Origin of the sequence: Alteromonas hispanica, assembly GCF_010500915.1 — a bacterium.
In the GTDB taxonomy this organism is placed as follows: Bacteria; Pseudomonadota; Gammaproteobacteria; order Enterobacterales; family Alteromonadaceae; genus Alteromonas; species Alteromonas hispanica.
Map to the genome: position 1 here is coordinate 546,541 of NZ_JAAAWP010000002.1, position 41,820 is coordinate 588,360.

The 41,820-nt window shown below is 44.4% G+C and carries 40 protein-coding genes and 2 tRNA genes; 22 read left to right on the top strand and 20 right to left on the bottom strand.

The genetic code is table 11. The features are described from left to right. Positions 1-23: 23 nt before the first annotated feature. The 8 genes from GTW09_RS05330 (at position 24) to GTW09_RS05365 (ending at position 6,064) form a co-directional block, all read left to right on the top strand. Positions 24-99: transfer RNA gene (locus tag GTW09_RS05330), tRNA-Glu, on the top strand. Positions 100-254: 155 nt separating this feature from the next. Next, positions 255-330, top strand: a tRNA-Glu gene (locus tag GTW09_RS05335). 349 nt (positions 331-679) lie between these two features. Continuing rightward, on the top strand, positions 680-1,585 hold the full coding sequence (locus tag GTW09_RS05340; RefSeq protein WP_163110615.1) for a M14 family metallopeptidase: 906 nt from the start codon (positions 680-682) through the stop codon (positions 1,583-1,585). Between the two features lie 84 nt (positions 1,586-1,669). Then, positions 1,670-1,858, top strand: a complete 189-nt coding sequence (locus GTW09_RS05345; RefSeq protein ID WP_163110617.1) for a hypothetical protein — start codon at positions 1,670-1,672, stop codon at positions 1,856-1,858. A 24-nt stretch (positions 1,859-1,882) separates the two neighbouring features. Continuing rightward, positions 1,883-2,050, top strand: a complete 168-nt coding sequence (locus GTW09_RS05350; protein ID WP_100971361.1) for a DUF1289 domain-containing protein — start codon at positions 1,883-1,885, stop codon at positions 2,048-2,050. 246 nt (positions 2,051-2,296) lie between these two features. After that, positions 2,297-3,235 (top strand): tRNA dihydrouridine(16) synthase DusC, encoded by a 939-nt coding sequence (gene dusC / locus GTW09_RS05355; RefSeq protein ID WP_071979418.1) that lies wholly within the window; start codon positions 2,297-2,299, stop codon positions 3,233-3,235. Positions 3,236-3,356: 121 nt separating this feature from the next. After that, positions 3,357-4,784, top strand: coding sequence for an amidohydrolase (locus GTW09_RS05360; RefSeq protein ID WP_163110619.1), 1,428 nt, complete (start codon positions 3,357-3,359; stop codon positions 4,782-4,784). Then, positions 4,781-6,064, top strand: coding sequence for an amidohydrolase family protein (locus GTW09_RS05365; protein ID WP_163110621.1), 1,284 nt, complete (start codon positions 4,781-4,783; stop codon positions 6,062-6,064). The genes GTW09_RS05360 and GTW09_RS05365 overlap by 4 nt, the downstream gene beginning before the upstream one ends. A gap of 67 nt (positions 6,065-6,131) precedes the next feature. Here GTW09_RS05365 and GTW09_RS05370 read toward each other — a convergent pair whose 3' ends face one another. From GTW09_RS05370 to GTW09_RS05380, 3 genes are all read right to left on the bottom strand, one after another. Beyond that, on the bottom strand, positions 6,132-7,184 hold the full coding sequence (locus tag GTW09_RS05370) for a transposase (protein WP_163110623.1): 1,053 nt from the start codon (positions 7,182-7,184) through the stop codon (positions 6,132-6,134). A 289-nt stretch (positions 7,185-7,473) separates the two neighbouring features. Continuing rightward, complete coding sequence (locus GTW09_RS05375; RefSeq protein WP_163110625.1) at positions 7,474-7,668, bottom strand: hypothetical protein; 195 nt, start codon at positions 7,666-7,668, stop codon at positions 7,474-7,476. Between the two features lie 53 nt (positions 7,669-7,721). Next, a complete protein-coding gene (locus GTW09_RS05380; RefSeq protein ID WP_163110627.1) occupies positions 7,722-8,375 on the bottom strand; it encodes a GDSL-type esterase/lipase family protein in 654 nt (217 codons plus the stop codon). A gap of 15 nt (positions 8,376-8,390) precedes the next feature. Here GTW09_RS05380 and GTW09_RS05385 point away from each other — a divergent pair, with 15 nt between their 5' ends. Both GTW09_RS05385 and GTW09_RS05390 read left to right on the top strand, forming a co-directional pair. Then, positions 8,391-9,086, top strand: a complete 696-nt coding sequence (locus GTW09_RS05385) for an ABC transporter ATP-binding protein (RefSeq protein ID WP_100973194.1) — start codon at positions 8,391-8,393, stop codon at positions 9,084-9,086. After that, positions 9,087-11,609: an ABC transporter permease gene (locus GTW09_RS05390; RefSeq protein WP_163110629.1), complete on the top strand. Its 2,523-nt coding sequence runs from the start codon at positions 9,087-9,089 to the stop codon at positions 11,607-11,609. Positions 11,610-12,030: 421 nt separating this feature from the next. On the opposite strand, the gene GTW09_RS05395 is transcribed toward GTW09_RS05390, so the two are convergent. Beyond that, on the bottom strand, positions 12,031-12,924 hold the full coding sequence (locus GTW09_RS05395) for a TIGR01777 family oxidoreductase (RefSeq protein WP_163110631.1): 894 nt from the start codon (positions 12,922-12,924) through the stop codon (positions 12,031-12,033). Positions 12,925-12,947: 23 nt separating this feature from the next. Next, positions 12,948-13,316, bottom strand: a complete 369-nt coding sequence (gene folX, locus GTW09_RS05400) for a dihydroneopterin triphosphate 2'-epimerase (protein WP_071979411.1) — start codon at positions 13,314-13,316, stop codon at positions 12,948-12,950. 73 nt (positions 13,317-13,389) lie between these two features. On the opposite strand from folX, the gene GTW09_RS05405 reads away from it, so the two are divergent. Then, positions 13,390-14,436 (top strand): AI-2E family transporter, encoded by a 1,047-nt coding sequence (locus tag GTW09_RS05405; RefSeq protein ID WP_163110633.1) that lies wholly within the window; start codon positions 13,390-13,392, stop codon positions 14,434-14,436. On the opposite strand, the gene GTW09_RS05410 is transcribed toward GTW09_RS05405, so the two are convergent. Genes GTW09_RS05410 through GTW09_RS05420 form a run of 3 tightly spaced genes read right to left on the bottom strand, consistent with a single transcriptional unit; the run spans position 14,426 to position 16,711 of the window. Further along, positions 14,426-15,769, bottom strand: a complete 1,344-nt coding sequence (locus GTW09_RS05410; protein ID WP_163110635.1) for an ATP-binding protein — start codon at positions 15,767-15,769, stop codon at positions 14,426-14,428. The two genes, GTW09_RS05405 and GTW09_RS05410, sit on opposite strands and share 11 nt — an antisense overlap. Next, positions 15,766-16,440, bottom strand: a complete 675-nt coding sequence (locus GTW09_RS05415) for a response regulator transcription factor (RefSeq protein WP_071979408.1) — start codon at positions 16,438-16,440, stop codon at positions 15,766-15,768. The genes GTW09_RS05410 and GTW09_RS05415 overlap by 4 nt, the downstream gene beginning before the upstream one ends. A gap of 1 nt (position 16,441) precedes the next feature. Beyond that, positions 16,442-16,711, bottom strand: coding sequence for a PepSY domain-containing protein (locus GTW09_RS05420; protein ID WP_163110637.1), 270 nt, complete (start codon positions 16,709-16,711; stop codon positions 16,442-16,444). 613 nt (positions 16,712-17,324) lie between these two features. Here GTW09_RS05420 and GTW09_RS05425 point away from each other — a divergent pair. Further along, complete coding sequence (locus GTW09_RS05425; protein WP_163110639.1) at positions 17,325-17,789, top strand: pyridoxamine 5'-phosphate oxidase family protein; 465 nt, start codon at positions 17,325-17,327, stop codon at positions 17,787-17,789. Positions 17,790-18,006: 217 nt separating this feature from the next. Here GTW09_RS05425 and GTW09_RS05430 read toward each other — a convergent pair whose 3' ends face one another. From GTW09_RS05430 to GTW09_RS05460, 7 genes are read right to left on the bottom strand one after another with little or no spacing between them, the layout of a single operon-like run. Beyond that, positions 18,007-18,306 carry a YciI family protein gene (locus GTW09_RS05430; protein WP_071979405.1) on the bottom strand — a complete coding sequence of 100 codons (300 nt, stop codon included), beginning with the start codon at positions 18,304-18,306 and terminating at the stop codon, positions 18,007-18,009. Between the two features lie 4 nt (positions 18,307-18,310). Then, positions 18,311-19,120, bottom strand: coding sequence for a tryptophan synthase subunit alpha (gene trpA / locus GTW09_RS05435; RefSeq protein ID WP_163110641.1), 810 nt, complete (start codon positions 19,118-19,120; stop codon positions 18,311-18,313). Continuing rightward, positions 19,120-20,301: a tryptophan synthase subunit beta gene (trpB, locus tag GTW09_RS05440; RefSeq protein WP_100971373.1), complete on the bottom strand. Its 1,182-nt coding sequence runs from the start codon at positions 20,299-20,301 to the stop codon at positions 19,120-19,122. Before trpB ends, trpA begins: the two co-directional genes overlap by 1 nt. A gap of 19 nt (positions 20,302-20,320) precedes the next feature. Further along, a complete protein-coding gene (gene trpCF, locus GTW09_RS05445) occupies positions 20,321-21,718 on the bottom strand; it encodes a bifunctional indole-3-glycerol-phosphate synthase TrpC/phosphoribosylanthranilate isomerase TrpF (protein WP_163110644.1) in 1,398 nt (465 codons plus the stop codon). Further along, positions 21,711-22,742 (bottom strand): anthranilate phosphoribosyltransferase, encoded by a 1,032-nt coding sequence (gene trpD / locus GTW09_RS05450; protein WP_163110646.1) that lies wholly within the window; start codon positions 22,740-22,742, stop codon positions 21,711-21,713. Before trpD ends, trpCF begins: the two co-directional genes overlap by 8 nt. Further along, positions 22,735-23,403, bottom strand: a complete 669-nt coding sequence (locus GTW09_RS05455) for an aminodeoxychorismate/anthranilate synthase component II (RefSeq protein ID WP_163110648.1) — start codon at positions 23,401-23,403, stop codon at positions 22,735-22,737. Before GTW09_RS05455 ends, trpD begins: the two co-directional genes overlap by 8 nt. 8 nt (positions 23,404-23,411) lie before the next feature. Next, complete coding sequence (locus GTW09_RS05460; RefSeq protein ID WP_163110650.1) at positions 23,412-25,106, bottom strand: anthranilate synthase component 1; 1,695 nt, start codon at positions 25,104-25,106, stop codon at positions 23,412-23,414. A 279-nt stretch (positions 25,107-25,385) separates the two neighbouring features. Between GTW09_RS05460 and GTW09_RS05465 the strand changes: the two genes are divergently transcribed. From GTW09_RS05465 to GTW09_RS05495, 7 genes are all read left to right on the top strand, one after another. Further along, positions 25,386-26,234 (top strand): PHP domain-containing protein, encoded by an 849-nt coding sequence (locus GTW09_RS05465; RefSeq protein WP_163110652.1) that lies wholly within the window; start codon positions 25,386-25,388, stop codon positions 26,232-26,234. A gap of 21 nt (positions 26,235-26,255) precedes the next feature. Beyond that, on the top strand, positions 26,256-26,876 hold the full coding sequence (locus GTW09_RS05470) for an L-threonylcarbamoyladenylate synthase (protein WP_071979399.1): 621 nt from the start codon (positions 26,256-26,258) through the stop codon (positions 26,874-26,876). Positions 26,877-26,936: 60 nt separating this feature from the next. Next, on the top strand, positions 26,937-27,767 hold the full coding sequence (locus GTW09_RS05475) for a segregation and condensation protein A (RefSeq protein ID WP_232230639.1): 831 nt from the start codon (positions 26,937-26,939) through the stop codon (positions 27,765-27,767). After that, positions 27,754-28,347, top strand: coding sequence for an SMC-Scp complex subunit ScpB (gene scpB / locus GTW09_RS05480; protein ID WP_100971379.1), 594 nt, complete (start codon positions 27,754-27,756; stop codon positions 28,345-28,347). The genes GTW09_RS05475 and scpB overlap by 14 nt, the downstream gene beginning before the upstream one ends. Positions 28,348-28,389: 42 nt before the next feature. Continuing rightward, positions 28,390-29,289, top strand: a complete 900-nt coding sequence (gene rluB / locus GTW09_RS05485) for a 23S rRNA pseudouridine(2605) synthase RluB (protein ID WP_100971381.1) — start codon at positions 28,390-28,392, stop codon at positions 29,287-29,289. A 262-nt stretch (positions 29,290-29,551) separates the two neighbouring features. Next, positions 29,552-30,355 carry a 2,5-didehydrogluconate reductase DkgB gene (gene dkgB / locus GTW09_RS05490; RefSeq protein ID WP_163110654.1) on the top strand — a complete coding sequence of 268 codons (804 nt, stop codon included), beginning with the start codon at positions 29,552-29,554 and terminating at the stop codon, positions 30,353-30,355. Between the two features lie 665 nt (positions 30,356-31,020). Then, positions 31,021-33,096: a methyl-accepting chemotaxis protein gene (locus GTW09_RS05495; protein WP_476692421.1), complete on the top strand. Its 2,076-nt coding sequence runs from the start codon at positions 31,021-31,023 to the stop codon at positions 33,094-33,096. A gap of 111 nt (positions 33,097-33,207) precedes the next feature. Here GTW09_RS05495 and GTW09_RS05500 read toward each other — a convergent pair whose 3' ends face one another. From GTW09_RS05500 to GTW09_RS05510, 3 genes are all read right to left on the bottom strand, one after another. Continuing rightward, on the bottom strand, positions 33,208-34,137 hold the full coding sequence (locus GTW09_RS05500) for a hypothetical protein (protein WP_420809540.1): 930 nt from the start codon (positions 34,135-34,137) through the stop codon (positions 33,208-33,210). Positions 34,138-34,259: 122 nt separating this feature from the next. Further along, positions 34,260-35,123 (bottom strand): formyl transferase, encoded by an 864-nt coding sequence (locus GTW09_RS05505; RefSeq protein ID WP_163110658.1) that lies wholly within the window; start codon positions 35,121-35,123, stop codon positions 34,260-34,262. A 35-nt stretch (positions 35,124-35,158) separates the two neighbouring features. Further along, entirely contained in the window at positions 35,159-35,578 is a 420-nt protein-coding gene (locus GTW09_RS05510) for an MAPEG family protein (RefSeq protein WP_163110660.1), read from the bottom strand. Positions 35,579-35,893: 315 nt separating this feature from the next. Between GTW09_RS05510 and GTW09_RS05515 the strand changes: the two genes are divergently transcribed. Next, entirely contained in the window at positions 35,894-37,159 is a 1,266-nt protein-coding gene (locus GTW09_RS05515) for a GGDEF domain-containing protein (protein WP_163110662.1), read from the top strand. A 29-nt stretch (positions 37,160-37,188) separates the two neighbouring features. Here the strand turns inward: GTW09_RS05515 and GTW09_RS05520 are convergent, their stop codons facing one another. Both GTW09_RS05520 and GTW09_RS05525 read right to left on the bottom strand, forming a co-directional pair. Then, complete coding sequence (locus GTW09_RS05520; protein ID WP_163110664.1) at positions 37,189-37,758, bottom strand: sugar O-acetyltransferase; 570 nt, start codon at positions 37,756-37,758, stop codon at positions 37,189-37,191. 46 nt (positions 37,759-37,804) lie between these two features. Beyond that, entirely contained in the window at positions 37,805-38,476 is a 672-nt protein-coding gene (locus GTW09_RS05525; RefSeq protein ID WP_163110666.1) for a DUF4097 family beta strand repeat-containing protein, read from the bottom strand. A 481-nt stretch (positions 38,477-38,957) separates the two neighbouring features. On the opposite strand from GTW09_RS05525, the gene GTW09_RS05530 reads away from it, so the two are divergent. Next, complete coding sequence (locus GTW09_RS05530; RefSeq protein ID WP_163110668.1) at positions 38,958-40,244, top strand: DUF445 domain-containing protein; 1,287 nt, start codon at positions 38,958-38,960, stop codon at positions 40,242-40,244. 248 nt (positions 40,245-40,492) lie between these two features. Then, entirely contained in the window at positions 40,493-41,794 is a 1,302-nt protein-coding gene (gene zapE / locus GTW09_RS05535; RefSeq protein ID WP_239059294.1) for a cell division protein ZapE, read from the top strand. The last annotated feature ends 26 nt before the right edge of the window (positions 41,795-41,820 follow it).

Consider the following 41,820-nt stretch of genomic DNA (forward strand, 5'->3'; position numbering starts at 1 on the left):
TAGCTGTCGAAAGAAGATTTTCAGTCCCCTTCGTCTAGAGGCCTAGGACACCGCCCTTTCACGGCGGTAACAGGGGTTCGAATCCCCTAGGGGACGCCATTTTAATCGCGTCACAGTCGGTCAATACTGTGAAAAAGGCTGGAGTTTTTTAAACTCCTGACTGAAAGTTTGGTAAGGAAAAGGTCGCTCAGTTCGCTGGCTCACTTCGCCTTACTGAAAATCTTGAAAGCGTAGCTTTCGAGAGAAGATTTTCAGTCCCCTTCGTCTAGAGGCCTAGGACACCGCCCTTTCACGGCGGTAACAGGGGTTCGAATCCCCTAGGGGACGCCATATAAGAAAACCAGCCATCAGGCTGGTTTTTTTGTTTTTGGGGTCTGAATCTTTATCTATACGGGCTGGTATTGTTGCTCATTAGTGCTGCGTTTCCCCTCACTGTGCCTTTTCTCTTTCCTTTTTTGCAGACCACAGACGCTAATTGAAGGGAGTGTTATAGAAGCACTTTGCTCAAAATTCGTAGAACAAAGAACAACAGCCCTAATTATTTAAGTGCAAAAAAAATTATACGATGCGCTCTTAAGTGGTGACTTTCATTTAATGCGGCGCACCGCTTGGCGCATACTTTGTTAGTGGCAGATGATATTATTAAAAGTAAAGCTAATATAAAAAGAATGAGGTCATTATGCAGGATTATTCAATTGGAACGCCTGGCAAGCCGTGGGGCGCCGAAGAGAAAGCTCAATGGTATGATCAGCAAAGCGTGAAGCGCAGCGTTAAAGAAGAGGTTTTTGATAAGTTAACACATATCATTCCAGACGGATTTCGACTGCAACAATATGGAGCACTGCCATACGATGAAGAGCGTTATCCTCTTTATGCTGTAGTACCGAATTCATTCGACGAAAGTAAGCCCTCGGCATTAGTTACCGGCGGGGTTCATGGTTATGAGACTAGCGGAGTGCAGGGAGCACTAAAATTTATTCAAACGCAGTTGGCGGCTTATACCGTTGATTTCAATATTGTTGTTGTACCCTGTGTAAGTCCTTGGGGATATGAGACCATCAATAGATGGAATCCGTTAGCGATAGATCCCAACCGTTCTTTTCATGCGGATTCACCAGCGCCTGAGTCACAACAGTTAATGCACTTTATTGCATCGCTGGGCATGGAGTTGTCGTTACATATCGACTTGCACGAAACGACTGACACAGATAACAGCGAGTTTAGACCTGCTTTGGCGGCGCGAGATGGAACGACTCACGACAACTGGAATATTCCAGACGGCTTTTACACAGTAGCAAACACGCCCAACCCGCAGCTTGCTTTCCAACAGGCAGTAATCGACGCTGTTCGCAATGTTACTCATATTGCCCCTGCTGATGGAAACGGAAAGATAATTGGTGCCGATGTAATGAGCGAAGGGGTTATCTGTTATGACAAGAAGTCGCTGTTTTTATGCGGTGGTATGACTGACGCTAAATACGTTACCACAACGGAAGTATATCCAGACAGTGACAATGCAACGCCAGAAAACTGTAATGATGCTCAAGTTGCAGCGGTGTGCGCGGCGCTCGATTTTATAAAATAAGTCTCACACGTGATAAATTATTTAGACGCTTGAACGTTTAGACGTCTAGATGTATATTGAGCCTTCTTTCAAAGGAGGCTTTCTGTGTTTACTTTTTCGGCAGTAATATATAACGGCAATAAACAAATATTAATTCGACACGATTGTAAAACCGACACTGAGTTTTCTGATTATTTAGAATCGCAATACGGCTGTCACGTTTGCTTGTGGTCGAACAAAGAGCTTTCTGAAAGCACGCTGGCAAACATAGCAGCGGCAAAGAAAGTTCAGTAATCCTTAGACACAAAGAAGTAAAAAATGACGTACCCAATTTCTCCTTGCAAAGCGCAATGCAAACTCGACGAAAATGATATATGTGCCGGTTGTCATCGAACCATTGACGAAATAGTTAACTGGGCTAATTACACCAACGAACAAAAGATCGCAGTGTTCGAAAGACTCGAAACGCAATCTCACCCCGACTAATAAAAACCGAATAAAAACCGGACAGTCACTTAAAGCGAACAACGGACAGTCACTCAAAACACTCCCCCCCTTCAACATAAACCAAAACGAACTTCCTATGTTCAAATCATAAACATAGACTCACAAACCTATTTTTAATCAGTTAGCTCAAACGTCTTATAATTAACGTTCATCGCGTAGCTAGGTACTCGTCTTTTTGGTAAACTCCGCGCCGATTTTAGATACTTATTTCGAGCCAAATTCCGAATGAAAATAATGTTAGCCCCGATGGAAGGGGTAGTTGATCACCTGATGAGAGATATGTTGACCCGCGTTGGCGGTTTTGATCAATGTGTGACGGAATTTGTTCGCGTAGTCGACCAGAAATTACCTAAAAAAACGTTCTATAAGATTTGTCCAGAGCTTCATACCGATGGTAAAACTGCGTCGGGTGTTCCTGTGCGGGTTCAATTATTAGGGCAGCACGCACAGTGGCTTGCTGAAAATGCGGAAACAGCGGTAGAACTGGGCTCGCCAGGCGTTGATTTGAACTTTGGATGTCCGGCTAAAACCGTGAACAAAAGTAAAGGGGGTGCGGTGCTCCTTAGAGAAACTCAAACGCTTTACGATATTGTGAAAGCGGTTAGAGATGCTGTACCTCAGCATATACCTGTATCGGCAAAAATTAGGCTCGGTTTTGAGGATAAATCGTTAGCGGTTGATAATGCGATAGCGATAACGGAAGCTGGTGCCTCTGAGCTTGTCGTGCATGCACGAACGAAAACAGAAGGGTATAAACCGCCAGCATATTGGAACTGGATTGCAAAAATTAAGCAACACACGGATATACCTTTGGTCGCTAACGGTGAGATATGGAACGCAGATGATGCGAAAAACTGTCAAGAGCAATCCGATTGTATAAATTTGATGGTTGGACGTGGAGCCCTTGCGATGCCGAACCTTGCGCGTAGCATAAAGCATGGCGACACACCGATGCCATGGCCTGAGTTAGCGGCCTTGCTAATACAATATTCTGGCTATGAGATCTATGGTGATAAGGGAAGGTATTATCCGAATAGAATAAAGCAATGGTGTGGCTACTTGAAGAGACAGTATCCGCAAGCTGAAGTGTTATTCAATGATATTAGGCGGCTCACTAACTCCCAAGATATTGTAGATGTGTTAGCACGCCAGTCTTCTCAATAAAACGCAGGTTTATCCCAGACCTGCTTGGTTTTAGGAGGGTAATTGACTACTCTGAAATGGCAACAGAGAGTAAGTTACATGTCTCACTTCTTAAAACAATTAAAACTAATCTGGGGAACTCATGAAATCAGCAACATCAAAGCTGACGCTGCTGTTGGTCTGCACTATGTCTTTGCTTACGGCAGGATGCAGCGCGAAGCCTAACAAAAGTGATGCGCAGCCATCAAAAGTCACCATAAACCCAAATCCGTATCCAAGCACTTACAAGCCAATAGAGGGAGAGCCAACCCTCATCACTAACGTCACCATCTTAGATGGCGTGGGGAATCGGTTTGATAATGGCAGTATCTATTTTGTGGACGGAAAAATTCAAGCCATAGCTGAAAGTGGACAGACACTCGACGTCTCTGAAAATGCAAAAATCATTGATGGAAAGGGTAAGTGGGTCACGCCAGGAATTATTGATAATCACAGTCACTTAGGCGTGTATCCATCACCTTCAACTCGCTCTCACTCCGATGGAAATGAAATGACTAACCCTGTCACTGCGCAGGTTTGGGCTGAGCATTCGGTATGGCCACAAGATCCTGGTTTTGGTCGAGCACTGGCCGGCGGGGTAACAACCTTACAAATTTTGCCTGGGTCTGCGAACTTATTTGGCGGACGTTCTGTGGTTTTGAAAAATGTGCCGAACAGAACTATGCAAGATATGAAGTTTCCCGATGCGCCATACGGAATGAAAATGGCTTGTGGTGAAAACCCTAAGCGAGTATACGGTCAAAAGGGTGGCCCGATGACGCGTATGGGGAATGTTGCAGGTTATCGTCAGGCATGGTCTGACGCACAAGATTACATGCGCAAGTGGGAAGCGTATGAAAGAGACTATGAAGCAGGAAAAAACCCTAAAGCGCCTAAGCGAGATCTTAAACTCGAGACGTTAGCCGGTGTGCTTGAGGGAGATATTCGTGTACATATGCATTGCTACCGCGCCGACGAGATGACGGTGATGATGGATGTAATGAAAGAGTTTAACTATCAAATTGGCACGTTCCATCACGCTGTCGAGGCCTACAAAATTGCTGATAAGTTGAAAGAAAACGACGTTTGCTCGGCAATGTGGGCCGATTGGTGGGGCTTTAAGATGGAAGCCTACGATGGCATTCGCGAGAATATTCCTGCAGTGCACAATGCTGGGGCTTGCGCTATTGTTCATTCAGACAGTGACCTAGGGATCCAAAGACTTAACCAAGAAGCTGCGAAAGCGTGGTCTGATGGTAAGCGCGCTGGTATTGATATCCCCATGAAAGATGCTTGGTTGTGGCTTTCAGCAAATCCTGCAAAATCATTGGGTATATTCGATAAGACTGGTTCGCTAGAAGCGGGGAAACAAGCTGATATCGTACTGTGGAACGGCAATCCTTTTTCTACCTACACCAAGGCTGAGCATGTTTATATCGATGGTGGTTTAGCATACTCACTAACAGATAGTTCAACCTGGCCAGTGAGTGACTTTGAGTTAGGACAAGTTGGTGAAGGAGATAGCAAATGAAAAAATTAATCACACTAGTTACCGCTCTCTCAATGGTCTCTTCAATTGCGGCGGAAAATATTGCTATCGTTGGTGGCAAAGTGCACACCATGACATCTGCCGGCGTATTAGAAAAAGGTACCGTATTATTATCTGACGGGCGAATAAGCGCAGTTTTTGCTGATGGTGAAGTGCCACAAGGTTATAAGGTTATTGATGCAAGCGGCAAGGTAGTTACGCCAGGTTTTGTAGGCGCACTTACATCTTTAGGGCTAGTAGAGGTTTCATCATCGTCTGGGGTCGTGGACTCTAGCGTAGAAAAAACGCCAATCACAAACACTGGTGCGGCGTTTGACGTTCAGTATGCCATTAATACTGATAGTTCTTTGATTCCAGTAACGCGTTTAGAGGGAGTAACTTCAGCCGCTACTACTGTGAGTAATGGTGAATTTTTGTTTGGCGGTAAAGGGGCTGTTATAAGTCTTGACGGATTTGCGCCTGTGCTGAAAGCCGGTGCTTTCATGACAGTAGATGCTGGTAGCGGTGGTGCTGAAATCTCTGGCGGCTCACGAGCTTCACTATGGGTGATGCTAGACAAGGTGTTCAACGAGGCGAAAAATGCCAAAGATAACCTTTCTGCTGAAAAGCCCTGGTATGGCATTAATACCCGTTTAGATGTAAGTGCACTTAAGCAGGTGATTGCAGGTGACATGCCATTGTTCATGCGTGCCGATAGGGCATCTGATATTCGCCAAGTCATTGCGTTTAAGAAAAGACATTCTTCTATAAATGTCATTCTTGTTCATGGCGTAGAAGCTTGGAGGGTGGCCAATCAATTGGCTGATGCTGAGATACCGGTAATAATAGACCCTGAATATAATTTGCCGGGTGGCTTTGATCAGATGGGGGCCACGCTTAAAAATGCTGCTAGGTTGCATAACGCTGGGGTGCAAGTTGCTATTGGCATGGATACTCATAACATTCGACTGGCAGCGCAACATGCGGGCAATGCAGTTGCAAATGGTCTGGATTACGAGGCTGGCCTGGCAAGTCTTACTAAGGTACCAGCTCAGATTTTAGGGCTAGAAAGCCAGCTGGGAAGTTTGGTTAAGGGCGCAAGAGCAGACGTTGTAATTTGGTCTGGAGATCCACTGGAAGTAACGCAAGCTGCTGAATCTGTTTTTATTGGAGGAAAGGCCATCAAAATGGAGTCAAGGCAAACTAAGCTTCGAGATAGGTATTTAACGCTACAAGATTCTGAGTACACTATGCCTTCTCAATACGAACGCAGTGCCCAGTAATTTGTGATAACCGATAAAGTGGCTGCCGCCTATTTCAGAGTAAATTCAGAATTAGCGCAGCCATTTTTTATGACAGATATTGAATAGCATTTTTCACGTTTGGCCTAGTGCCTCTATTGCACTTCTCGGCGAAGGTGGTCATATTATCAGGCTCACCCACGGGGCCGGAAAAAAGCATTTCGAACCGGCTGGTTATGATATGCCATTTCTTTTGCTCTAAACCCAATGTTGATAGCAGTCGAGTTGGGAACCTTGGTGGTTCACGATTAGTCTTTGTTTGTTTTGCCGTTAGTGTTGCACACAGCAATTCCTTGTAATCATGAAAATTAAATGACAAGTGAGCTGTGTTGTTTAATGCAAGAGCGCTCGGCGATTTATCCTTACAGTCTTTGACATTCGGTGCTTGGTCTTTAAACAACATAAGATATTTGGGACGTTTTCTCGCTTTGTGAGCATTCAGACGATAGTGGATACTCGTATATTTAGAGTTATTCAAGGAAGTTGCGATGTTCGCTCTAATTGGATTTAGGTCGACATAGGCCATAACGGCCGCTAGTGCTTTTTCGTCCAAAATGGCTTGCGAGCGAAATCGTCTTTCCCAAAAATAGCCTTTACAATCGTCCTCTTTGTTTGCCCTTCTAGCGATATACTCGTTAAGCAACCTCATAAACCAGCTAACGCTTTGTAGCCTTTCTCGATATTGCACAGATAATGCTTTCAGTTCGTTCAACTCGGCTTCGGAGCAAGCTTGAGGATTGCTGGCCGAGCCTTCCTTCTCTAGCGCTCTATTCTCTAGATAGAATCGAACAACAGGAGGACATTTATAAAACATTCTCCACCGCAAGAAAACTTCGTCCATCGACCAGCCTTCTGCACGACCTTTTGCAATGTGAAGCACGACATGAATATGATTGTGCATAACAGCATACGCACATAAGTCGATAGCAAACGCCTGGGTTAATTTGTGTAACCTATCGGTAAACCACTTGCGCCTATGTTCGTAGTTGATGCCAGTTTTAACATCTTTACCGCATAGAAAAGACTGTCTAACACAGCGTGAAGTGCAGTGATAATAGGGCGTAATGTCTGTATTAATTTGTTTGTAGCGAGGTAAAGGCATGTCCATATCCCAACTGTTTTTTATTATTATGAACAAAAAACTAAGGATGTGAACTGAGCTTTAGAGCAGGATTGTATCGGTCATTTATAGCAGGTAGCTCGTTTAAACACACATAGTGAAGCCTAAATGTGAAGCTAAATTGTGCAGTCACTCGTGCGAGTAGTGCGAGTAGTGGACAGTCATTCACAAACGAATAAGTGACTGTCCCATAGAGATTTATCAAAACAGTTTAGCTGTTAACTGAGCGCTAACTAAGTGACTGTCCAATGCCAGTACGGCTTGACCTCAATTAGGCAAAAACATCCACTCGGCTGCCCAGTCTGCTATCCGAGCGGTTTGGACTTGGTTCATTCGACTGTTGGGGCTGACTTGTTTGGCTCGACTGACGCTCCTGTTCAGAACGTAACTCTTGACGCTGCGGAGCCTGTGTCGTCGACTCTAAAATAGTTGATACCGGTGCAGAGTTAACTGAAGAAACATCCATAAAGACTCCTCTTTTGAAAAACCATATTCACTCGTTAAAAGATAGCACAAAAATCATTCAGCTAATATTAAACTTCTGAGGCTTTTGTCCATCAACTCAGCTATCTTTGGCTGCGCTTCGGCATTTGGGTGAATTCCATCGTTTTGCATTAAGCTGTCGTTAAGTGCAATCTCTTCAAGAAAGAAAGGAACGAGATGAATAGCATTCCTCTCAGCAACTATGGAATAACTTTCCGTGAACATCTTTGTATATCTATTACCGTAATTTGAGGGGATCTGCATCTGCTGAAGAAAAACTTCGGCACCACTTTCTTTCGCTGCTTTCACTAAAGCATCTAAATTATTTCTAATTTTCTTTATATTATGCCCCTGCAATCCGTCGTTTCCACCCAACTCAATTAAAATGTAAGACGGCATATGCTGTTCAATAAGACGAGGTAGCCTAGCTAGTCCACCGTCTGTTGTTTCACCACTTACCGCAGCATTTACAATATCGATCGGAATGTTGTCGTTTTGCCAGTGTTTTTGTAACAAACTAACCCAACCTTGGTGCTGCTGTAATCCGTACGCTGCCGATAAACTATCGCCAACAACAAGTAAGGTTGCTTCATGGGCGCTAGACGAGGATTTCTCTTGATCTGAAAGCGCGTGAAACGGTATTAAGACAATGAGCAAAAACGCAAAAAATTGACGATAACTAACGAACACGAATTGATGACCCCTATGATTAAAACAAGCACGGTAACTAAAACGGTAAATACGAGCGAAGGCTCTTTGCAGATCCTTCAGCCAATCTCTTTTGAAGTCAAGGCTGGTGAGTCCGTTGCAATTATTGGTGCGTCAGGCTCCGGTAAATCAACTTTACTTGGTCTATTGGCTGGGCTTGATGAAGTCACCAGCGGAGAAATATACCTAGATGGTGAAGCGCTTCATAATATGGATGAAGAGCAGCGAGCCGTTCTTAGAGGGAGCAAAGTGGGGTTTATCTTCCAAAGTTTTATGCTGGTACAGAGCCTTACCGCACTGGAGAATGTTATGTTGCCTGCCGAGATCTCAGGTCTCGACAACCCCAAAAAGCTGGCTATGGATATACTTGAACAAGTGGGGCTTGCACACCGCGCTCATCATTTTCCCAATCAGCTATCAGGCGGAGAGCAGCAGCGGGTTGCAATTGCCAGGGCATTTATTACCTCGCCAAAGATTCTATTTGCCGACGAACCAACCGGAAATTTGGATGCTAAAAACAGTGGCAAAATAGAAGAGCTGCTTTTTGAGCTAAACCGAAATACTGGTACAACGCTTGTGCTTGTAACTCACGATACCGAGTTAGCAGAGCATTGTGATAGACAGCTTACGATGCATGCAGGTGAATTGACAGAAACCACATCTGCATCTACATCACCTAGCGAGGTTAGCTAGATGTCTATGACTTTTAATCTCGCGTGGCGACTATTTAAACACGAGGCCCGACGTGGTGAGCTCACGATAATACTGCTTGCCATTGTATTGTCGGTAGGGGCTGTTCTCTCACTTTCGCTTTTCAGTGAGCGCTTGCAGGGCGCGCTTAAATCTCGCTCGGCAGCGTTTATCGCAGCCGATGCGCAGCTTCGTTCAGATAAGCCTATTGATGAAAGTTGGCTGGTGAAAGCAAAAGCCGAAGACTTAAACACGGCGAAGCAAGTATCGACACGCTCAATGGTATTTAAAGACGACGATATGTCGTTGGTAGATTTAAGAGCGGTAAACGAACACTATCCTCTCAAGGGTATGGTTGGCGTAGCCGAGGTGCCTTTTGGACAGAAAAAGGACACCAACACACTTCCGGAGCGTGGGGAAGCTTGGGTGCAGTCAAGACTCTTCCAATCGCTTAAATTGCAGGTGGGAGATAAAATTGATATTGGTGACGCTCGGGTGACGGTAACTCGAGTACTTGCAGATATTCCTGATGCGGGTTTTAGTGTTTTTAACACCGACCCTATTGTACTGATGAGAATGGAAGACTTGCCGTCTGCAAATATCACCGGCCCTGGAAGTAGAGCGAGATATATCAGTTATTTTGCTGGAGAAGCCTCGGATGTAAAGAGTTACTCATCGTGGTTATTACCCCAACTAAACGACGATCTGCACTCGTGGCGCACAGTACAGGACGATGAGTCTGCTATTGGCCGCTCAGTGGCCCGCGCTGAGCGTTATTTCCTTTTAGCTAGCTTGTTGGCAATTGTACTGGCTGCGGTGTCTATCGCTGTAGCTGCCCAGCGTTATGCTCAACGCCACTTCGATCCGGTTGCGATTATGAAAACATTAGGCGCAACTAAACAAACCATCAGGAAAGTGTACCTAATTCAAATTCTGTTGATAACGCTGCTGGGTATTCTTATTGGACTGGTTGTGGGCTTTATAGGTCAGCATGTAGTAGTGTCTTTGGTAGCCGATAGAGTAGATGTCTCTTTGAATGTGTGGCATTGGCGGCCGGTAATTATCGCCATTGCGACTGGCGCTACTTGTGCAATATTATTTTCGCTCTATCCGCTGTTGCAGCTTTTTTCTGTGCCTCCGCTTCGAGTATTACGCAAAGATTTAGATGCGAGCCTACGCTCTAGAAGTATTCAGTTTGTTGCTTCGGGGGGAGCCATTTTTGCGCTGATGTGGATGTACAGCCAAGATTTAAAAATTAGCGCTATTCTCTTCGCCTCTGGCGCCGCGTTGGTAATTGGCCTTCTTGTTGCTACTTACTTCCTTATTGCAATAGGTAGAAAGCTTGGAAGCGGCAGTATCGGGCCATGGCAGCTTGCTTGGGCACGTATAAAGCGCAGAGCAATGGATAATAGTGTACAGCTTATCAGCTTTTCCATCACGATCATGCTGTTGCTGGTTGTTTTAGTGATGAGAAACGATATGGTTTCACAGTGGCGTGCTCAGCTACCTCAGGGGACGCCTAACTATTTCCTAACAAACATAACCCCTGATATTCAGAAACGATTGGACAGACACTTTTCTGATAACAGTGTTGATATTAATGAATTTTTCCCAGTAACGCGTGGGCGCTTTGTTTCTGTCAATGGAGAAGGGGTTAACACTGAAGTTTCAAAAGAAGAAGAGTCATCTAATGAGGGCAGAAGAGGGCTTGGCCGAGAAGCTAATCTCACGTGGGGCAACTCGCTGCAAAAAGAGAATGAAATAATAGAGGGAGTTTGGCATGGCGAGCTAGACTCAGATTACGACAAGGGTTGGTATCCAGTATCGGTTGAAGAGGGTGTGGCAGAGCGTTTAGATATCAAGATGGGAGACATGCTCAACTTCAATGTCGGTAGCGAGATAGTGAAAACGAAGGTCACTAGCCTTCGAAAAGTAAACTGGCAGACCATGCAGCCCAACTTCTTTTTTGTTATTCACCCAGAAGCGATGGCGGCATTCAGTCCTACCTATATAACCAGCTTTTATCTTCCTACTGATAGGAAAGACGAGTTAACCAAGCTATTAAAGCCTTTTGCCTCTGTCACCATGTTTGATGTTGATGCACGAATTAACCAACTAAGAGATATTGTTGAGCAAGTTTCAGTAGCTGTTGAATTTATACTAGTGCTTGTATTGATGGCTGGCAGTTTGGTACTTATTGCCCAAGTGCAGGCTAGCATGGACGAACGCCGCCAAGAAATAGCGATTTTGCGTACTTTAGGGGCCAAAGGCAGTTTAATTAGAAAGAGTGTTGTGTTTGAGTTTTTGATCATTGGCACCGTTGCCGGTTTTATGGCGGCGCTGGCAAATGAACTAAGCCTGTATTTACTGCAAACGAACGTGTTTCAAATGTCTGCCACACTTCATGTTGAGTATTGGTTCGTAGCTCCCGCCGTTGGTGCGCTAGTCGTCGGAGTACTTGGAGCCATAGGATGTTGGAGACTATTGACGCTCAATACCGGCGAATTGCTTCGAAAAATGGTTTAAGGGGCACCGTATTAAGCGTATTAAAAAGTTCGTGGACAGTCACTTAAATTCAAAAACGGACAGTCACTCGTTAAAAGAGTGTCTGTCCGTTTTCTCTGTCTCTTGCTGCGTTCTGGACTGCCCAATGAGTCCGGACAATGAGTGACTGTCCAATTACACCACTGGCCAGTTATACCTTCATTACACGTAACTGGCCGGTATTCGCTTCAGGTAATATTTGGAGTTATTCCGAGTGACTGTCCGATGTCGCTAACTGGGGGCGTTCGCCGTCACTTCTAGTAATTGAATTGGAGCGCTACTTCTTCAAAAATTTTTGCTAGATACAAGGAATGAAAGGAGTTGTCTGCAAGCGTTGCTTACAGACAGCTGTTCGTTGAATATTAGCATTAGTTATTTCGCTTATTTGCTCAGGATTTAATAGCTAGCTGTAAATAGCTGCTAGGGCCTTATCAACCGTAGGGTATTCAAAGGTAAAACCGGCTTTAACCAGTTTGTCAGGTATCACGTTTTGCCCTTCAAGAAGCATGGTAGAGGACTCACCCATAGCTATCTTCATTACAAAACTAGGGACAAAAAACAGACAGGGGCGGGATAGTGCTTTTGCTAATTGTTTAGAAAAGGTTTTGTTCGTCACAGGCTCTGGGGCGGTTAAGTTGAACGGACCTTTGCATTCATCGTTATTAAGCAAGAACTCGATGCCGCTAACCATATCATCAAGGTGGATCCACGAAAGATACTGTTTACCGCTTCCTAAACTGCCGCCTACACCAAGCTTAAACGGAAGCGCCATTTTTTCTAATGCTCCGCCATTCTTTGATAACACCACGCCAGTACGTAAAGTTGCTACACGGGTTTCTTCCGTGTTCACGCTCATGGCAATATTTTCCCATTTTTCACACAAGTCTTGAGTGAACTCCTTGTGAACAGGCGTATCCTCGGTAACGATTTTATCTCCCTGACGCCCGTAATAGCCTATAGCTGAGCCAGAAATAAAGGTTTTTACAGGTGTTCTACTGCTATTCATTTTGGCGACCAGTTGAGTGGTTATATCCCAACGGCTATCGCATATGATTTTCTTTTGAGTGTCTGTCCACCTTGTATCGGCTATAGGCTCTCCGGCAAGATTAATAACAGCATCAAACCCGCCAATATCGTCTATCTCAGATACACTCTCAATGGTTTTAATATCAGAGCCTAATGACTGTTGCGCACTATTTGGATTGCGGGTTAACACAGTAAAGCTGTGGGTGTTTTTGAGCTTTTTGATTAAGCTGCTGCCAATTAACCCCGTGCCGCCGGTAATAAGAATGTTCAAAAGATAACTCCCTGCTGAATTAATTATTCAGACTTGTTGCAGGAAAGAGTAAGCGACACCGAGTCAGAGAATCGCAGTGCATGAGGCTTATCAACTTCAACTTGGGCAAAGCGCACAGAGCTATGCTCAGATGCAATAGTCAATACGTCTGCGGTTAGCTTTTCTAAAAGAGAAAAACGATTGTCTTCGACTAGCTTGATAATCGCCTTGGTGATTGTCTTGTAATTAAGCGCATCCTTCATGTTATCAGTGTTAGAGGCCTTTCCTGCGTCGTAGTCGATTTTTACGTTCACCACAACGTCCTGTTTGTTTTTTATCTCGTCTTCATTAATTCCGATATAGGTGCGAAGGCGTAAATTTTTGATTTTTATGGTGGCAAGGTTGAAAGTCATCACATTCTCTTGTTTGTAGTTAATTATAAGTCGTTGTAAAGTGTTGCTGTTTTAATTAGGAATGTAGCACACAATGTCCATGGAACTACGATCGCCCACAGCAAAATTTCTCGTTGTATTTGCGAGTTTGGTTGTTGTTATGGCAGGTATCAAATCAGCCAGTGCCATTATGGTACCCTTCTTTTTATCCATATTTATTGCTATAGCCTGCGGCCCGATTATCCATTGGACATCACGCTTTGGCGTACCTAAATGGTTATCTATATCCTTTGTTATACTACTTATCGTAGTTTTCGGATTTCTATTAGCTGGGCTAGTGGGGCAATCAATGGCAGAGTTTCGAGAAAACCTGCCGCAATACAGGAGTAAGCTCGATTCTGAATTTGAATGGGTAGTTGGAAAGTTAGCCGACTTCAATATCCATATCAACAGTGAGCTCATAGCCAATCATTTAGACCCCGCTACCGCGATGTCGGTAGCCACTAACTTTATAAGTGGCATGGGAGGAGTATTGTCTAACCTTTTCCTTATACTGCTAACCGTAATCTTTATGCTGTTTGAAGCAGACAGCATACCAAGACGCCTGCACATCGCATTAGCCGACCCAGACATGAAGCTTCAACACATCGATAAGTTTATTCGCTCGGTAAATAGTTATTTAGCCATAAAAACAGTGGTGAGCTTAGGAACCGGGATCATCATCGGTACTTGGCTCTATGTAATGGGAATTGACCACTTTATGCTTTGGGCTGTATTGGCATTTATGCTTAATTTTATCCCCAATATTGGTTCTATAATCGCTGCAGTACCGGCGGTATTAATTGCCTTTGTACAATATGGAATTGCCTCGGCGGGGTTCGTTGCTTTAGGGTTTCTGTTAGTGAACACAATTATGGGCAACATGGTTGAGCCGAGACTAATGGGCAAAGGAATGGGGCTGTCTACCTTGGTCGTATTTCTCTCATTAATCTTTTGGGGCTGGCTATTGGGCACGGTAGGAATGTTGCTTTCTGTGCCCCTAACCATGGTTGTAAAAATCGCATTGGAGTCAAGGGAAGAGAGTAGGTGGTTAGCCGTTTTACTCTCCAGCGAAGGCGATAGAAAACAGGTTAGTGGTTAGGAAACTTAACTACTACCCGAGCACCACCAAGATGGCTATTTTCAATGTGCATTTTACCTTCGTAAATTGAGACGAGATCGCTCACTAGTGCTAAACCTATGCCCTGACCCTCGGCATAGGTATCTAGCCGAGCTCCTCGCTCAAGCAGCTCTTGTTTTTTACCATCGACAATACCAGGTCCATCATCCTCTATAGTAATAATGAGCCACTCGCTTTCGATACTTGCAGATACACACACTCGAGATACTGCTGCCTTGCATGCGTTATCTAAAAGGTTGCCACAGAGTTCTAGCAAATCTGTCTCATCACCCTTAAATACGATAGTTTGAGAGTTGGGGGAGTGCGAACATTCACATTCAATCGACAGGTTTTTATCTTGATAAATTTTGTCCATGGCGTCTGCTATCTTGAGCAATACAGGCTCGACAGGGATAGCAGCTTGCCAACCTGTTTTGCCAGCACTCGCGCGTTTCAATTGTCGCTGAATAATATTGTCAATCTGCGTTAGGGATTCTTTTATTTCAGGTTGCAGGTTTTTAGACCCTAGTGCCACGGCAAGAGGTGTTTTTAAGCTATGAGCTAAATCACCAAGGCTATTTTTATAGCGCTTTCGCTGGGTAGCTTCAAAGTGAAGTAATTCGTTAATAGAATGCTTTAATGAGTCGAATTCGACAGGGTAGCGGTTGTTTAGCGCACTTTTTTTACCTTTAGAGGCGAGTGATATTTCGTCAATTATCTTTTTAACCGGCAGTAAAATTAGGCTTATACCAACAATAATGAAAATGAGCAGAGCGGCGGATAGTGTGATTATCCATTGCCATGTTGTCGCCAAGAAGGTTTGACGTTCTTTTTCAAACACGGCTTTATTGTTGAAAATGTAAAAATGTACCGGCTCAAAATCTTGGCTTGAAAGAAACTCTGCGGTAAACGCGTAAACGAAAAAGTTGCTGTCGATGTCGAATTTAGGAATGTAGTCATCGCTGAATACTTCGTTGCCAACCGGGACATCCATGTTTGGCGGCGTAAAAACATACTCCAACGCAGACGCCGACTGCCATATAACCTCATTGCGAAAAACAATTAGGCCTAAGTATCCAGAACCGGGTAAATTTAGCTCTTCTTCAAATAACACTTCCGGCATCACAGGCGAATCGCCCTCTAATTCGAATGCGGTTAGCAGGCTTAAGTTCATCAAGCGCAGCTCGCTCATTTTGGCTTCTGTCAGACTTTCAGTGAAAGCCTCTTCGAGAATAATGACGGTAAACGGTGCGAAAAGAGCGAGTAGGGTAAAGGCAAGTAACACACTTCTCACGCGAAGTGAAAGTTGTCTCATAAGTTTCGGTTTATCCTATAGCCTCGTCCTCGAAGAGTCTCAATGGGCTTAAGCGTACCGTCGGGGTCGAGTTTTTTGCGCAGCCGGCCAATAAACACCTCGATAACGTTACTATCAAGATCGAAATCTTGGTCGTATATGTGCTCAGTAAGTTCGGTTTTCGACACTACTTTTTGAGGATTCATCATTAGGTATTCCATTACCTTGTATTCATAAGCGGTAAGATCGAATGGGGTTTCGTTTACAGCGAGTTCTTCCGTCACTGTATTAAGCGCTATCGGGCCAAACTGTATAACTGGGTTGGCTTGTCCGGACGCTCTTCTAATAAGCGCTTTTGTTCGCGCTAAAAGCTCTTCATTGTGAAACGGCTTGGTGAGGTAATCATCAGCACCTGCGTCAAGGCCTTCCACCTTTTCTTGCCATCGGTCTCGAGCCGTCAAAATAAGAATTGGACAAGGGATATTGTCTTTACGGGCCTGTCGAATTACATCAAAACCATCTAACTTCGGCATACCAATATCAATAATGGCGAGGTCGTAAGCATATTCCTTAATTAAAAAAAGCGCATGCTCACCGTTGTCTGCAAGGTCTACGCTATAACCATTTTGTTGCAACAAAGCATCGAGTTGCGTAAGGAGCCTACTGTCATCCTCTGCTATTAAAATTCGCATGTTAATCCTTGTCTTTGGACTTTTTAACTTTACCTGAACGTTTATCAACATCCACGGAAACCACGCGGCCCGACTTTTTCAACACTTTGACGCGATAAGTTGACGAGGTTTGCTCTATTTTCAAAACACGGCCGTTTGCAGCGCTGCTGGCTTTTGATGCAGCCTGGCTTTTTGAAACCTCATTACTTTTGTTTTGCTGAGCATATGCAGTATTTACGCTTATTAGCGCAAGGCATGCACTGAATAAAGCTGCTCTAAGCAATAACCACATAAAACCTCACTATAGAAAAAATGCGTTCAGGCTCACTGACTCTTTCGAGTATAAAAGGTAATGATGAACCCACCCTGAATTTGTAATGAGTTTACCCTGTGAAGTAAACCCTGTACATAAGTTGAACCTGAAAGTGGACAGTCACTCGAATGACACCAAATTTAAATGCGACTCGAAATCAAGCAAAATCGGACAGACACTTAATATTACCTAATTAGCTTTTATGAGTGACTGTCCGATGCCGCTCATTCAAAATTTTTTTGTTTTGAGCGCAACTAAGTGACTGTCCCTTTCTCACTTTCTTTCTCCTCACTTTCTTAGCGTTTTGCCGATAAGTAAAAACAGGTCAAATAGCCTGAAATTTTTTCAGTGTTTGATAACAGGAAGTGCGAGCTTTCAATTTTTGAGTGACTGTCCCTTTTTACTTTTTGTTTATTTCTTCGTTCCAATAAAGCCTGCAATACTTGCTCTATCGACTGCTGGTGGTCGTTTAAACAGGTTGAAGTTGAGTTTTAAAAGCAGTGCTGCTGTCATAACTGTCCTAGTGGCATGACATGTGCGTTAACTCTGGTACCAAAGTTTTTATTATGAAAACGTTCTCTACGGAGGAACCATGTCAGACGATATCAAAACAAAAATGTGGAAAGCCATGTCACAGAGCCCAAAGGTAATGGTGAGCCTTGTAAATAAAGATATGCACGCAGAACCTATGTATGCGCAATTAGACAGTGATGCTGATGGAAGGGTTTGGTTTTACACAACCAAAGACAACCGAATTGCTCAGGGCGGAAAGGCAATGATCCATTTTGCGTCCAAGGGGCACGACGTGTTTGCCTGTATTCGGGGAACGCTAGTTACCGAAAGCCGCTCTGAAATTATAGACAAGTATTGGTCTAACCCCGTGGAGGCCTGGTACGAAGAGGGCAAAGACGATCCAAGCCTGCTTATGCTCAGATTTGAGTTAGATGATGCTGAAATTTGGGACGCAGACCCGTCTATCAAAGGGGTATTTAAAATGCTGACGGGCAAGAATGTTCAGCCTGAAGAAATGGGCGATCACAAAAAGGTCGACTTGTAAAAGCAGAGGTATTGTTTTAAAGCTTAAAGCCATGGAGAGGAAAGCCATTTGTGCTATCTGCGTTCCATAAACATAAAAAGAAAGCTTGGTACGCGCATGCCTCTCCTCATAGAGTAGAAACGCATGCGAAAACAAGCTTTCTTTCAACCTTTTTCTCTTTCTTTCTGGCAACCGACTCTCGCCAACTTTTAAAATAAGACGGTAGCCAACGCTAGCGTTACGGCAATACCTTTTTATAAGGCTTCACTATAACGCTTTCATATACACCGGCTTCAATGTAAGGGTCGTTGTCTGCCCATGCTTGCGCATCTTCCAAGGAGTCAAATTCTGCCACAACCAGCGAACCTGTAAATCCGGCAGGGCCGGGATCAGGGCTATCAATAGCAGGGAAAGGACCAGCCAAAACTAGGCGGCCCTCGCTTTTAAGGGCATTCAGTCTTTCTAAATGCGCAGGCCGAGCAGCAAGACGTTTCTCTAAGCTTTCAGCGACATCAGTAGCACAAATCATGTAAAGCATATGCCTAGCCTTTTATTGTTGCAGCTTTCATTGAGGATACAAAGCTATCCAATTCACTAAGCATTTTTTCACTGTTATCTAGGTTCGCAGCAATAATATTGACGGTAGCAGAACCCGATATCGCACCTGCAGCCCCTGCATCAATCGCGCTTTTTACTTGCTCAGGCGTTGAAATACCAAAGCCAAGAAGTGCTGGCGCGGCATTGTGTTTGTTTAGTCGCTCAATGAGGTCAGAAGCAGGAACGTTGGCAGCAGTTTCAGCACCAGTTACACCCGCGCGTCCTAGCAGATATGTATAACCCGTAGAGTACTCGCCAATTTTCTCCATGGTTTCATCCGTGGCATTTGGCGGTGCGATAAGGATTTGCGATACACCAGTATCCTGCGAAGCCTGTTGAAACGGTGCAGCCTCGCGAATAGGAACATCAGCAACTAATATGGAGTCAACACCGGCATCCTGTGCCTTTTTGTAGAAGTTACCAATACCTTGTGCCATCACAAGATTGCTGTACAGCAGCAAACCAATGGGCACTTCAGGGTACTTATCTCGTACTCGTGAAATTAACGCCATGCAATCTGCCACTTTTATTTTGTGGCTTAACGCACGAATACTTGCAGCCTGTATTGTTGGACCATCGGCAATAGGATCTGAGTAAGGAATGCCAAGCTCGAGCGCATCGGCGCCACTTTCTACTAACTGGCAAATAATGGCTTCAGATTGCGCTAAATCTGGGTCGCCTACCATAACAAACGGTACAAATGCGCCTTGGTTTTTCTCGTTAAGACGAGAGAACATGTCTGCATATCTATCCATTATATATCATCTCCTAATACTCTAATTACATGCTCTAGGTCTTTGTCGCCACGGCCTGAAAGATTAACAACGATAATGGTCTCTTCTTCTGCTTCATCTGCCATATTCAAAGCGTGAGCTAGTGCATGAGATGGCTCAAGTGCAGGAATAATACCTTCTTTTCGTGCCAACAGTTTAAACGCGTTAAGCGCTTCTTCGTCGGTTGCTGCCACGTACTCTGCACGACCAATATCGTGTAAGTAAGCATGTTGAGGGCCAACAGCTGGGTAATCTAAACCAGCAGACACAGAGTAACTCTCTTCAATTTGACCTTCGTTGTCTTGCATAATGAAGGTGTAAGCACCATGCAAAATGCCTTTTGTGCCGGTTACTATAGTGGCACCGTGATCTTTAGTGTGCACACCTTTACCTGCAGGCTCAACGCCCACTAGGCGAACTGAAGGCTCATCAATAAAGTCTGCGAACATACCAATAGCATTTGAACCGCCACCCACACATGCCACAACAGCATCAGGCAATCTGCCTTCTTTTTCCATAATTTGCGCACGAGTTTCTTCACCCATCATGCGGTGATATTCGCGTACAATGGTGGGGAAAGGGTGCGGGCCTGCTGCAGTACCTAAAAGGTAGTGAGCAGTGTCATAGTTAGCAGACCAGTCGCGCATCGCTTCGTTAACGGCATCTTTCAGTGTACCTGAGCCGGCGTTTACAGGAATAACTTCCGCGCCCATAAGCTTCATTCTAAAAACGTTTGGCGCTTGGCGCTCAACGTCCTTAGCACCCATGTAAATACGCGCTTTTAAGCCAAGTAATGCACAGGCTAGTGCAGTAGCAACACCGTGTTGACCTGCACCGGTTTCAGCGATAACTTCTTTTTTACCCATACGCTTTGTCAATAATGCTTGACCTAGCACCTGATTGGTTTTGTGCGCGCCACCGTGAAGTAAGTCTTCACGCTTTAGGTAAAGTTTTACTTTAGGGTTACTCACTAAATTGCGAGTCAGAGTCATCGGGGTGGGACGACCGGCATAATCTTTGAGAAGCGACAAAAACTCTTTATTGAAGCTTGGATCTTCTTTTGCGTCTAAGAATTCCTTCTCCAACTGATCAAGAGCTGGAATTAGCAATTCGGGCACGTACATGCCACCAAATTCGCCAAATTTTGTATCTAACTGGTTCATACGTTGTCCTGTTTTTTAATTAATAGCGGCGGCAGACTGTGAATAATTCAGCAAGCTTTTCTGCTGATTTGTCACCCGGTGCATTTTCAACACCAGAATTTACGTCTAGCACACCGCAGCCAGTGGCAATAGCATCTTCAACGTTATCTGGGCTAATGCCACCCGCAAGAATGATATTTTGTTTTTGTTCAATATTGTCAAGTAATGACCAATCAAACGATTCCCCAGTACCACCTTTAGCACTGCCTACTTGGCAATCTAATAGTACGCGGTGTACTAGTTTATTATCTAAATGGCTATTTACTTCGCTAGGTATTGAATCTTTTACGCCAACCGCAACCCAAATTTCACAGTGGCTAGGCAGTTTGCCGGCTAGCTCGTTAATGTAAGCATCGTCTTCGCTTCCGTGTAACTGCACGGCGAAAAGATTTGCTAATGAGGCTATATCTGCAACTTCATCCACTGAGTGATTTACAAACACTCCCACATAGGCACCAGGTGCCGATTGTGTGATGCCCAACGCGGTATCTTTACTTACGCAGCGAGGAGATTTTTCAGCGAAAATCAACCCGCCAAAACTAGCGCCGCGTTCAAAGGCCATTTGAGCTTGAGATGGGCTGGTTAGGCCGCACACTTTTACAGCACCATTCACAAGTGTTTTTACCGCACGGGGAAGGTCTTCTTGTGCCATTAATGCACTGCCCACAAGAAATCCTTGTGACACTGCTGAGAGTCTTAACACATCGTCGTGGGTGTAAATGCCAGACTCTGAGATAACAACAAAATCATGAGTTGCACCTTCAAGCATGGGGACGAGTCGTTCGGTAGTCGCGAGGTCGGTAGAAAGGTCACGCAAGTCGCGGTTATTAATACCAATGATACCTGCTTCAAGAGCGATAGCGCGCTCCATCTCTTCTTCGTTACTCACTTCGGTGAGAATATCTAAGTTCAATGAGTCTGCAACGTCGGCGAGTTCTTTGTAGCTTGCATCGTCTAACACGCTTAGCATTAGTAGCACGGCATCGGCATTATAATACCGAGCCAGATACACCTGGTAAGTGTCTACAAAAAAATCTTTGTTCAAAACAGGCTGCGCCACTCGTTCAGTAACGTAACTGAGATATTCAAAGGTACCCTGAAAATACTTCTCGTCGGTAAGTACTGATATACCTGCAGCGTACGGTGTGTAGGCAGCAAGAATCTCATCTAGGTCGAAATTTTCTCTAATGAGCCCTTTCGAGGGCGATGCTTTTTTACATTCAAAAATAAAGCCTGCATTTGGCTCGCTCAACGCGGCGAAAAGACTTTTTTGTGAAGGCGTAAGCTGCGACTTAAATGTGTCTAGCGGCAGTGCAGACTTTCTTGCTGCAACTTCTTCTCTTTTATCGGCAACTATTTTCTCAAGCACATTAGCCATTCGTGCCTACCTCCTGAGTAATTTTTGCTACGTTTGATAACACCTGCATGGGCGCACCTTTTTTCATTGCTTCCATTGCCATTTCCGCGCCGTCTTTAAAGTTCGATACTTTACCTGTTACCTTTAACAGGGCGCCGCAGTTCATGGCTATAGCAGCACGGTGAGCTTCTTTACCGTCACCGTTAAGCGCTGCTTGAATATATTCTTTATTTTCCTCTGGCTCTCCACCTTCAATGGCAGAAAGAGGGTAACTAGATAACCCAAAGTCACTGGCGGTTACCGTAACCTCGCGAATATCACCGTGTTCAAGGTCGTAAATGATTGATTCACCGTGCAGTGCAAGCTCGTCTAGCCCGTCGCCATGAACTATCATTGCGCGATGCTGACCGAGCAGCATAAGGGTTTTTGCGTAAGGTTCAAGCAACTCGGGAGAGTATACGCCGAAAACACCGTGAGTTGGACCCGCAGGGTTGGCAAGTGGGCCTAAAATGTTAAACAGTGTTCTGGTCTTGAGCGCAGCTCGCACGGGGGCTGCGTACCTCATGCCTGCGTGATAAACAGGCGCAAAAAGAAATGTGAAATTTGCTTCATCTAAACACTTGCGCGATTGCTCAGGGCTTATTTCAAGGTTTAAACCAAACTGACGAAACAAATCGGCAGAACCAGACTTACTAGACACACTTCTGTTGCCGTGTTTGGCAACTTTTACACCGCATGCCGCGGCAACGACCCCTGCGGCACTCGAAATATTTATTGTGTTGTGACCGTCACCGCCGGTACCAACAATATCAGCAAACTCATAATCTGGCGTAGGGAAGGGGAGTGCATTCGCTACCATCGCGCTTGCCGCACCCGCGATTTCTCCTGGAGACTCTTTTTTCATCTTTAGTGATGTAAGTACTGCGGCAATCATGGCATCGCTTTGCTCACCGTGCATAATACTGTTAAACAAGCTGAAAGCCTCAGATTGTGACAATGATTCATGCAACATAAGTTGCTCTAGAAGTGTGGCAGCATTAAGCATGAGCAATTCCTTGTGATGTGAGGTAGTCAATGCTCTGTTTTAGCAAAAGACTCCCCTGCGCTGTTAATATTGATTCTGGATGAAATTGAAAGCCGAGCATATGGTCGGATTCATTATACACCGCCATAATGGCCTCGCTTCCATCTTCGTTAAGACACGAAGCGCAAGCCGTCAAACTCTCTGGCAACGAATGCGCAACTAGCGAGTGATATCTGGCTACATGCAAAGGCTGTGGCAACCCCTGAAACATGTCTTTCGCTGAGTGACTAATCGCGGATGATTTACCGTGCATAACCTGAGCGGCACGCCCTACAACACCCCCGTAATGCTCTACGATAGCCTGATGACCCAAACAAATGCCGATAACGGGAAACTGGCCTGCGACTTTTTCTAATAAAGCAGGCATGCAGCCGGCATCGCTAGGTGCTCCAGGGCCAGGTGATAGCATAAGAAGTACCGGGCCTTTTGTGGCTTGCTCTTGCATACGTTCAAACAGCAAGTCGGCAGATACGGTATTGCGATACACTTTGATATCTAGGTTTAACGTTCTGAGTTCGTCTACTAGGTTGTAGGTAAAAGAGTCTACATTATCTAATAAAAACAACGTGGTTTGAGTTGTAGTGTTTTGTGAGTTCACAGGTGTATCCGTTGGTGTTTTCATCGCTGCGTTCATGCCGAGCCCTCATTGTTTGAGGCCTGCTCGCTGGCTTGCTTTTCACCAGCCTTAGCTGTTGGCTCAAATTCTTCTTCAAGTGATGCGCGCACTGCTCCAATAACCGCTTGCGCTTTTGCTCTGGTTTCATCAGCCTCAGCCTGAGGAATTGAGTCGTGCACTACACCGGCACCAGCTTGAATATAGGCTGTGTTATTTTTTACAAAGGCAGAACGAATAACAATACAGGTATCCATATCGCCTTGCCCATTGATGTAGCCTACTGCACCGCCATAGCTGCCTCGTCGTTTTTGCTCGACTTGGCGAATAAGCGTCGCTGCACTTACTTTTGGAGCACCAACCAGTGTGCCCATGTTCATACACGCTTGATAGGCATTTAGCGCATCTACGTCATCGCGAAGCTGACCCACCACACGTGAAACAAGGTGCATTACATGAGAGTAACGGTCTACTTTAAATAGGTCTTTAACAAAGCGGGTACCTGGTTGGCTCACCTTCGCCACGTCGTTGCGAGCAAGATCAACCAGCATAATATGCTCAGATTTCTCTTTGGTATCTTCGCGCAAGTCTAATTCAATTCGACCGTCTAAATCATGATTAATACTACCATCGGCATGTTTTCCGCGAGGACGGGTTCCTGCAATAGGGTAAATTTCTACCTGGTTGGTTTCGCTATCGTATTTTAATGCCGACTCTGGTGACGCACCGAAAATAGCGAATTCGGCATCTTGCATGTAGAACATATAAGGGCTGGGATTTTGTTCTTTTAATTTTGCATAGGCAAGAAGAGGAGAAGGGCATGGCAGGGAAAAAGTACGCGATGGTACTACTTGAAAAATATCCCCCGCTAATATGTGCTGTTTTAAATCGAGTACGTGGCTGCAATACACTTCGTCGCTCATATCTGTACTTACGAGTGACTGTCCGTTTTGTGCTTGTCTGAACTGAGCCCTCGCAGTATCGCGGTTCTTTTGGCCCGTTAGCTGCGGTTCTTCTGGCATAGCGTGCAGCTGCTGATGCAATGATTCTAAACGCTGTGCAACCGCAAAATACTGTTGTGCTACGTCTGCACCGCTAAAAACACTGCCTAATAGTTTAGTTTCGCGAGTTTGGTGATCTACAGTAATAAGCGTTTCAGCTAAATAGAAAACAAAGTCTGGACAGTCATTTTCTCCGTCAGCCACATCGGGAAGATTTTCAAATCCGGCCAACATATCGTAGGCAAAAACGCCCCCTAAAAATACCGCGTGGGGGTGTTGTCTTATTGGGATTATTTTATTCACAATAATGCGTAGTGCGTCCATAACGCTAGCCGCTTTCAGTCTACTATCTTCATCTAACTCAGCTGATGCGATATCGGCTTCAAGAGAGACAGACATCTCATCATTACCCGTTACATTTAATCCCTCCGGGCATTCAGAGAGGAAAAGCGGAAGCACCGATTTGCCGTTGGCCGTTAATGCAGTCACAGTCACTTTATTTTCATTACACTCAAGGCGTAAAGCGGCGTCTACCATTAATAAGCTCTGAAGATCGTCTTTCGAATCTATCTCTGCAGATTCAAGAAGTAAGGCATTACTTTTTTCACCGCAAATATGCGCAAAAGCGGCAAGAGGGTCGTCAATATATCGGCCCGCCTGTTCGATGGTTTCTACCTTGCCTGGAGATGTCCCCAGTTCTGCTAAACTCATTTTTGCTTACTCTCCAACTGCAAAAAGATAAAAAAAAGGCCCGTACTAACGGGCCTTTTGTGTATTCATTCACGCACTACCGTGCACACCGCCCGCTAAACTAGGGAGTGCCACCACCAAGCTGCAATTTTCATTGCTGTCGAATTTAATAAAGAATGCATGAATAACTCTGTGTTTGGTTCAAACTTCAATAGGCATTGAAGCTGTAAAAACGTATACTCTGTGCCTATAGAAGAAAACAAAACGCCTTTTGTGTCAACCTTAAATTTGCATAATACATTGAAAATAGATCTACATAGCCATACAAAATTTTCTGACGGCCATCTCACGCCCGCTGAACTCGTGCTTCGCGCGCACACTATGCAGGTGGATGTCCTTGCAATTACAGACCACGATACCGTTGCTGGACTGAGCGAAGCCCATGCTACTCAAGCACAGCAAAAACGTGCGCTTACGCTTATTGACGGTGTTGAAATATCGACGCTTTGGCACAGTTTTGATATCCACGTAGTAGGGCTTAATGTCAATCGCAATTGTCCAACCTTTCTTGCGCGTTTACAGCAGCAGGCAGACACTCGGGAAGAGCGGGCTGAATTAATTGCAGAAAAATTAGAAAAATGTGGTTTTGAGGGCGTTCTAGCGCGAGCAAAAGCACTTGCCGGTGTTGGGCAAGTAACCCGCGCCCATTTTGCGAGGGTGCTGGTGAACAATTACGGTGTTCCCACCATGAACGACGCGTTCAAAAAATATTTAGGTAAAGGTAAACGGGCTGCCGTTAAAGCGCAGTGGCCAAGTATAGATACTGCGATATCGTGGATTCAAGACGCGGGTGGGCAAGCGGTACTGGCACATCCTGCGCATTACGACATGACGGCAAAATGGCTGCGAAGACTTGTCGCTTTCTTTGAGCAAAGTGGCGGTGATGCAATCGAAACTGCGTTTCCTGGCATTAACAAAACCAAACAAGAACTTATTAACGAGCTAGCAGAAAATCACGGCCTTTACGCCTCTGCGGGTTCCGATTTTCACTTTCCGTCTCGTTGGACTGAACTTGGAAAGAATTTAGGTATAAACAGCAAGTTGACACCTGTCTGGCATAATTGGCAGCATATCGAGCAGCGTACCTAACACACAAGATTGAGAGAAACTATGAGCCAATTTTTTTACGTTCACCCAGACAACCCTCAAAAGCGCCTCATTAGCCAAGCTTGTGAGTTAATTCGCAATGGCGAGGTGGTGGTTTATCCTACCGACTCTGGCTATGCCATTGGATGCCAAATTGAAGATAAAAAAGCGCTTGAGCAGCTTTGCCGCATTCGTCAAATAGGTAAAGATCATAATTTTACCTTGATGTGCCGTGACATGTCAGAACTGTCCATTTACGCAAAAGTTGATAATACAGCATTCCGTCAAATCAAAAATAATACGCCAGGGCACTACACCTTTGTATTAAAAGCTACCCGTGAAGTACCCAAGCGCTTGCAAAACCCCAAGCGAAAAACAATTGGTATTCGCGTGCCCGACAACGCTATTGCTCTGGCGTTATTGGAAGAGCTTGGAGAGCCGCTAATGTCTACGTCATTAATTTTACCTGGCAATACCGCGGCAGAATCAGATCCTGACGTTATTCGTGAAAACCTCGAAAAGCAAGTCGGCCTAATTATTCATGGCGGATACATTGGTGAGCATTTAACTACCGTTGTCGACCTTTCAGACGATACCCCTGTTATTTTGCGCGAGGGTACCGGTGACATTACGCCGTTTCAATAATGAGAAAAACTGTTGAACAGTAGTGCAGGCAAAATACAGGTTAGCTCAGAGCACAGCGTTGTGGGGAATGACGCCAGTGCAGCAGCAACCGCGCCTGTTCAACAGCCATTACCGTTAGCATTCATTAACGGCGAAGCGCTAATTGAAAAACCTGAAGACTTATTTATCCCGCCCGACGCGCTGGAGGTGATTTTAGAAACCTTCGAGGGCCCCCTTGATTTATTACTTTATTTAATTAGAAAGCAAAAGTTTGACATTACCGTGTTGCCCATTGCCGATGTAACTAAGCAATACATGGAATATGTGGACGCCATGATGGCGTTAAAGCTAGAACTTGCTGCTGAATACCTACTCATGGCGGCCATTTTGGCTGAGATAAAGTCTCGCTTGTTATTGCCTAAGCGAAGTGATGAAAGTGAGGAAGAGGAGGACCCTCGTGCTGAGCTTATTCGCCGTTTAAAAGAATATGAATTGGTAAAACAAGCGGCAGAAGACCTTGACCTGCAGCCCAGACTAGAGCGCGATATCTTTGAGGTGAGTGTATCGACGAGTTCTAACGTGGTTCCCATACGCGTTGAGCCAGATGTTTCGCTTGCTGAAGTGGTATTGGCATTTAGTCAAGCAATGAAGCGCGCAGAGGCATTCGAGCACCATACTATTGCCAGAGAAGCATTGAGCACGCGAGAAAGAATGTCGATGATTTTAGATTTACTCAACAATACCGATTATTCTCCGCTAGAGGCGCTCTTTACCCCGGAAGAGGGGCGTGCCGGTGTTGTAGTATCATTTCTCGCGGTTTTAGAGCTGGTAAAAGCGCAGCTTATTTTTTGTGTGCAGGCGGGTCCTTACGCTAAAATTCATGTAAAATTAGGCGCTCATGAAGAAGATTAATACGGCGCAGCTCAAGCAGCTGGTTGAAGCTGCTATATTTGTTGCAGATAAACCCATTAGCCGACAGCAGCTAAAAGATACTGTGCTAAACGAATTCACAGTGGCTGACCGAACGTTAAGCAAAATACTCAATGAGCTGAAGCTAGACTATCAGCCGCGAGGAATACAGCTTATTGAAGTAGCGAGCGGCTTTCGTTTTCAGTCTCTTGATGCGCTTAGCCCCTGGTTAAGTAAATTATGGCAGGAAAGTGCGCCTAAGTATTCGCGCGCAATGTTAGAAACATTGGCGCTTATTGCCTATCGCCAACCCATTACCCGCGGTGAAATTGAGCAGGTTCGAGGCGTGGCGGTAAGCAGCAATATTATAAAAACACTCACAGAACGAGGTTGGATTAAAGTTGTAGGGCACAAAGAAGTGCCGGGGCGTCCTGCGCTTTATGCTACAACAAAAGAGTTTCTTGATTACTTTTCAATGTCATCGCTGGCCGATTTGCCAGATGCCGATGCCTTTGAAAATATGGCGGAAAATAGTGAATCTGACCCGACGCTTAAGGTGTTAAATGAGGCACCGTCTAAATAGACCGTGCGACCGTAAACAAGCAAAAATAGAGTGAAGTTACCCATGACTGAAAAGTTGCAAAAAGTACTAGCTAATCAAGGGCTAGGCTCGCGACGTGAAATGGAGCGTTGGATTGATGATGGCAGAGTGTCGGTAGACGGCGCTGTGGCAAAACTTGGCGACCGCGTAGATGGTACGGCCAATATCCGTGTAGACGGTCACTTGCTGTCTCGCCAAACCGAGCAGCCTGTGTGCCGTGTACTTATGTATAACAAGCCGGAAGGCGAGCTATGCAGTAGGCACGATCCCGAAGGGCGCGATACTGTATTCGACCGACTCCCCGCTATCCGCCTAGGCCGCTGGATTACAGTGGGTCGTTTAGATATGAACACCAGTGGTTTACTGCTGTTCACCAATGACGGTGAATTGGCAAATCGCTTAATGCACCCTAAATGCGAAGTAGAACGAGAGTATGCCGTTCGGGTGTTTGGTGAAGTGACAGGCAAAACCATCAGCACCCTGAAAAAAGGCGTTCAGTTAGAAGACGGTGAAGCAAAATTTTTAACCGTATCTGGTACGCCTACACCACAAACCGGTGAAGACGAGAGTATGAACCGCTGGTACAACGTTACTCTTAAAGAAGGACGCAATCGCGAAGTACGTCGTCTTTGGGAATCGCAGGGAGTTCAGGTTAGTCGTCTTATCCGCGTTAAATACGGACCTATTGAGCTTCAAAAGCGCCTTCCGCAAGGTGCTTGGGTAGAACTTGAACTATCAGATGTTAACGCGCTGAGAAAGCATGTGCAGCTAGCTGATGAAACACAAACCATGGTAAACGTGAACCAACAAGGCAAGCTGGATCACGTTAGGTTAAGCCGCATGCGTCGCTCTGTGAAAAAGCACAAGGTGCGCAAGCAGCAAGGGCTTAAGCAGCGAACTGCGAGACCTGCAAAGCGTAAATAAATGCCCAGCTACCCATGAACATAAGCGCTCTTGAGAAAGAGCGCTTTTTTCTTTGTCCCGTTAAATCTGCCTAACAGCCATTCCTGCATTCCCACGCTTCGCTGGGTAACTTGCCAGCGCCTTCTGAGTGGGCAATTATCTATGCGAACTAATGGTATTAATCCAGTTTTCCTGTTTTATAACAAACGAAAAGTCGATCCTCTTTCTAATGTGTGCGTAGGAAAAAGCGAACAAGATGTTTTTTTAACGACAAGGAGAAAGTATGAATGACATGCCGCAAATGGGAATGGGGACGTTCCGTTTAGAGGGTAGCCAAGCAAGACAAGCAGTCGTCGACGCACTAAGTGTAGGGTTTAGACACATTGATACTGCGCAATTCTACGGAAATGAATCTGAGGTAGGTGATGCTATCCAAACCAGTGGTTTAAGCCGTTCCGATATTTTTGTGACTACCAAAGTATGGTACGAGTCCCTCGGTGAAGACCAGTTTATGGCAAGTGTTCACGAAAGCTTGGAAAAGCTAAAATTAGAATACGTCGATCTTCTCTTAATTCATTGGCCTTATCCCGGTGACGATATCACCCTTGAAAGCTACTTAGGCCGACTTAAACAGGTAAAAGAAATTGGTTTAGCTCGTCATATTGGCGTATCTAACTTTACCATCGACCAGCTGGATCAAGCTGAAAAGATTTTAGGTAAAGGTGAGCTTTACACTAACCAAATTGAGTTGCATCCTTTTATGCAAAATCGCGCTGTAGTTGAAGCTTGTAGAGAAAAAGACATCAAGATAACTGCGTACATGCCATTTGCTGTAGGCAAGGTAATGAAAGACGATACACTCATTAGTATTGGCGCAAAATACGATGCCTCACCAGCGCAGGTGGTGTTGTCATGGATGGAGAAGCGCCATATATACGCCATACCATCTTCTACCAGCAAAACGCACTTGGCGGAAAATCTGGCTTATGGCGGCGTACAGCTTTCTGAGGAAGATTTGACCGCTATCGATGAGCTCGATAATGGCGAGCGAATTGTCGATCCAGACTTCGCTCCAAAATGGGACTAGCTCTCTAGTCTGCATCTCGCTCAAATACTATTGTGTAGGGCATTTCATCTAAATTTTTCTTGATGAAAGCAATACAATTCCGCTGCGATTACATAATAATCGCAGCGGATTTTTTTCTCCCACTTTTATATCTCCCACGTGGCCTTAAACCACTAATTAGCGTAACGCTTACCCCTTTGGTATGTGTAGATTGGATAAGTGTCGCTTTTGTCTTTATCTCGTTCTCACTCTTTATTTTAGGTTTTTATAACCGCCTTTATCTTTTAAATAATTGAAATTTAAAAGTAAAGTGAGTTTAATTTGAAATATTAAATTATTTTCATAAAACTATTCCAAAGTATAATGGTGGTTGGGTGTTTGTTACTCATACTTAAAAGGCTAACTTCAACGTTAGCATCTATAAGTTGGCTATCTTAAGAGTTTTAACCGTTTTACAAAGCTACATTCTGATGTTTGATAGAACGCAGGTAGTTCGACTTTGTATAACAAGCCCTCAAAATGGAGCTTTTACTGGACTTGTTTTTAATTAATAACAGTAATAACAGTACAGAAAGGTGAATAACATGGGCGTGATGACATGGCTAGATGAATTTACATCAGCGACCGACGCAAAGCAGTCCCAACGAAACGAACAAGCACTGAATGCAACAACCTGCTGCATTATGATGGCAGATGCAGACCGCAATATAATTTATGCAAACGAAGCGGTTAAAAAGTTGCTTAAAGATAACGAGCAGAAATTAAAAGCCATCCTTCCCACGTTTTCAGCCGATAACCTGGTGGGACAGAATATCGATCAATTTCATAAAAATCCCTCTCATCAGCGCCATGTTCTTGCCGAATTGAAATCTACCATGGAGTCCTCGGTTAGTATTGGCGACTTAAATTTTAAACTCACCCTAACGCCTCTTTTCGATCAATCTAATCGTAATATTGGCACTATGGTTGAGTGGGTCGACCAATCCGAATTACTCATAAAAACGACCATGCTAAATGTATTGAATAACGCTCAGGCGGTAGTTGAAATGAACGCGGATGGAGTTATCGAAAATGCCAATGACAAATTCCAAGAAATTCTGGGGTTCTCGAAAGATGAACTTGTTGGAAAGCAATATAAAACTTTGCATACCAGTGACTACAAAAAGTCGGAAGAGTGCTCAAGCCTATGGCGTGAACTAAAAGAGGGAAACGAGCAAAATGGTGAATACTGCATTGTAGATAAAAATGGAGAGGAAGTGTGGATACAATCTACTTTTAACCCAGTAAAAAACAGTGCGGGCAAAGTGATTCGAATAGTCCAATTTGCAACCGATGTCACCGAGTCAAAACTGAAAAATGCCTACTTTGAGGGGCAAATCGATGCAATAAATAAAGCACAGCCGGTAGTGGAATTTGACTTAGAGGGCAAGGTACTTTCAGCCAATGACAATTTCCTCGATATGATGGGGTACGACCTTAGAGAGATAAAGGGTCGCCATCACAGCTTGTTTGTCGATGAAGAGTTCAAGCGCAGTATTGAATATAACCAGCTGTGGGAACAATTGAGAGAAGGTGTGTTGGTGAGCGGTGAGTTTAAACGCGTAGGCCGCGGGTCAAAAGAAGTGTGGGTACAGGCGTCTTATAATCCAATACTCGATCAAAACGGAAAGCCTTTTAAAGTTGTTCAGTTCGCGGTAAACATCACTGGTAGAAAACAGGCGATAAACGATATCAAGTTTATAATGGGCGAGCTGGTTAAGGGCAATTTAAAATGCAAAATCGACCGTCAATTTGAGGGGGAATTTCAAGTTCTCGGTGAGGCCATTAACCAATTTATCGAACAAATGAGCAGTACCATAGGCTCTATCTATGACGCCGTAGAAACTATCACTACTGCATCTACGGAAATAGCAACAGGTAACAGCGATCTTTCCAGTAGAACAGAGCAGCAGGCGTCTAGCTTAGAAGAAACTGCATCGAGCATGGAAGAGCTTACCGGAACGGTAAAACTTAACGCCGAAAATGCAGAGCAGGCTAATAAGCTGGCATCGCAAAGCTGTTTGGTAGCCACGCAGGGCGGCGATCTTATTGGCCAAGTTGTTGATACCATGTCGTCGATTAATGAGTCTGCGCAAGAAATTTCTGACATCATTGGAGTTATTGATGGCATTGCATTTCAAACAAATATTCTCGCACTGAATGCGGCTGTTGAGGCCGCACGTGCCGGTGAGCAGGGCAGAGGTTTTGCGGTAGTCGCCTCAGAGGTAAGAAGCCTTGCACAGCGCTCTGCTGAGGCGGCAAAGGAAATTAAAGAGCTTATCTCCAACTCAGTAAGCAAAATAGACAGTGGAAATACCCTCGTCAGGCAATCTGGTGACACCATGCAAGAAGTTGTCACTTCGATTAAGCGGGTTAACGATATAATGAGCGAGATAGCAGCGGCAAGCTCCGAACAGGCTTCTGGAATTGAAGAAGTCAGTAAAGCGGTGGTACAAATGGACGAAGTAACGCAGCAGAATGCAGCACTTGTAGAAGAAGCGGCGGCCGCTGCAGAGAGCCTTCAGCAGCAAGCTGGCAACTTATCAAATAGAGTCTCTGTGTTTGATATCGGCGATAGAAATTTGCAAAGCAACCACTCTTCAATGATACCGAGAGAAACTCATATAAACAGCGTGCGACCAAAGCAGATAGAAAACCTTGGCAGCACAGTAACGAACCTTAAACCCAAGGTACCCGAGCACGGCGAGTGGGAGTCATTCTAGGGTAAGCCATTTCAGCTTAATAAGCACCCATCCTAACCTGTTGCGCTTAACGTTGAATTAAGTTCTAAAGCAGGTTTGATGGGTGTTTTTGTATTAAACACGCCCTTGTAGTCACCGGTTCAAAGAGAGCTTTATGCCCGCAAGCAAGCGGCTAACACTATCAACGGTATCTACTCTTACAAACCAGTCCAACCCATGCTGTGTAGACAATACGCTGCTTATTTCTACTGAACCACCATGCCCAGTGCCTAAAAAATCCTCGGTAAGCTCTACACGCTGGCCAAATCCGTCATCCACATAGGAATAATAGGCAAAGTACTCAATAGGATAAGGTAGGCTCAAAAATGTGCCGGAGAATTCTCCACTCATACCTGCAACAAACTTATTTGCTGAAGCATCTATTCGCTGAACGTTTTCAAAAAACACGGTGTTGTTAGTGGCATAATTAAACCGATACTCAGCACGCAGAAAATCTCCACGCAGCATTCGCTCTATGCTGGCCTCATAGCTGTGTCGCTGTCCCATTCTCGCCGAGTATTCAACTTCAAAATAGTTATCACCACTGTTTCCCTTTCCAATATCTAACGCGTGGTTAGCCTGCTCGTTGGCAAGCTGTCCGATAACGACTTCGAGCGCGCTGTTGTTTTGAAGATGGCGGACATGCCTAAGGCCGGTTATCCAGCCATCTTTTGAAAGACCAGTAGAGGAAACTCGTCCTTTGTACGTTGGAATAACACCAAATTCGGTTTTTCCGTAATCACCTTGGTGACGAATATAAAGTCGCCTTGCGTAGAGATAATCTGTGTTACTACTGCCAATGGTGTTGTGACTTGAAGAAAACCCGTCTCCCGTTACAACAAAACTGTTGAGAGACCAGGTTTTAGATAGCGCCAAAGAGGGGTAATAACGAAAACGGTACTGCTCTCGACTTGGTCTATTCGAGCGATTGTCGTAACGCAGTTGAATATCTAGTTTCTGGGAAAAGTGTAGTTCGTTGGCATTAGATTCTTTTGAGTAATTGAAAACGCTTCCCAAAATAATGAAACCGAAAAATTTAGCCAGTAAAACTCTGTTCACACATTATCCCTATAGTTGGTTTCACTTTTTTACTACGCACAACATAAACCTGCACAACATAAACCCGCAGAGCATAAACCAGTATTTTACATTACAACGCCATTGGGCATAAATCGTTTTGCTAGCGTGATCAATTTATCGTGATTAACCCACCGATAGCCTTTTTGCTCAAAGAGTGTTATCGACGCTTGATCAGGCGTTGTGAAATAACCTGCTTGCGACATATCCTGTGATAGTGCGTCTAACTGTTTGCCATCGGCAATTCGTTTCACAGCATCAATCATTGCCTCTAAACCCTGAGGATAAATGGCAAGCATGTTGTCAAAGTACGACTTATCATAATCAGTAACGATAGGGTGAATAGATACGATATCACCGGTGTCAATTCCAGCGTCCTGTATTCGGTGCAAAGTACAGCCTATCTGTGGCTCGCCTTTTAGCATCGACCAGAATGTCGCCATAATTCCTCGGTACTGAGGCAGTAATCCTGAATGCAAATTTAAAACGCCATTCTGAGGTACATTAAGCGCTGGCTCTTTCAGTATTCGACCGAAACGAACTGACAAAACTAATTCGGGATTACTTGCTGTTAAACGCTCAAGCCCATTGCCTTCGTTAATATTTGAGACAATATGAATGTCAATGCCACGTTGTTTCATGGCGTCAAATGTGAGCAATGGGGCGCCCTTGTTTTGCGAGCTCTCTATAGAGGAGTCAAGGTGTCCTTGTTTATTAGTTCCCTTATTACACTCTAACGCTGGAAAAAGTATTTGCGTAAATAGGGCGTTCTCATAAAACGAAAGCGCCTCTAATGCATCCGGTCTTTTGTTATTACCGCCAACCTGTGACGTCATCAATACACTAAACTGGTGTTCGGGGAGTGCATTAATTAACTGGTTGGCGGCTAAATTACTGGCAATATCTAAATTGCAAAGCAGTGTTATACGCATGGTTTCTCTTCCAAATATGGCCCTACGAAGTCAAGTTACGCCACTAGCCGCATTCCCAATAACACCAGCATGGTGATATTCGCAACAACACCAATTAAAAAGAAATAGCTACGGGGGCTGGGGTTTTTCTCAGTGGCTATCGCATAATACAGCACCATGTGAATGAACCTGGCAATTAGATAAACCCACATACAAAGTGCAAATACCGTACTTTGATAATTTAACACAAAGGCAAGCATTATCGTCCCTATAAATAATGCACTATTTTCAAGAGTGTTATGGAACGTGCGGTGTGCTCGAAATACAAAACTATTGTGAGACAATTCGTCATCTATCTTGCCGGGAACAGCATTAGGTTGTTTTGCTTTACTAATAGTTGCTACACCCCATTGCACAAGTAAAAGTAGTAAGTAAAGGAAAAAAGCAAAATATGCCGAAAAGGTGATATCTGTCATTAGTTAGTCCTTATTCTATTTATCTATGTGTTACTTATTCATAACACTCATTAATAAAAAAGATGTGCAAAAAGCAGGCCTTGGCTAAAATAAGAAAGGATAGCGCTTGTGCACTTGCTTTAACGTAGATAGTTCTGCTGACTACATATGAAACAAACGAAAAAATCTGAGATATTTATGTAAGAAATTCTAATTAAACTATAAAAAATACATGGGCCGTTTGCGCTTCGATAGTTGATAAGCGTATTTGCAGCGAGTATTGATGATATGCTTTTGCTCAAAAGCAAACGAGAGAAAAGGGCGTAAATAACAAAAATGATTCACGCATTATCGCTGCCTTTATTCATTACCTCTGCAGTCTGCTTATTACTAAGTTTATTCTTTATACTCTTGTATTATCGCCTGACGTCCCGCCATGAGGAGTCGGTAAAATATTACTTAATTTTCTCCATTGGGGCCCTCGTCAGCAGTATCTTTTTTGGTGCCTTTGCCGTGCTGCTCAACTCAAGTGACAACCTTATTTATCTGAGCGTTTCAAATCGTATTACGGTGATTGCCGCCATGTTTACCACCGTGATCAGCTTGCACTTTTATCTGTCCTTCTTCGAATATGAGGCACCCACCTCGTTAAAATGGTGCTATGGGGTTTGCGCGGCTTTTTCGATTGCTACCGCTATACCCAGCTCGCTTTTTCTCGACAATGCTTTTTATGCAACGTCCTCTTATTACACGGGCTTAGTCTACGGGCCGCTATTTCAGGTATGGGGGGCATGGATTTTGATATTGGCCGTATACGGTATTTCCGTATTAGTCCGAGTCTTCAACCGACAGCAAAGAAAACAGGACAATGGCAACTCAAGTACCGTTTTACTTTTATTAATAGCCAATATGTTTTGGATGTTCACCGGCGTGTGTGACATGTTAACGGGAATTCAGGTTATTGATCTTCCGCCGCTGACATGGGTTGGTTCTTTCTTTGTTACGTCCTGCATTGCATGGGCGCTGGTGCTACATATCGATGATCTTTATGAGGAAAGGCGCTTACTAAGCGACCGTTTAATGTATGACCATTTAACCCAAGCTTTTTCTCGCAGCTACTTAGAAATACGTCTCACTGAGGCGGTAAATTTGATGATGAGGGGAGAGCTAAAGTGGCTATCTGTCTGCGTTTTTGATGTAGATAATTTTAAAGCGATAAACGATAAATATGGTCATGCAAGCGGAGATGCGCTGCTCACGCAAGTCACGGGTATAATAAAAGAAAACATTCGCCAATCTGACTGCATTGCTCGGCTTGGCGGCGATGAATTTGTTATTTTATTCACCGATACACAAAACGAAAATCATGCCCCAGTTATTGTTGAGCGTATTCGCAGCTATGTTGCGAAAGCTCAATTCGGAGAAGGAGAGCGCAGGTTTAACGCGTCTTGCTCATTCGGTGTCGTCAGTGTAACGCCTGAACAACTTACCATGAAAGACTTGCCGAATCAGATGCTATCGTGCGCAGATGAGGCGCTCTACAGTGCTAAACACAAAGGCAAAAACCTTGTTGGCTTTGCTACTTTAAGCGACCTTTCTTAATCTGCTAAACCCGCGCTCTTTGAACATTTTTACTCAGTAGAATGAGTATTGATAACTTTAATCACGCGAGCGGGGTTACCACCAATAATGACGTTATCGCCGAAGGACTTGGTAACCACAGCGCCAGAAGCGACAACCACATTATTGCCAAGTGTAACGCCAGGGTTAATTACGGCCATGCCTCCCACCCAACAGTCGTCTCCAAGGGTGATAGGTTTTGCAAACTCAATGCCGGTGGCTCTTTGCTTCGGATCTGTAGGGTGTGTCGCCGTGTAAATGCCCACCTGTGGAGCCAACATGCAGTTATCACCAATGGTCACTCTGGCGGCGTCTAAAATTACGCAATTGAAATTGGCGTAAAAATTTTCACCAACTAATATGTTCTCGCCATAGTCACATTTGAACGTAGATTCGATATACAAACGCTTTCCAGTTTTACCAAATAATGTCTTGAGTAACTGAGTTCGTTTTTTGTGCTCGGTCTGACAGGTGCTATTGAGAATATCTAGCTGTTTACGGCAGTTCTTGCGAAGTGCCGTAAGTGTTTTATCAGAGGGGAAATAAAGCTCGCCAGCGAGCATTTTCTCTTGTTCGGTCATGTGAGTGTGATTACCAAGGGACGATATCTTCCGCAATTTTTCTTAGCTATTTCGCATGGTCATAGCTTACAACAACTTTCTTATCTATGTCTGCGCTTTCGACATTTAACTCGACTCTACGCTTTAAAATTATGTTGCCGTGAAGGGTTACGTTCTTGCCAATCGTTAACGTCGGTAACTTGTCCTTGTCGTTGCCCCAGTTACTTTCATTGTGCTCATAAATAATGTCTCCGTATATTTCACTGTTGCCAGTAATATCTATGTCGCCATTAAGGGTGCTAATATCGTTATTCACCGTTACATCAGTAATACTGATATCACCATTCACAGTTTCAATATTGCCACCAACACTGCCGTTAGCTTGTAATGAAATATCACCATTAACCGTCTCAATGCTTCGTTTAACAGTAAGATGAGATGATGCAGCAACGTCGCCATTCACTATATCAATGCTGTCGACGGTAACATGGCTACTCATATCTAAATTACCGTTAACAATACTTATTTCGGCTGCACTGCCATGCTCTTTTATATCTACATTACCATTCACTGACGATATATCGCCTGCGTGTTTACCACTGGCAATGTTAATATTTCCCAGCATCGTGCTTACGTCGTTTCCATCTAAAGCACTGGCATTTCCCACGTGAATAACGCAGCCGCTTAGCAATGTGGTTCCAAGCACTATAACAGCGGCAGATAAAAAAGATTTGTTCATTGCAATAACCCTAAAAGTAAACAGTTAAAAAATTAAAAAAGAAAGTTGAGGAGTTTCCAGCATCACTAATTTAGGATTTAAACTCCTTCTATGTTTAGGCTTAACACGTACTGTGCCAAATGGTTTAAGTATTTAAAATCAATGGTTTACGATTTTTGGGTGCATTTATAATGTGTTTTTGTGGCAGGTTTGGTGACAAAGTTGTTAAAAGCGCTAATTTGTTAAGTTTCTTGCTATTTATGGCGTTAAATTAATCGCGAGTCAGTTGTGTGGAAGACAGGAGAGAAGTAGTACTAAATTATGCATATCGCTTTGGGGCATTGCGTTTTGGGGCAATGACTCATCCTTTATTCTACCTATTTTCAATAGGCGCGATATTTGCAGTTCTTTATTTACTCACTATCAGTACGAACTGAAGAAAATCATGTGTGCAAAGATAAGATGCTACATTTAACGCGACTAAGTCGAAAAAGGAACATGCATGCTGGATAAGCACCTACTGTTGCAAAGAGCGAAACGACAGGCTCTGGCATGCTTGATGATTGCAGCTGCTATTTTTGTTATTACTGTTCTCACACAAAAGTACAGCCCTCAGGTTGCCTCGAGTTGGTGGCTGGAACTTATAAAAATGGCCAGTGAAGCGGCTTTGGTGGGCGGTTTAGCAGATTGGTTTGCAGTAACTGCTCTGTTTAAACCTATTCCCTCATCGTATCCCATTCCTCATACTAACATTGTAGCCAGTAACAAAAGCGCAATTGCCAATAATCTCTCGGAATTCGTGAAAGAAAAATTCTTTAACCCTATGGCAATTGAAAAACTAATCAGTGAAAGCGACCCCGCTAAAGGCGCTGGCCGATGGCTTGAGTCGCCACAAAATGCGCAGAAGTTAAGCCGCTTTCTGTGTGATGCACTCAGCGGTATGTTGAAGGTATTAGATGACAAACCCGTAAAAGACTTCATTTCAAAAACCGCTGAAAAAGGGGTAAGAAGCCTAGACTTAAATCAGTTAATTGCTACTTCGTTGAATGCCGTTACTAAAGAAGGACAGCACCAAGTAGTACTCGACAGATTACTTGGGAAATTAGCTGGGCTACTCAGTCAGCCCGATACCCAAGAATATATTGCCGATACGTTAATTGTTTGGCTAAAAACTGAGTACAGCAGAGTAGAGAAAATATTGCCATCTAGTTGGTTAAGTGAGCAGGGGGCACTTATTGCTGTTAAGGCGGTTTCGTCTATTTTAGAAGACATTTACCAAGACCAATCTCACCCCATTCGACTGGCTTTCGACGAGCAAGTGAACGAATTTCTGCACGATTTGCAGCATAGTGATGACATGGAGCAAAAGGTTAACGGCTTCAAAGAAAAGATCATTGATGACCCTGCGTTGAAAGGGTATTTACATTCATCATGGCAACGTTTTAGCGAATGGTTACTGCGCTCGCTAGAAGAGAAAGAGGGGAAAGCAGAACAAAAAGTGTCTGGTCTTCTGCAGGATTTAGGCAGTTCCTTGCGAGGCGATAGTGAGCTGTCTAAAGCTTTTAACAAGCATATTGGCGAAGCTGCAAAATATATGGCACCCGAACTCGCTCAATTTTTAACCGCACACATAAGAGACACGATTAACACCTGGAATGAAAAAGATATGGCCGAGCAAGTAGAGCTTAATATTGGAAGAGATCTTCAAAAAGTGCGTATCAACGGCACAATTGTCGGTGGTTGCATTGGCGCAGCATTGTATGGCATCGAAGTGTTAATTGGTCTTTAAGAGGTCTCTGACTATCGCTGAATTTGGCTAGCTTGTTTTAAACACCGTTCTAAAAGCTAACGACGAAACAACAAAACGCTAAGCCATTGCAGCCTAGCTTTACTAGCTTAGAGTATCTATTTGCTCAGACTCTGTAGTTGTAGGTTTATACAAATTCATTTGATACCTATACATAGATCTAACGTACCACCCATCACGTTAATAAACTCATCAGCTCCATGATGAAAACGAATACGATGATGAACACGATGATAGCACAACCTCGCGTTGCTCGGCGGTGCCTCTCGACAGGCCCAGTGACAGCGGCGTATGAACTCAAGGTTGAGGCGGGGGAGGTGCGACGAGATGACGCGCAAGTCGCTCTGGCGGCAAAATTCGATGCCCTGCACGAGTCTCTTACCTCGCTGCCACCAGTACGCACCGACGATCTGACAAAGAACAGCAGTACAATAAGCAGTGCACTATTACTGATACTGTCGCGATCCTTGGCATCCGCCCAGTCTTTTTTTCGAAAGAAGTTCCATTTGTGGTCTTTTGGTCCACCACCGCGAGGCATATATATTCATGGACCGGTCGGGGTCGGCAAGAGCTTTCTAATGGATCTCTTTTACGAGTCGGTTACTGTTCCTGATAATAATTCTTGCCGTAATAATGACAGCCACAAACACACAAAAATAACCAAACGCCGCGTCCACTTTCATGAGTTCATGCTAGACGTCCATCATCGAATTTTTGCCTACAAGCAGGAGCACCCACGTGGTGATGCGATCCCCGTCATTGCGCAACAATTGGCACAAGAAGCCCAACTACTTTGTTTCGATGAATTTCAAGTGACAGACGTTGCCGATGCCATGATTTTGAAGCGACTGTTTTCACTATTAATATCGGATTGGAATGTGGTGGTGGTGGCCACCTCGAATCGCTCCCCCGATGCCTTGTATGAGGGAGGCATCAACCGCTCTCTTTTTTTGCCATTCATAGACATGTTGAAAGACACGTTCGACATTATTTCTATGGAGGATTCCCAGAAGGATTATCGACTCGAAAGTCGAGCGGATGGTCAATCCTATTTTTGGTCAAATAAGGATATGCAAGGCGATAATAATATTAACAACAACATACAGGCGCAATTGGAAGAAATATTTGGTAGCACTGCATCCAAAACTGAGGCCGAAAGCATTTCCGTCCTCTTTGGTCGCACCGTTGAGGTTGCCAGATTGAATGACCAGTGCGCCTGGTTTGACTTTTCTGAGTTGTGCTATCAACCCCTCGGGGCGTCCGATTATATTTCCCTCTGCCGCCGATTTCCGGTCATCATCATGGAACGTGTACCCCAACTGGACGCCAATCATCTCAACGAAGCGCGACGATTTGTGACCCTTATTGACGCGTGTTATGAGTCTCGCACCCGCTTGGTGCTGGCGGCACAAGTGCCGCTCGACGAATTGGTTGGGTTCTACCCATATTTTACGGACACAGCCATAAAGAGGCATACTATGCCTAGAAGGAGTGTCTATGACCAAACGAAGAAAATATTCCCCGGAATTTAAACGCGAAGCCGTTTTACTGACCCAGC

Excerpts from the sequence above, each read along its gene's own strand:
- GTW09_RS05340 (WP_163110615.1), top strand. The coding sequence starts at position 680 with ATGCAGGATTATTCAATTGGAACGCCTGGCAAGCCGTGGGGCGCCGAA.
- GTW09_RS05350 (WP_100971361.1), top strand. The coding sequence starts at position 1,883 with ATGACGTACCCAATTTCTCCTTGCAAAGCGCAATGCAAACTCGACGAA.
- dusC (WP_071979418.1), top strand. The coding sequence starts at position 2,297 with ATGAAAATAATGTTAGCCCCGATGGAAGGGGTAGTTGATCACCTGATG.
- GTW09_RS05360 (WP_163110619.1), top strand. The coding sequence starts at position 3,357 with ATGAAATCAGCAACATCAAAGCTGACGCTGCTGTTGGTCTGCACTATG.
- GTW09_RS05365 (WP_163110621.1), top strand. The coding sequence starts at position 4,781 with ATGAAAAAATTAATCACACTAGTTACCGCTCTCTCAATGGTCTCTTCA.
- GTW09_RS05370 (WP_163110623.1), bottom strand. The coding sequence starts at position 7,184 with ATGCCTTTACCTCGCTACAAACAAATTAATACAGACATTACGCCCTAT.
- GTW09_RS05375 (WP_163110625.1), bottom strand. The coding sequence starts at position 7,668 with ATGGATGTTTCTTCAGTTAACTCTGCACCGGTATCAACTATTTTAGAG.
- GTW09_RS05385 (WP_100973194.1), top strand. The coding sequence starts at position 8,391 with ATGATTAAAACAAGCACGGTAACTAAAACGGTAAATACGAGCGAAGGC.
- GTW09_RS05390 (WP_163110629.1), top strand. The coding sequence starts at position 9,087 with ATGTCTATGACTTTTAATCTCGCGTGGCGACTATTTAAACACGAGGCC.
- folX (WP_071979411.1), bottom strand. The coding sequence starts at position 13,316 with ATGACTTTCAACCTTGCCACCATAAAAATCAAAAATTTACGCCTTCGC.
- GTW09_RS05405 (WP_163110633.1), top strand. The coding sequence starts at position 13,390 with ATGTCCATGGAACTACGATCGCCCACAGCAAAATTTCTCGTTGTATTT.
- GTW09_RS05410 (WP_163110635.1), bottom strand. The coding sequence starts at position 15,769 with ATGAGACAACTTTCACTTCGCGTGAGAAGTGTGTTACTTGCCTTTACC.
- GTW09_RS05415 (WP_071979408.1), bottom strand. The coding sequence starts at position 16,440 with ATGCGAATTTTAATAGCAGAGGATGACAGTAGGCTCCTTACGCAACTC.
- GTW09_RS05420 (WP_163110637.1), bottom strand. The coding sequence starts at position 16,711 with ATGTGGTTATTGCTTAGAGCAGCTTTATTCAGTGCATGCCTTGCGCTA.
- GTW09_RS05425 (WP_163110639.1), top strand. The coding sequence starts at position 17,325 with ATGTCAGACGATATCAAAACAAAAATGTGGAAAGCCATGTCACAGAGC.
- GTW09_RS05430 (WP_071979405.1), bottom strand. The coding sequence starts at position 18,306 with ATGCTTTACATGATTTGTGCTACTGATGTCGCTGAAAGCTTAGAGAAA.
- trpA (WP_163110641.1), bottom strand. The coding sequence starts at position 19,120 with ATGGATAGATATGCAGACATGTTCTCTCGTCTTAACGAGAAAAACCAA.
- trpB (WP_100971373.1), bottom strand. The coding sequence starts at position 20,301 with ATGAACCAGTTAGATACAAAATTTGGCGAATTTGGTGGCATGTACGTG.
- trpCF (WP_163110644.1), bottom strand. The coding sequence starts at position 21,718 with ATGGCTAATGTGCTTGAGAAAATAGTTGCCGATAAAAGAGAAGAAGTT.
- trpD (WP_163110646.1), bottom strand. The coding sequence starts at position 22,742 with ATGCTTAATGCTGCCACACTTCTAGAGCAACTTATGTTGCATGAATCA.
- GTW09_RS05455 (WP_163110648.1), bottom strand. The coding sequence starts at position 23,403 with ATGAAAACACCAACGGATACACCTGTGAACTCACAAAACACTACAACT.
- GTW09_RS05460 (WP_163110650.1), bottom strand. The coding sequence starts at position 25,106 with ATGAGTTTAGCAGAACTGGGGACATCTCCAGGCAAGGTAGAAACCATC.
- GTW09_RS05470 (WP_071979399.1), top strand. The coding sequence starts at position 26,256 with ATGAGCCAATTTTTTTACGTTCACCCAGACAACCCTCAAAAGCGCCTC.
- scpB (WP_100971379.1), top strand. The coding sequence starts at position 27,754 with ATGAAGAAGATTAATACGGCGCAGCTCAAGCAGCTGGTTGAAGCTGCT.
- rluB (WP_100971381.1), top strand. The coding sequence starts at position 28,390 with ATGACTGAAAAGTTGCAAAAAGTACTAGCTAATCAAGGGCTAGGCTCG.
- dkgB (WP_163110654.1), top strand. The coding sequence starts at position 29,552 with ATGAATGACATGCCGCAAATGGGAATGGGGACGTTCCGTTTAGAGGGT.
- GTW09_RS05495 (WP_476692421.1), top strand. The coding sequence starts at position 31,021 with ATGGCAGATGCAGACCGCAATATAATTTATGCAAACGAAGCGGTTAAA.
- GTW09_RS05505 (WP_163110658.1), bottom strand. The coding sequence starts at position 35,123 with ATGCGTATAACACTGCTTTGCAATTTAGATATTGCCAGTAATTTAGCC.
- GTW09_RS05510 (WP_163110660.1), bottom strand. The coding sequence starts at position 35,578 with ATGACAGATATCACCTTTTCGGCATATTTTGCTTTTTTCCTTTACTTA.
- GTW09_RS05515 (WP_163110662.1), top strand. The coding sequence starts at position 35,894 with ATGATTCACGCATTATCGCTGCCTTTATTCATTACCTCTGCAGTCTGC.
- GTW09_RS05520 (WP_163110664.1), bottom strand. The coding sequence starts at position 37,758 with ATGACCGAACAAGAGAAAATGCTCGCTGGCGAGCTTTATTTCCCCTCT.
- GTW09_RS05525 (WP_163110666.1), bottom strand. The coding sequence starts at position 38,476 with ATGAACAAATCTTTTTTATCTGCCGCTGTTATAGTGCTTGGAACCACA.
- GTW09_RS05530 (WP_163110668.1), top strand. The coding sequence starts at position 38,958 with ATGCTGGATAAGCACCTACTGTTGCAAAGAGCGAAACGACAGGCTCTG.
- zapE (WP_239059294.1), top strand. The coding sequence starts at position 40,493 with ATGATAGCACAACCTCGCGTTGCTCGGCGGTGCCTCTCGACAGGCCCA.